Annotated in this window: 54 protein-coding genes (1 of these 54 only partly in view); 30 read left to right on the top strand and 24 right to left on the bottom strand. The window is 72.2% G+C overall.

Annotated elements, in window-relative coordinates:
* The coding region (locus AQI88_RS36845) for an NADP-dependent oxidoreductase (protein ID WP_067008453.1) at positions 1–928 on the bottom strand (928 nt) is incomplete at its 3' end.
* Between the two features lie 160 nt (positions 929–1,088).
* On the opposite strand from AQI88_RS36845, the gene AQI88_RS36850 reads away from it, so the two are divergent.
* The 10 genes from AQI88_RS36850 to AQI88_RS36895 are packed head-to-tail and all read left to right on the top strand — an operon-like array spanning position 1,089 to position 10,704.
* On the top strand, positions 1,089–2,162 hold the full coding sequence (locus tag AQI88_RS36850; protein ID WP_244184492.1) for an ACP S-malonyltransferase: 1,074 nt from the start codon (positions 1,089–1,091) through the stop codon (positions 2,160–2,162).
* Positions 2,159–2,569 (top strand): acyl carrier protein, encoded by a 411-nt coding sequence (locus tag AQI88_RS36855; protein WP_067008459.1) that lies wholly within the window; start codon positions 2,159–2,161, stop codon positions 2,567–2,569. Before AQI88_RS36850 ends, AQI88_RS36855 begins: the two co-directional genes overlap by 4 nt.
* On the top strand, positions 2,559–3,020 hold the full coding sequence (acpS, locus tag AQI88_RS36860) for a holo-ACP synthase (protein ID WP_067008462.1): 462 nt from the start codon (positions 2,559–2,561) through the stop codon (positions 3,018–3,020). The genes AQI88_RS36855 and acpS overlap by 11 nt, the downstream gene beginning before the upstream one ends.
* On the top strand, positions 3,007–3,774 hold the full coding sequence (locus tag AQI88_RS36865; protein ID WP_067008465.1) for an SDR family NAD(P)-dependent oxidoreductase: 768 nt from the start codon (positions 3,007–3,009) through the stop codon (positions 3,772–3,774). Before acpS ends, AQI88_RS36865 begins: the two co-directional genes overlap by 14 nt.
* Before the next feature lie 18 nt (positions 3,775–3,792).
* On the top strand, positions 3,793–4,242 hold the full coding sequence (locus AQI88_RS36870) for a 3-hydroxyacyl-ACP dehydratase FabZ family protein (protein ID WP_067008469.1): 450 nt from the start codon (positions 3,793–3,795) through the stop codon (positions 4,240–4,242).
* Complete coding sequence (locus AQI88_RS36875; RefSeq protein WP_067008472.1) at positions 4,243–5,511, top strand: beta-ketoacyl-[acyl-carrier-protein] synthase family protein; 1,269 nt, start codon at positions 4,243–4,245, stop codon at positions 5,509–5,511.
* Entirely contained in the window at positions 5,508–5,990 is a 483-nt protein-coding gene (locus AQI88_RS47190; protein ID WP_208616002.1) for a 3-hydroxyacyl-ACP dehydratase FabZ family protein, read from the top strand. Before AQI88_RS36875 ends, AQI88_RS47190 begins: the two co-directional genes overlap by 4 nt.
* Positions 5,987–7,279 (top strand): beta-ketoacyl-[acyl-carrier-protein] synthase family protein, encoded by a 1,293-nt coding sequence (locus AQI88_RS36885; RefSeq protein WP_067008476.1) that lies wholly within the window; start codon positions 5,987–5,989, stop codon positions 7,277–7,279. Before AQI88_RS47190 ends, AQI88_RS36885 begins: the two co-directional genes overlap by 4 nt.
* On the top strand, positions 7,276–9,600 hold the full coding sequence (locus AQI88_RS36890; protein ID WP_067008479.1) for a beta-ketoacyl-[acyl-carrier-protein] synthase family protein: 2,325 nt from the start codon (positions 7,276–7,278) through the stop codon (positions 9,598–9,600). Before AQI88_RS36885 ends, AQI88_RS36890 begins: the two co-directional genes overlap by 4 nt.
* Before the next feature lie 3 nt (positions 9,601–9,603).
* A complete protein-coding gene (locus AQI88_RS36895; protein ID WP_244184494.1) occupies positions 9,604–10,704 on the top strand; it encodes a 3-oxoacyl-ACP synthase III family protein in 1,101 nt (366 codons plus the stop codon).
* A 33-nt stretch (positions 10,705–10,737) separates the two neighbouring features.
* On the opposite strand, the gene AQI88_RS36900 is transcribed toward AQI88_RS36895, so the two are convergent.
* On the bottom strand, positions 10,738–12,057 hold the full coding sequence (locus AQI88_RS36900) for a cytochrome P450 (protein ID WP_067008482.1): 1,320 nt from the start codon (positions 12,055–12,057) through the stop codon (positions 10,738–10,740).
* Positions 12,058–12,220: 163 nt separating this feature from the next.
* Here AQI88_RS36900 and AQI88_RS36905 point away from each other — a divergent pair, with 163 nt between their 5' ends.
* Positions 12,221–12,889: a protein-L-isoaspartate O-methyltransferase family protein gene (locus tag AQI88_RS36905; RefSeq protein ID WP_067008485.1), complete on the top strand. Its 669-nt coding sequence runs from the start codon at positions 12,221–12,223 to the stop codon at positions 12,887–12,889.
* Here the strand turns inward: AQI88_RS36905 and AQI88_RS36910 are convergent.
* The 3 genes from AQI88_RS36910 to AQI88_RS36920 all read right to left on the bottom strand — a co-directional run bounded on the left by AQI88_RS36910 (position 12,876) and on the right by AQI88_RS36920 (position 15,620).
* A complete protein-coding gene (locus AQI88_RS36910) occupies positions 12,876–13,625 on the bottom strand; it encodes a PP2C family protein-serine/threonine phosphatase (RefSeq protein WP_067008488.1) in 750 nt (249 codons plus the stop codon). The genes AQI88_RS36905 and AQI88_RS36910 overlap by 14 nt on opposite strands.
* Before the next feature lie 167 nt (positions 13,626–13,792).
* Complete coding sequence (locus AQI88_RS36915; RefSeq protein WP_067008491.1) at positions 13,793–14,209, bottom strand: peptidoglycan-binding domain-containing protein; 417 nt, start codon at positions 14,207–14,209, stop codon at positions 13,793–13,795.
* A 103-nt stretch (positions 14,210–14,312) separates the two neighbouring features.
* A complete protein-coding gene (locus AQI88_RS36920) occupies positions 14,313–15,620 on the bottom strand; it encodes a GH25 family lysozyme (protein WP_067008494.1) in 1,308 nt (435 codons plus the stop codon).
* A gap of 379 nt (positions 15,621–15,999) precedes the next feature.
* Here AQI88_RS36920 and AQI88_RS36925 point away from each other — a divergent pair, with 379 nt between their 5' ends.
* A complete protein-coding gene (locus AQI88_RS36925) occupies positions 16,000–19,782 on the top strand; it encodes an nSTAND1 domain-containing NTPase (protein ID WP_067008497.1) in 3,783 nt (1,260 codons plus the stop codon).
* Here the strand turns inward: AQI88_RS36925 and AQI88_RS36930 are convergent.
* Positions 19,770–20,711 carry an aminoglycoside phosphotransferase family protein gene (locus AQI88_RS36930; protein ID WP_079058042.1) on the bottom strand — a complete coding sequence of 314 codons (942 nt, stop codon included), beginning with the start codon at positions 20,709–20,711 and terminating at the stop codon, positions 19,770–19,772. The genes AQI88_RS36925 and AQI88_RS36930 overlap by 13 nt on opposite strands.
* A 90-nt stretch (positions 20,712–20,801) precedes the next feature.
* Here AQI88_RS36930 and AQI88_RS36935 point away from each other — a divergent pair, with 90 nt between their 5' ends.
* The 3 genes from AQI88_RS36935 (at position 20,802) to AQI88_RS36945 (ending at position 23,358) form a co-directional block, all read left to right on the top strand.
* A complete protein-coding gene (locus tag AQI88_RS36935) occupies positions 20,802–21,161 on the top strand; it encodes a DUF6204 family protein (protein WP_067008500.1) in 360 nt (119 codons plus the stop codon).
* 28 nt (positions 21,162–21,189) lie between these two features.
* Positions 21,190–21,660 (top strand): MarR family winged helix-turn-helix transcriptional regulator, encoded by a 471-nt coding sequence (locus AQI88_RS36940; RefSeq protein ID WP_244184495.1) that lies wholly within the window; start codon positions 21,190–21,192, stop codon positions 21,658–21,660.
* A gap of 276 nt (positions 21,661–21,936) precedes the next feature.
* Positions 21,937–23,358, top strand: a complete 1,422-nt coding sequence (locus AQI88_RS36945) for a hypothetical protein (protein ID WP_244184497.1) — start codon at positions 21,937–21,939, stop codon at positions 23,356–23,358.
* Positions 23,359–23,370: 12 nt separating this feature from the next.
* On the opposite strand, the gene AQI88_RS36950 is transcribed toward AQI88_RS36945, so the two are convergent.
* Positions 23,371–23,778: a pyrophosphohydrolase domain-containing protein gene (locus AQI88_RS36950; RefSeq protein ID WP_067008509.1), complete on the bottom strand. Its 408-nt coding sequence runs from the start codon at positions 23,776–23,778 to the stop codon at positions 23,371–23,373.
* A 107-nt stretch (positions 23,779–23,885) separates the two neighbouring features.
* Here AQI88_RS36950 and AQI88_RS36955 point away from each other — a divergent pair, with 107 nt between their 5' ends.
* Positions 23,886–24,884 carry a TAXI family TRAP transporter solute-binding subunit gene (locus AQI88_RS36955; protein ID WP_067008512.1) on the top strand — a complete coding sequence of 333 codons (999 nt, stop codon included), beginning with the start codon at positions 23,886–23,888 and terminating at the stop codon, positions 24,882–24,884.
* 246 nt (positions 24,885–25,130) lie between these two features.
* On the opposite strand, the gene AQI88_RS36960 is transcribed toward AQI88_RS36955, so the two are convergent.
* Positions 25,131–26,537 (bottom strand): sensor histidine kinase, encoded by a 1,407-nt coding sequence (locus AQI88_RS36960; RefSeq protein ID WP_067008515.1) that lies wholly within the window; start codon positions 26,535–26,537, stop codon positions 25,131–25,133.
* 9 nt (positions 26,538–26,546) lie between these two features.
* Positions 26,547–27,233, bottom strand: a complete 687-nt coding sequence (locus AQI88_RS36965; protein ID WP_067008612.1) for a response regulator transcription factor — start codon at positions 27,231–27,233, stop codon at positions 26,547–26,549.
* A 295-nt stretch (positions 27,234–27,528) separates the two neighbouring features.
* Here AQI88_RS36965 and AQI88_RS36970 point away from each other — a divergent pair, with 295 nt between their 5' ends.
* The 8 genes from AQI88_RS36970 to AQI88_RS37000 all read left to right on the top strand — a co-directional run bounded on the left by AQI88_RS36970 (position 27,529) and on the right by AQI88_RS37000 (position 33,837).
* A complete protein-coding gene (locus tag AQI88_RS36970) occupies positions 27,529–28,305 on the top strand; it encodes an amino acid ABC transporter ATP-binding protein (RefSeq protein WP_067008518.1) in 777 nt (258 codons plus the stop codon).
* 76 nt (positions 28,306–28,381) lie between these two features.
* A complete protein-coding gene (locus AQI88_RS36975; RefSeq protein ID WP_067008520.1) occupies positions 28,382–29,218 on the top strand; it encodes a glutamate ABC transporter substrate-binding protein in 837 nt (278 codons plus the stop codon).
* Between the two features lie 76 nt (positions 29,219–29,294).
* Positions 29,295–29,960, top strand: coding sequence for an amino acid ABC transporter permease (locus AQI88_RS36980; RefSeq protein ID WP_067008525.1), 666 nt, complete (start codon positions 29,295–29,297; stop codon positions 29,958–29,960).
* On the top strand, positions 29,957–30,850 hold the full coding sequence (locus AQI88_RS36985) for an amino acid ABC transporter permease (RefSeq protein WP_067008528.1): 894 nt from the start codon (positions 29,957–29,959) through the stop codon (positions 30,848–30,850). Before AQI88_RS36980 ends, AQI88_RS36985 begins: the two co-directional genes overlap by 4 nt.
* Before the next feature lie 176 nt (positions 30,851–31,026).
* Complete coding sequence (locus AQI88_RS36990; RefSeq protein ID WP_067008532.1) at positions 31,027–32,637, top strand: FAD-dependent monooxygenase; 1,611 nt, start codon at positions 31,027–31,029, stop codon at positions 32,635–32,637.
* Positions 32,638–32,753: 116 nt separating this feature from the next.
* Positions 32,754–32,801 (top strand): hypothetical protein, encoded by a 48-nt coding sequence (locus AQI88_RS49185; protein ID WP_309506048.1) that lies wholly within the window; start codon positions 32,754–32,756, stop codon positions 32,799–32,801.
* A gap of 68 nt (positions 32,802–32,869) precedes the next feature.
* Positions 32,870–33,427, top strand: a complete 558-nt coding sequence (locus AQI88_RS36995; RefSeq protein ID WP_067008614.1) for a cupin domain-containing protein — start codon at positions 32,870–32,872, stop codon at positions 33,425–33,427.
* Positions 33,424–33,837, top strand: a complete 414-nt coding sequence (locus AQI88_RS37000) for a rhodanese-like domain-containing protein (RefSeq protein WP_107118773.1) — start codon at positions 33,424–33,426, stop codon at positions 33,835–33,837. The genes AQI88_RS36995 and AQI88_RS37000 overlap by 4 nt, the downstream gene beginning before the upstream one ends.
* A 103-nt stretch (positions 33,838–33,940) precedes the next feature.
* Here the strand turns inward: AQI88_RS37000 and recX are convergent, their stop codons facing one another.
* Both recX and recA read right to left on the bottom strand, forming a co-directional pair.
* Positions 33,941–34,789 carry a recombination regulator RecX gene (gene recX / locus AQI88_RS37005; protein WP_067008535.1) on the bottom strand — a complete coding sequence of 283 codons (849 nt, stop codon included), beginning with the start codon at positions 34,787–34,789 and terminating at the stop codon, positions 33,941–33,943.
* Positions 34,790–34,792: 3 nt separating this feature from the next.
* Entirely contained in the window at positions 34,793–35,917 is a 1,125-nt protein-coding gene (recA, locus tag AQI88_RS37010; RefSeq protein ID WP_067008538.1) for a recombinase RecA, read from the bottom strand.
* Between the two features lie 305 nt (positions 35,918–36,222).
* Here recA and AQI88_RS37015 point away from each other — a divergent pair, with 305 nt between their 5' ends.
* Together AQI88_RS37015 and AQI88_RS37020 are read left to right on the top strand one after the other, a co-directional pair.
* Complete coding sequence (locus AQI88_RS37015) at positions 36,223–36,696, top strand: carboxymuconolactone decarboxylase family protein (RefSeq protein WP_067008541.1); 474 nt, start codon at positions 36,223–36,225, stop codon at positions 36,694–36,696.
* A 184-nt stretch (positions 36,697–36,880) separates the two neighbouring features.
* Positions 36,881–37,648: a hypothetical protein gene (locus AQI88_RS37020; RefSeq protein WP_067008545.1), complete on the top strand. Its 768-nt coding sequence runs from the start codon at positions 36,881–36,883 to the stop codon at positions 37,646–37,648.
* Positions 37,649–37,691: 43 nt separating this feature from the next.
* Here AQI88_RS37020 and AQI88_RS37025 read toward each other — a convergent pair whose 3' ends face one another.
* Positions 37,692–38,942 carry an AI-2E family transporter gene (locus tag AQI88_RS37025; RefSeq protein ID WP_079058044.1) on the bottom strand — a complete coding sequence of 417 codons (1,251 nt, stop codon included), beginning with the start codon at positions 38,940–38,942 and terminating at the stop codon, positions 37,692–37,694.
* Positions 38,943–39,002: 60 nt separating this feature from the next.
* A complete protein-coding gene (locus AQI88_RS37030) occupies positions 39,003–39,197 on the bottom strand; it encodes a DUF3046 domain-containing protein (protein WP_067008548.1) in 195 nt (64 codons plus the stop codon).
* A gap of 80 nt (positions 39,198–39,277) precedes the next feature.
* On the opposite strand from AQI88_RS37030, the gene AQI88_RS37035 reads away from it, so the two are divergent.
* Positions 39,278–40,222, top strand: coding sequence for a hypothetical protein (locus AQI88_RS37035; protein ID WP_067008551.1), 945 nt, complete (start codon positions 39,278–39,280; stop codon positions 40,220–40,222).
* A gap of 12 nt (positions 40,223–40,234) precedes the next feature.
* Here the strand turns inward: AQI88_RS37035 and AQI88_RS37040 are convergent, their stop codons facing one another.
* The 3 genes from AQI88_RS37040 to AQI88_RS37050 are packed head-to-tail and all read right to left on the bottom strand — an operon-like array spanning position 40,235 to position 42,158.
* On the bottom strand, positions 40,235–40,543 hold the full coding sequence (locus tag AQI88_RS37040) for an AzlD domain-containing protein (RefSeq protein WP_067008554.1): 309 nt from the start codon (positions 40,541–40,543) through the stop codon (positions 40,235–40,237).
* Complete coding sequence (locus AQI88_RS37045) at positions 40,540–41,268, bottom strand: AzlC family ABC transporter permease (RefSeq protein ID WP_107118774.1); 729 nt, start codon at positions 41,266–41,268, stop codon at positions 40,540–40,542. Before AQI88_RS37045 ends, AQI88_RS37040 begins: the two co-directional genes overlap by 4 nt.
* A gap of 50 nt (positions 41,269–41,318) precedes the next feature.
* On the bottom strand, positions 41,319–42,158 hold the full coding sequence (locus AQI88_RS37050) for an AraC family transcriptional regulator (protein ID WP_067008560.1): 840 nt from the start codon (positions 42,156–42,158) through the stop codon (positions 41,319–41,321).
* Between the two features lie 249 nt (positions 42,159–42,407).
* Between AQI88_RS37050 and AQI88_RS37055 the strand changes: the two genes are divergently transcribed.
* From AQI88_RS37055 to AQI88_RS37065, 3 genes are read left to right on the top strand one after another with little or no spacing between them, the layout of a single operon-like run.
* The gene (locus AQI88_RS37055) at positions 42,408–47,468 is read left to right on the top strand and encodes an ATP-dependent helicase (protein WP_067008563.1); all 5,061 of its coding nucleotides are present in this window, start codon (positions 42,408–42,410) and stop codon (positions 47,466–47,468) included.
* Between the two features lie 46 nt (positions 47,469–47,514).
* The gene (locus AQI88_RS37060) at positions 47,515–48,360 is read left to right on the top strand and encodes an Fpg/Nei family DNA glycosylase (protein ID WP_067008566.1); all 846 of its coding nucleotides are present in this window, start codon (positions 47,515–47,517) and stop codon (positions 48,358–48,360) included.
* Between the two features lie 32 nt (positions 48,361–48,392).
* Positions 48,393–49,157: an SDR family NAD(P)-dependent oxidoreductase gene (locus tag AQI88_RS37065; RefSeq protein WP_067008569.1), complete on the top strand. Its 765-nt coding sequence runs from the start codon at positions 48,393–48,395 to the stop codon at positions 49,155–49,157.
* Here the strand turns inward: AQI88_RS37065 and AQI88_RS48105 are convergent.
* From AQI88_RS48105 to AQI88_RS37100, 8 genes are all read right to left on the bottom strand, one after another.
* On the bottom strand, positions 49,105–49,383 hold the full coding sequence (locus tag AQI88_RS48105; protein ID WP_079058045.1) for a hypothetical protein: 279 nt from the start codon (positions 49,381–49,383) through the stop codon (positions 49,105–49,107). The two genes, AQI88_RS37065 and AQI88_RS48105, sit on opposite strands and share 53 nt — an antisense overlap.
* A gap of 217 nt (positions 49,384–49,600) precedes the next feature.
* Positions 49,601–50,071, bottom strand: coding sequence for a Dps family protein (locus AQI88_RS37070; RefSeq protein ID WP_067008572.1), 471 nt, complete (start codon positions 50,069–50,071; stop codon positions 49,601–49,603).
* A gap of 199 nt (positions 50,072–50,270) precedes the next feature.
* Positions 50,271–50,645 (bottom strand): helix-turn-helix domain-containing protein, encoded by a 375-nt coding sequence (locus tag AQI88_RS37075; RefSeq protein WP_014675397.1) that lies wholly within the window; start codon positions 50,643–50,645, stop codon positions 50,271–50,273.
* A gap of 109 nt (positions 50,646–50,754) precedes the next feature.
* Positions 50,755–51,300, bottom strand: coding sequence for a CinA family protein (locus AQI88_RS37080; protein ID WP_067008575.1), 546 nt, complete (start codon positions 51,298–51,300; stop codon positions 50,755–50,757).
* Complete coding sequence (pgsA, locus tag AQI88_RS37085) at positions 51,297–52,046, bottom strand: CDP-diacylglycerol--glycerol-3-phosphate 3-phosphatidyltransferase (protein WP_067008578.1); 750 nt, start codon at positions 52,044–52,046, stop codon at positions 51,297–51,299. The genes AQI88_RS37080 and pgsA overlap by 4 nt, the downstream gene beginning before the upstream one ends.
* On the bottom strand, positions 52,043–53,515 hold the full coding sequence (gene rimO / locus AQI88_RS37090) for a 30S ribosomal protein S12 methylthiotransferase RimO (protein WP_067008582.1): 1,473 nt from the start codon (positions 53,513–53,515) through the stop codon (positions 52,043–52,045). Before rimO ends, pgsA begins: the two co-directional genes overlap by 4 nt.
* Before the next feature lie 93 nt (positions 53,516–53,608).
* Entirely contained in the window at positions 53,609–54,451 is an 843-nt protein-coding gene (locus tag AQI88_RS37095; protein ID WP_067008585.1) for a helix-turn-helix domain-containing protein, read from the bottom strand.
* A 279-nt stretch (positions 54,452–54,730) separates the two neighbouring features.
* Positions 54,731–56,340, bottom strand: the 3' portion of a protein-coding gene (locus AQI88_RS37100; RefSeq protein WP_067008587.1) for a DNA translocase FtsK. The gene runs 1,117 nt beyond the window's last position; 1,610 of the gene's 2,727 nt are visible here — the last part of the coding sequence; the start codon falls outside the window, past its right edge; the stop codon is at positions 54,731–54,733.

The following is a 56,340-nucleotide window of genomic DNA, read 5'->3' on the forward strand; positions in this document are numbered from 1 at the left end:
AGGGACCGACCGACAGCACGATCTTGCCGCGCGTGTGCCCTTCGCGAAGCAGTTGCAGCGCCTCCGCGGCCTGCTCCAGGGGAAACGTCCGGGCGACCTCGACCGCGAGCCGTCGCTCCTCGGTGAGACGGCCGAGTGCCGCCAGATCTGCCGCGTCCGGACGGGCGAAGACGTAGCTTCCGCCCAGCTCCGTCACCTTCGGTTCCACCAGCGAGACCACTCGTCCCCCGGGGCGCAGCAGTTCCCGGCAGGCGCGCAGGGCCCGGTGGCCCACCGAGTCCAGCACGGCGTCCACGCCGTCGGGTGCGAGCCGGCGCACGTGCTCGGCCAGGGCGCCTCGATAGGCCACGGGCTCGGCGCCGAGCCCGCGCAGGAAGTCGTGGTTGTGCTCGCTCGCGGTGCCGATGACGCGGGCGCCGCGCCACCGGGCGAGCTGCACCGCCAAGGTGCCGACCCCACCGGCGGCGGCGTGCACGAGCACCGTCTCCCCCGGCTGCACCCGCAGGCGTTGCACCACGCTCTGGTACGCGGCCAGCCCGGCCAGCGGCAGGGCGGCCGCCTGCGCCCACGTCAGCCCGGCGGGCTTCCTGGCCAGCGTGCGGGCGGGCGCGACGACGAGTTCGGCGAAGGTGCCGGAACGTACGACGTCCTGCCATACGTAGCCGATCACCTCGTCACCGGGGGCGAACTCCGTCACCGACACACCGACGCGCTCGACCACCCCGGCCACGTCGAAGCCGGGGACGACGGGGAAGACCGCATCCGCCAGCGGGGCGAGCAGTCCTTCCCGGGTCTTCCAGTCGAGGGGGTTCACCCCGGCCGCCCTGGTGCGGACGAGCACGCCGTGCGGCCCCAGGGTCGGGTCCCGCACCTCGCCTACCTCCAGGACCTCCGGACCGCCGAACCGGCGGTAGTAAACGGCCTTCACCTGTGCCTCCCTTGCGAGCGCCCGCGTGACGTGCGGTCCCTACGGCGTCGCACTGTGGCCGAGGGCGGTTGGCCACGGTCTTGAAGACTTCTTGAGCGCGCCCGCTCGCCCCGCGTCAAGACCCTTTCAAGCAGTCCGCCCAGAAGCCCCACGCAGCGTGATGACCACGCAGAGAACCGCTGCGGACTGGGAATTCGAGAAGGGCGGACGAATGAACGTGCCGAGTACGGCCCCGACGGCCGCACCCGCCAAGCCGCCGGCGCCGCGGCCTCCCGGGCGAGTGCTCGCCATGTTCCCCGGGCAGGGCTCGCAGCGCCCCGGCATGGCCCGGGACCTTCTGCGGCACCACGGCGCGATCGCGGGGCCGCTGCTGCTCGAGGCCGACCTGGCGCTCGGCCTGCCCCTGACCGAGATCTGCACCCTGGGCACCGCCGAGGATCTGGCGGCCACCGAGATCACCCAACCCGCCGTGGTCGCCATGTCCCTCGCGGTGCTCGAAGTCCTGCGCCGCGAAGGCCACTTCGCACCCGGCGCCGTGACGGGTCACAGCCTGGGCGAGTACACCGCGCTGGTGGCAGCCGGGGTGCTCGCTCCTCTCGACGCGCTGCGGCTCGTACAGATCAGGGGCCGGCTCATGGCCGACGTCGGGAAGCTGACACCCGGCGGCATGGCGGCGGTCATCGGCCTGGACGCGGCAGAGGTCGAAGCCGTGTGCCGCCAGGCCGCCGGCCATGGCCTCGTGGAGGTCGCCAACTACAACGAGGCGCGCCAGACCGTGATCTCCGGCGAGGCCCCGGCCGTTGCAGCGGCCTGCGAACTCGCCTTGGCCCGCGGTGCGGAGCGAGCCAAGGCACTCCCGGTCGGCGCGCCGTTCCACTGCTCGCTCATGGCCGGAATCGAGGCGGAGTTCGCGGCCGAACTGAGCCGCTGCCACTTCGCGGATCCCCGCACACCGGTGCTGAGTTCGGTGACCGGCGGCTGGATCCGCTCCGGCTGGCACGCCCGCGAGCTGCTGCGCCGCCAGCTGGCCGCCCCGGTCCGCTGGGTGGACGTGCTGCACACCGCCCACGCCGGCGGATACGGCCACTTCGTGGAGGTCGGACCGGGCCGCGTGCTGAGCGCGTTCGCCCGGCACACCGTCCAGGAGGCCGTGGTCCGCAGCACCAACGACGCACGACGCATCGCATCTCTGATCAACGACAACACATCACACCAAGAGAAGGACATGTCATGACCGTTGGCACCACCGAGCTGCTTCCCGTCGTCCAGGACGCGATCGCCGACGCCCTGGGCATCGACGCCGGGGAGGTCCAGCCGGAGGCCACCCTCCTGAACGACCTGGGGGCCGAGTCGATCGATCTCCTCGACATCCTGTTCAGGATCGAGCGCGTTTCCAAGATCAAGATAACGGTGACCGACATCGGGGACCTGCTCCAGGGCGGCATCCCGGACGAGGAGTTCGGGGACGAGGACGAGGTCGTCAACGACACCGGCCTCACGCACCTGGAGAAGGTGCTCCCGCAGTTCGACCGCAGCCGGCTGACCGAGCCGCTGACGGCCGACGGCGTCCTTGGCCTCTTCACCGTGCAGAACCTCCTCGACCTGCTCGCCGAGCGGGCGTCCGCCGCAGATGCCGCCTGAGATCCTCGTCGGCACCGACCTCGTGGACGTCGAGCGCGTGCACCGGCTGCTGGCCGAGCAGCCGGAGATCGCCGGCCGGGTGTTCACCGACCGCGAGCTGTCCTACTGCACCGCGCGCCGCAGCCGCCGGTCCGAGCACCTGGCGGGCCGGTTCGCAGCCAAGGAGGCGGTGTTCAAGGCCCTGGGCGGTGCGCCCGCCATGGCCGCCTGGACGGACGTCGAGGTGGTCAACCGCGCCGGCGGCAGGCCCGCGCTGCGCCTGCACGGCCGGGCGGCCTCGGTCGCCCGGCGCAGGCGCCTGCGGCACGCGGAAGTCACCCTGTCGCACGCCGCGGGGCTGGCCATCGCGCACGTGGTGCTCGTCTGCGACCCCGGCACCGGCCCGGAGCAGGCCGACGCCGTCCCCAGCCCGGAGAAGACCGAGAACGGTGGAACACATGTCCCTGGATGATCGTGCGGCCCTGGTCACCGGCGCCTCACGCGGCATCGGCCGCGCCGTCGCGCTGGCCCTGGCGGCGCGGGGCGCGGCGGTGGCCGTCAACTACCGCTCGCGCAAGGAAGAGGCCGAGTCCGTGGTGCGGGAGATCGAGCAGGCCGGGGGGCGGGCGATCGCGCTGCATGCCGACGTCGGCGACCCGCAGGCCGCGCGCGGTCTCGTCGAGGAGGCCACCAGCGCCCTCGGCGGCCTGCACATCCTGGTCAACAACGCCGGCATCACCGACAACGGCCTGATCTGGGATGTGTCGCCCGACGCCTGGCTGGACGTCATGCGCGTGAACTTCGGCGGCGCGTACCACTGCACCGCGGCCGTCGCCAAGGACTTCATGGCCCAGCGGGACGGGTCGATCGTCAACATCTCGTCCGTCATGGGCCTCAGCGGCTGGATCGGCCAGTCCAACTACGCCGCGTCCAAGGGCGCGCTGAACGCTTTCACCCGCAGCACGGCCGTCGAGCTCGCCCGCTTCGGCGTGCGCGTCAACGCGGTGGCCGCCGGCATCGTGCCGACCGAACTCGTCGACGACGTCCTCGCCAAGGACGGCGGCAAGGGCATCCGGCAGCAGGTGCCGATGCGCTCCTTCGCCACACCGGAGCAGGTCGCCGATGTCGTCGCCTTCCTCGCCGGCCCCGAGGCCTCGTACGTCACCGGCGAGGTGGTCCGCATCGACGGCGGACTCGCCGCCCAACTGGGCATGGGCCGGCCGTAGCCGGGAGGAGAAGAGACAATGCGATTCCATCTCATCGACCGCATCGAGTCCTGGGAGCCGGACCGGCACATCACGGCCCGCAAGGTGACCTCGGTGACGGAGGAGACCTGGCAGTCGGGCCCCGACGGCCCCGTGCTGCCCTTCGGCCTCGCCCTCGAGGCGCTGTGCCAGACCGGGAGCTGGCTGTTCCTGCTCAGCACCGGGCACCGGCAGCGCGCCGCGCTGCTGGGCGTCGACCAGGTCACCGAGCACCGCAGTGTGCGCCCCGGCGACACGCTGCGGATGACCGCCGACGTGGTCGGCCGTCACGACGGCGCCGCCGTCCTCGACGGCACCGTGTCGGTCGACGGCGAGCCCGTCCTGAGGGCAGAGGGCATCATGTGCGCCCTGATCGACGCCGAACGGCTGGACGACCCCGCGGACACCGCACGGATGGCCGAGGCCCTCCTGGGCAGGAGGCCGGTGTAGATGAAACGCGTGGTCATCACCGGCGCGGGCGCGGTCACCCCGCTCGGCAACACCGCCGCGTCGACCTGGCGGGCCCTGTGCGAAGGCCGTTCGGGCATCGGCAGGCTCACCGTCTTCGACGCCTCCTCCTTCCCGGTGCGCATCGCCGCACAGGTACGCGACTTCGACGCCCGCGCCGCCATTCCGGCCGCCCTCGGACCCGGCCGCCTCGGCCGGGCCGGCCGGTTCGGGGTGGCCGCCGCGCTGGAGGCGCTGCGGGACGCCGACGCCGGCCCCGGCACCTACCCGGCCGAGGCGTGCGGGGTGGCGATGGGCGCCAGCGTGGGCCGGCCGGATCTGCAGTTCCTGGTCGACACCGGGCTGCTGCGGCAGCGTACGGGCCGTCCGGACGCCTTCCTCCGGCAGGCGCCACGGCAGGTGCTGGCCGACAACCAGAACCTGCCGCTGAGCGCCGTCGCCCAGGCACTCGACGCGCGCGGCCCGGCCATCGGCACCAGCACGGCCTGCTCCGGCTCCGGGCACGCCATCGGCGAGGCGTACCGCTGCATCCAGGAGGGCGACGCCGACCTCATGGTGGCCGGCGGGCACGACTCGCTGACCACCTGGTGCGACCTGCTCGGCTTCAGCCTCCTGGGCGCCATGACCAGCGAGTGGAACGACGAGCCGGAGCGCGGCTCCCGCCCCTTCGACGCCGACCGTTCCGGCTTCGTCGTCGGCGAGGGCGGGGTGGCGTTCGTCCTGGAGGAGCGCGACCACGCCCTGGCCCGCGGCGCCCGCGTGCTGGCCGAGCTCGTCGGCTACGGCAGCACGCTCAACGCCTGGCGCATCACCGACTCCCCGCCCGACGGATCCGGCGCCGTCCAGGCCATGGAGGCGGCGATCGCCGAGTCCCGGCTGGGCCCCGAGGGCATCGACTACGTCGTGGCCCACGGCACCGGCACCCCGGGCAACGACCTCTCCGAGACCGTCGCGATCAAGAAGGTGTTCGGCGAGCACGCCCACCGGCTGGTGATCAGCTCGCCGAAGTCCATGGCGGGCCACCTGACCTCGGCCGGCGCCGGGCTCAACGTACTGGCGGCGATCGGCGCCGTCCGCGACTCATTGGTGCCGCCCACCGTCAACCTCGACACCCCCGACCGGCGGCTCGACCTCGACTATGTGCCGCACCGGGCCCGGCGTACGCGAGTGTCGGCCGCGCTCATCAACGCCTTCGCCTTCGGCGGCACCAACACCGGCCTGGTCGTCGCAGCACACCCGGAGGAGACATGACCGACCTCACGACGTCCCCCACGCTCGGCTTCTCCCCCGCTCTCGGCTTCGCTCGAGCGGGAGGGACCCCCACCGCGGGGGGACCCCCATCGCCCGCGGTGTCCGACCGCGGCTTCGACCGGATGCTGGAGTTCGCGCCCGGCAGCCACGCCGTGGCCGTACGCAACATCCCCGGCACGCACGCGTGGTTCAGCACGCACTTCCCGCGGCGACCGGTGCTTCCGGGCGTGCTGCTGTTGCAGGACATGGCGGAGCTGGCCTCCCTGGTCTGCGGCGACGACCTGCGGCACTGGCGGCTGAGCAGTGTGCGCACGATGCGGTTCCGGCACTTCGTCGGCCCCGGCGACCAGGTGGAGCTCACCGTCCACGTGACCCGTCGTACGGCCGGCTCGTGCGAGGTACGGGCCGAGGCCCGCGTCGAAGGGCGCACCGTCGCCACCGCGCGCCGGCTGGTCCTCACGGCTCGGGAGGCGTCGTGAACCGGCGGGTCGTCATCACCGGCGTCGGCCTGCTCACCGCGCTGGGCGAGGGCGCGGCCGCGACGTGGGACGCGCTGCTTCAGGGGCGCAGTGGGATCGGCCCGCTGCGCGGCTACGACCCGGCACCGCTGCGCACCCGGATCGGAGCCCAGATCGCGGACTTCCGGCCCGAGCGGTTCATCCACCGCCGGTCGCTGCGCATGCTCTGCCGCGGCGACCAACTCGGCGTGGCCGGCGCCTCCCTGGCGCTCGCCGACGCCGGGCTCGGCGACGAGGAGGAGCTCGGCTACCGCGCCGGCCTGTTCCTCGGCAGCGCCAAGGACATGCCCCGGATGGACGCCCTGGCCGACGGCCTCGTCTCCATCGCCCGTCCCGACGGCAGTGCCGACCTGGACAAGCTGGGCCGGACGGCGTCCTCGGTGCTGGCGCCGCTGTTCTACGTCGAAGGGCTCCAGCCTGCCGCCATGTTCCACATCTCCAGCAAGCACCGCATCCGCGGGGCCAACGACTTCTTCGCCGGGACCGCCGACTCCGGTGCGTTCGCCATCGGTCGCGCCATGCGGGCGATCCGGCGGGGCGAGGCGGACGTGGCGGTCGCGGGCGGCTACGACGAGCCCACCTCGTGGTGGACGATGTCGAAGATGGACGGGCTCGGTGTGCTCACCGACCGCAACGAACTGGGCGAGCGTGCCTTCCGCCCCTTCGACCGCGATCACAACGGGTCCGTCTTCGGCGAGGGCGCCGCGCTGCTCGTCCTCGAAGAACGCGAGCGTGCGCTTGCCCGCGGCGCCCGCGTCTACGCGGAGATCGACGGATTCGGCAGCGGCACCGACGGTGTCCGGCCGCCGAGCACGCACCCGCGGGCCAGAGGGCTCACCCGGGCCATCGGCCACGCCCTGAAGGATGCGCAGCGCGAGCCGCTCACGGACTTCGTCGCCGCGCACGGCTGCGCCACCGTCCAGGGCGACACCAGCGAGATCACCGCGCTGAAGGACACCCTCGGCGACCACGCGAAGGCGGCCGCCATCACCAGCGTCAAGCCGCAGACCGGCCACCTGGTGGGTGCCGCCGGGGCGCTGAACGCCGCCGTCGCGGCGCTCGCCCTGCACCACGGAACCATCCCCGCAACCCTCAACCTCGACGAGCCGGCCCCCGGTTGCGACCTCGACTGCGTCCGCGGCACCCCGCGCGACGCCTCCCCCCGTACGGCACTCGCTCTCGCCCGCGGGCTGGAAGGCCAGGCCGTGGCCCTGTCACTGCGCAGGTTCCCGGAAGGACAGACCAAATGAAGGAAACAAAACGGGTGGTGGTCACCGCCATGGGTGCGATGACCTCCCAGGGCGCCGGCGTCGAGGCCCTGTGGCACGGGGTCCGCTCCGGCAAGGTGGCCATCGAGAAGGTCCGCAGCCTGCCCATGGCCGGCTACGCCACCGACATCGGCGGGGAGGTCACCGAGCCGCTCCCCTCTGACGGCTACGACTACCTGGACGACCTCGGCGTCGGCGAACACGAACGCGCGGTCGACCTGGCCCTGGCAGCCGCCCGCGAGGCGATGTCGGCGCACGGCCTGGGAGACCTGCCCGCCGAGCAGTGGGGCGTGGCGATCGGCAGCTGCAACGGCGGCACCCGCAGCGCGGAGCGGGTGCTCCGGCGTGCCGGTGCGGGACCGCTCACCCGCGACGACGCACGGCAGTTGATGCTGGTCTCCCCGCACACCATCGCCGAGATCCTGGCCTGCGCGTTCGGCCTCAAAGGCCCCGTGCTGTCGGTGAACACCGCCTGCGCCTCGGGCGCCCACGCCCTGGCTCACGCGGCGGAGGCGATCCGGGCGGGACGGGCCCAGGCCTTCCTCGTCGGCGGCACCGACGCGTTCACCGAGACCGCCTACGCGGGCTTCTCCAGCCTGCAGTCGCTGTCCCGCAGCCCCGCCGCGCCGTACTCCAGGCACCGCGACGGTCTCTCGCTGGGCGAGGGCAGCGGCATGCTGGTGCTCGCCGAGGAGTCCGTGGCCCGGGCCGCGGGCGCCCCCATCCTGGCCGAACTGCTCGGCTACGGCCTTTCCGCGGACGGCCACCACGCCACCGCGCCGCACCCGCAGGGCGAGGGCGCCGCCCGCGCCATCCGCAGTGCACTGCGCAGCTCGGGGCTCGCGGTGGAGGACGTGCCGTACATCAACGGGCACGGCACCGGCACCCCCAAGAACGACTCCGCCGAGAGCAACGCCGTGCGTGCCGCGCTCGGGGAGGCGGCCGAGAAGGTGGCGCTCAGCAGCGTGAAGTCGATGATCGGCCACCTGCTCGGCGCGGCCGGCGCGGTGGAGGCGATCGTGACCGTCTCCGCCCTCGACGAGCAACTGGCGCCGCCCACCGCCGGGTTCACGGAGGCGGATCCGCGCTGCGGCCTCGACGCCGTACCGGGCAGCGGCCGCCCCATGGCCATGGACGTGGCGCTGTCGAACAACTTCGCCTTCGCCGGCGCCAACGCCACCGTGGCGCTCTCCCGCCCCGGTGCCCGCGCCGAGCTCCCCGCCACACCGTGGGAGGAGCAGGTGGTGGTCACCGGCATCGGCGTGGTCGCCCCCGCGGGTGGTTCGCCGGAAGAGCTGTGGCGTGCCTTCCGCTCCGGTGCCGTGGCGGGCGTCCGGGAAGACGGGATCCGGCTGGCCCGCCTGGATGTCGATCCGGGCACCGCCATGGCGCCCGGCGAGCGGCGCCGGGTGGACCGGCTCGGCCGGCTGGCCATCGTCTCCTGCCGCCGGGCGGTCCAGGACGCGGGCCTCACACCGGACGAGCGCATCGGCGTGGTGCTCGGCAGCGGCCTCGGTCCCATGCGCAGCACCGAGGACTTCATCCGGCCGGTGCTGGAAGAGGGGGCGGCCGCCGGCAACCCCGCCATCTTCCCGAACACGGTCTACAACGCCGCCGCCGGCCAGATCGCCATGGCACTGGGCGCCAAGGGCCCGACGTCCACCGCGGCCGCGGCGCACGCGGCCGGCGCCTCCGCCCTGTCCATCGCCCACGACATGCTGCGCACCGGCACCGCGGACGCCGTGCTCTGCCCGGCCGTCGACGATCTGACGGACACCGCGGCCGAGGCGTACCGCAGGCTGCCGCTGACCGGAGGACCCGCCGGGCGGAACTACACCCTCGCCGAAGGCGGCTTCGCGCTCGTCCTGGAGCGGGAGTCCGCGGCCCGGGCCAGGGGTGCGCGGATCCTCGCGACGCTGCTGGGCCACGGCACGGCGTACGACGCCGCGGGTGCGGGCCGCTGGGACCCCCGGGGCGACGGGCTGTACCGGGCCATGCGCATGGCGCTGGCGGATGCCGGTACGGAGCCGGAGGAGCTCACCGCCGTCTGGGCCAACGCCGTCGGCATCCCGGCCGTCGACCGCCCGGAGGAGCGGGCTCTCGGCCGACTGGGGGTGCGGGCCGACGTGATGGCGCCCAAGCGCGTCCTCGGCGAGCCCGTCGGAGCGGGCGCCCATCTCAGCGTCACCCTGGCCATCGAGGACTGGCGGCACGGCGGCGCCGCGGGCCCCGCCCTGATCAACAGCTCGTCGCTCGGCGGCACGCACATCGCCCTCGTCCTGCGCCCCGGATCGGAGTCCTGAACCATGCACAAGCACGTGTCCGTCGTCAGCACCGGAGCGGAGCTTCCGGGCGACCCCATCGACAACGCCACGCTGGAGCGGCTCTGCGGCCCGCTGCCCGACGACGTCCTGGCGGGCATCGAGGTGCAGCGCCGGCACTGGATCGTGGACCCGGAGACCGGCGCACACCGTACCGGCACCGCCGAGATGGCCACCGCCGCCGCGCGGCAGGCGCTGCAGCGGGCGGGGATGGCGGCATCGGAGGTGGAACTGCTGGTGACCTCGACCGCCAGCCCCGACTACCCGCTGCCGGTGGTCGGTACGTATGTGCAGCAGCACCTCGGGCTCGAGCGCTGCGCGGTGGTCGAGGTACGGGCGGGCTGCGTGGGCGCGGTCCAGGCCATGGACTACGCGCGCCGGCTGCTGGCCGACGGGACCTACCGCACCGCGCTGGTGATCGGCGCGGAGTCCATCTCCCCGCTGCTGGCCGACGTGTACCTCGGCGGCGACCCGATGGCCGTACGCATGCGGGACCGGCTGACCGTCTACACCTTCGGTGACGGTGCGGGGGCCGCGGTGCTCCGGGCCGGGGAGGAGGCGCCGGACTCCTCCCCACCGGCCTCCGTGTTCGCCACTCAGTGCCTGGGCGGGACCCGCAAGCCCGGCATGCTGGTCGTGGGGGGCGGCACGGACGCGCCGCTGGCGGCCCAGCAGCAGCGCAGGCGTCTGATGGACATCCGCCTGGACATCACCGGCACCGCCGCCTTCGGCCCGAAGGTCTTCGTCTCCGGGCTGAAGGACATGCTGGACCGGTCCGGTCTGGCTCTGGAGGACATCGACGCCTGCGTGCTGCCGGAGGGCAACGCCGAGTACTTCAGCCGGGAGTTCGAGGAGGCGGGACTGTCCGCGCAGGATCACGCGACGCTGCAGAAGTCCATCGTGGAGAACCTCGCCGACGTCGGGGCCACCGGCTCCGCAGCCGTACCCCTGGCCCTGGATGCAGGGTGGACCAGCGGCCGCATCACCCCCGGGGACACCGTGCTGCTGCTCGCCATCGAGGCGAGCCGGTACCTCTACGCGGGTCTCACCCTCACGTGGGAGGCGCCCACTCCTGCCCGGGCCTGATTCCCGGGCCCACCCCCGCGGTGTCAGGAGGCGTCACTTCAAGGTTGCGCGGGTACTGCCGTCGGGGCGGACGGTGATGCCGTACGCCGCCTTCGTGGGGATGGAGTCGAAGGCCGGGGTGTGGGCCGGCAGCAGGTGTTCGAGCAGGACGGTCGTTTCACGGAGCGCGAATTGCAGACCGAGGCAGGCACGGGGGCCCATGCCGAAGGGGAAGTAGGCGCCCGGGTGGGTCGGTCGGCCGTCCGGGGTGATGAAGCGCCGGGGGTCGAAGTGCTCCGGGTCCGGCCACAGTTCGGGGTCGCGGTGGGTGAGGTACGGGCAGACCAGGATGTCGGTGCCCGCCGCGACGGTGTAGCCGGCCAGGGTGTCGTCCTCGGTGGCGTGGCGGGGCAGGATCCAGGCGGACGGGTAGAGCCGGAGCGTCTCGTGGACCAGGGCCTGGATGGCCTGGCGGCGGTGCGCCGAGCCTTCGCCGCCCGCGGCGAGCGCTTGTTCGCGGGCGGCGGGGTGCTGGTCGAGGAGCAGGTAGAGCCAGGTCAGGGTGGTGGCGGTGGTCTCGTGTCCGGCCATGAGCAGCGTGACCAGCTCGTCGCGGATCAGCCGGTCGGTGTATTCGGGGCGCTCGGTGGCAGCGTCGGTCAGGACCTTCAGCAGGCCCGGGCCGTCGGGGCCGGCCGCCCCGCTGCGGGCGGCGTCGACGGCGTGCCGGGCGACCGCGTCGATCCGGGCGAGATCGGCGGCGACGGCGTCCTGGGCGGCGGTGGCTTCAGCAGGCAGCGTCGGAAGGGCGGCCGCCACGGCTGCCACGGCTGCCAGTTCGCGCTCGGTCCCGTCATCGAGGGGGTGCCCGGTGAGCGAGCGCCAGATGGCGTCCAGCGCGAAGCGGCGCATCTCCTGCCCGACATCGAGGGTCTGCCCGGTACGGGCGTACCCGCCCCAGCGCCCGGCGGTGGTCCGGGCAGCCTCGGTGATCCGCTGTTCGTAGCGGCGCATCCCGGTACCGGTGAACTGGGACTGCAACAAGCGGCGTTGCCGCTTCCAGGCCGCACCGGTGGCGGCCAGGACGCCGTCGCCGATCAGCACCCGGGCGCGATGGGAGCGCTTGACGTACCGCTCCGGGTGCCGGGCGAGTACGTGCTGGACCGCCTGCGGGTCGGTGACGAGAACGGTGGGGGCCGGCCCGAGGCGGAACGCGGCGATGCCGCCGAACCGCTCGCGCACCTGGGACAGCAGCTCGACCAGTTCGCCTCCCCCCGAACGCCACCGCTCCACGAGTCCGGGCTCGGCCTCGGGGATCGGCCGTCCCGCTCCGGGAACGGACGGAAGGGAGCCGAGACCGGCTTCGATGTCCATGCTTCTTCTCCTGGTCAACCGCTGGGCCTGGCCGTGACGGAGCGCCGACCACACGGACTGTACGGGAGCAGGCGCATCTGGTGACAGACCGCACTTGGTCAGCGCCCCGCACCACACTCCCGGCGTGTGCGGCCGCCTAGCCTGGTGGTGAGGTGACTCCCCCGTGAACTCCGCAGCCAGGGCGCCCGAGGATCTCGTACGGGCCCTCGCAGCCGCCGGGATCAGGGACGAGCGGCTGTTCGAGGCCGTGCGCGCGACGCCTCGGGCGGAATTCGTCCCGGCCGGTCAGGTGGCTGCCGCCTACCGGGACGTACCCCTTGCGATCGGCGAGGGACAGGTCACCACGCAGCCCTCGCTGTCCGCCATGATGATCGAGAGCCTTGGTCTGGGCGGGTCCGAGCACGTCCTGGAGGTCGGGACGGGTCTCGGCTTCCAGACCGCACTGCTCGCCCGGCTGGCCGCCGAGGTGGTCAGCATCGAGATGCGGCCGGACATAGCCTGCCGGGCGCGCGCGAACCTGGCACGTCAGGGCGTACGGAACGTGGAGCTGCGGATCGGCGACGGCAGCGGCGGCGTGCCGGACCGTGCTCCGTACGACGCGGTCCTCGTGTCGGCCGCGTTCCCGGAGGTGCCCGCGCCGCTGGTCGTACAGGTGCGGCCGGGCGGCCGCCTGGTGCAGCCGATCGGGCCGGGCGGGCATGAGCAGGTGGTGTGCTTCGAGCGCACCGCATCGGGGCTGGTGCAGCTGCGGATGGTGACTCCGGCCTGCTTCGTCCGGCTGGAGGGGCGATACGGCTTCCCGCCGGACGAGGCGGACCCTATTCGTCCGTGACGCGTACGACCGCCAGCGTGATGTTGTCGGGGCCGCCGGCCTCGATGGCGGCCTTCCACAGCTCGAAGACCGCCCGGCCGCCGTCGTGCTCCAGCATCACCGCGTCGAGCACGTCCGTCGGCACAGGATCGGTCAGACCGTCGCTGCAGATGAGGTAGCGGTCGCCGGGAGACAGGGACTCGGCGCTCACGTGGGGACGGATGGCCCGGTAGGTGCGGGTACCGCCCAGGCACTGGGTGACGAGGGACGTGGTGCGCCGCCCGGGTGCGAGTGGGGGGCTGTCGTCGACGCTCACCTGGCGCAGCCCGTCACGGGAGGCCGCGAAGACCCGGCTGTCGCCCACGTTGAACGCCAGCACGGAGCCGGGCTGTACGACGGCGCCTGCGATCGTCGTCCCCATGGCCGCGAGCTCACCTCCCGCGTCGCCGCCGGCGGCCACGTACACGGCGCGGTTGCAGGCGTTCAAAGCGTCACGGACGGCGTCCTCGCTGCTCAGGGCGGGGCCGATCGACGCGATCCGGCGCACGACCAGGGCGCTGGCCACCTCGCCGCCGGGATGCCCGCCGAGCCCGTCGGCGACGGCGACGACCAGGGGCGTCCCGAGCGGGAAGACCAGGGTCTGCGGACTCTCGGTCACCGTGGCACACAGCGTCCACGGCCCGATCACGAGGCTGTCCTCGTTGCGTTCGCGGATCAGCCCGGGATGACTCAGCGCACTTACCGCCACGTACCGCATGGGACGCCACCGCCTTCGGTCCCCCCTACCTCAAGGGTAGGTACTCCCCAGAGACCCGTGCCGCGGCACTCCGCGCGTCGGTCCGGCGCCACACTGCGCGCGCAGGTCGAAGGACGAGACCGCAGCCCCGGAGGGTGCGGCCTCGCCGGCCGTGCGGAGGGTGTCCCCTACTTCTTGTACCCGGCGCGCAACACCGGCCAGGTCTGCGGTCCCACGGAGCCGTCCTTGGTGAGGCCGTTGTCGGACTGGAAGCTCTTCACCGCGGCCGTGGTCTTGTCGCCGTAGATGCCGTCGACCGTGCCGGGGTTGTACCCCCAGAACTTCAGCAGGCACTGGACCTCGGCCGTGCGGTCGCCGACGTGTCCGGGAGAGACGACGTCGTTCCAGGCCCAGCTGTAGCCGGCCGTGTAGCCCGCGTAGTTCGTGGTCTCGTGCCAGTAAACGCTGCAGCTGTAGGTCGTGGCGGCGCCGACCGGTGCCGCGGCGGCGGAGCTCGTTGCCGCGGATGCGGCGGGCGCTGCGGCGAGACCGCCGCTGAGTGCCACTGCCGTCATCGCGAGCACAGCCTTCGTACGCATGGACATCGTGTGTTTCCTCTCTCTGAGTCTTTCTCCGGACCCGCACGGACAGACAGCGCGATGCGGGTGGTATGAGACGGCCGGCACCGACCCCCGTCGATCGGTGAGGTCAATTCACCAGTGCCAGCCAGGTGTTGGGGCCGACGATGCCGTCGGGGGTCAGCTGATTGCGGGTCTGGAAGGCGATCACCGCGTCGCGGGTGCCCGCTCCGAAGGAGCCGTCGACCGGCAACGCCGCACCGTGGGCGTTCAGTTCGGCCTGTACCGCGTTGACGGCCGCGCCGCGGTCGCTTTCCTTGACGGTGGTGATGAGTGCCTGCCAGGTCTTGGGGCCGACGATGCCGTCGGGGGTCAGCTGATTGCGGGTCTGGAAGGCGATCACCGCGTCGCGGGTGCCCGTTCCGAAGGAGCCGTCGGCCGACAGCGCCGCACCGTGGGCGTTGAGCAGGTATTGAAGGGTGGTCACCTGGCGGCCGCTGTAGCCCTGCTGGACGACCGGCCAGGCCCCGGCCGGTGGTGGCGGAGGGGGTGTATAGATGCCTTTGGCGGCGAAGGTCCTCAGGTCCCGCTCCGTGCCGTTGAACAGGTCCTGGTCACCGGGAAAGGGCCCGGAGTCGGAGGTCTGCCAGACGGCGTAGCTGGACCAGCCGTCGGGCAGTGGGTGCGGGGTGCCGGTGTAGTTGCCGATCCAGAGCAGGTTGCCGGCGGCGAAGGCGGAGGAGTTGCCGGTGCACTGCGACCACCAGGACGCGTTGGTGTTGATCAGCGGGTGGCGGCCGGTGCGGCGCAGGTATTCGCCGTCGAACGAGGCGATCCAGCGGACCGTCGCACCGGGACCGACTCCGTAGCAGGCGGGCACGCCCGGAGTGGGCTCGACGTCCAGGACGCCGGGCAGGGTCCTGCCGTCGGGCCGCCAGGCGCCTCCGTGGTCGATGAAGTAGTCGGCCTGGGCGCTGCCGGAGGACTTGTCCGGCCTCGCGAAGTGGTAGGCGCCGCGGATCAGGCCGGCCTGCGCTGCTCCGTCGTACTGCCCGAGGAAGCGGGAACTGATGTAGGAAGTGCCCTCGGTCGCCTTGATGTAGGCGAAGGAGGCTCCGCCGGCGGCGACCGCGGACCAGTCCACGCTCTCCTGGTAGGCGCTGACGTCGAGCCCTCGCACGGCGGCATCGGCGGCCTGCCCCGGCTGCGTTCCGTGGCCTCGGCCGGTGCTGCCCGCGCGGTGGGCGGGGTCTTCGACGCCGGTCTGTGCGCGGCCCGTACCGAAGGTCGCCGTCGCCGATGCCGATGCCGGGGTGGCCAGCAGTGCGGCGGTCGCGGCCAGTGCGGTCAGTGCGCCGAGCGCCGCCGTCCGCAGGCCGCGTCCGGCACGGGGAGAAGGCCCCTGAGCTGGTCGGGGATTTCCCGGATCATGCGCCATCCGTGCAAGTCCTTTCGGTCGTCCGCCCCTTGCGGCGGTGGTCATGACGCCGCGCGGCCGCCACGGACGGGCGGCCGGGAAACGGCATCCCCGCGGCTGCTTCCGCAACGTGGTCCGGCGGCACCCCCGTCGCCGTCGGACCACCGATTTCGTCGCTGCGGCAACGCCGCGGTCCGGACCCGGTGTTCGGATCCGCCTCAAGGTTCTGGGGCCGCTCGTTGTTGCGCACCCTCGAAACAGCCCGCGAAACAAACGGCCTCGCCACCGGACCTGGACGTCGGTCGGCTGGAACGTGCTGTTCAGGGATGCGATCGGCCCGACGCGGTGCAAGGGTTGTCCTTTGCAGCTCGTAACTGCTCGTGCCGGCATGGGGGATGGGATGGGGCGTCGTGAGGGCTCGCTGGATCCGGCCGCCGGGCCGGTCCAGCGCTTCGCGTTCGAGTTACGCAAGCTGCGCCAGGACGCGGGAGGCCTGACCTACCGGGCCATGGCGCAGCGCACGGACTACTCGGTCGCCACGTTGTCGAGGGCTGCCGCGGGTGAGCAACTGCCGTCCCTGGAGGTGGTGCTGGCCTATGTGCGGGCCTGCGGCGCAGACGCCGGGGAGTGGGAGCAGCGCTGGCGCGCGGCGGCCCGGGAAGCGGCCGCCGAGCCGGCGGATGCCGACGACGCGGACGCCCCTTACCGGGGGCTGGCCCGCTTCGAACCCGGTGACCAGGATCTGTTCTTCGGGCGCGACCACCTCGTGGCTCAACTGGCCGAGCGCGTGTGCGCCCGCCGGGTGGTCGCGCTGGTGGGCGCGTCCGGCAGCGGCAAGTCCTCCCTGCTGCGCGCGGGGCTGATCCCCACCCTGCGGACCCATGGTGCGCCGGAGTGCCCACTGGCGGCCATCCGGATCCTCACGCCGGGGCCGCGCCCGTTGTCCACCCACGCCGATGCCATGACGGCGAGCCGGGAACCCGGTGACACGGTCGTCGTGGTCGACCAGTTCGAGGAGCTCTTCACCCTGTGCACGGATCCGGCCGAGCGTACGGCTTTCCTCGGCCTGCTGGCGGCCGCGGTGCACCCGGAGAGCAGGCTGCGGGTGGTGATCGCGGTGCGGGCGGACTTCTTCGGCCGCTGTGCCGAGCATCCTCCGCTCGCCGCGGCGATCAGGGACGCCACTCTCCTGCTCGGCCCCATGGGACCGACCGAACTGCGTGCGGCGATCGTCAAGCCCGCCGCGGCCGCCGGGTTGATCGTGGAGCGCACGTTGACCGCGCAGATCGTCGAGGACGTCGCCGAGGAACCCGGCGGACTGCCGTTGATGTCCCACGCCCTGCTGGAGACCTGGCGCCGCCGCAAGGGCCGCACCCTCACCCTGGCCGCCTACCGGGCGGCGGGCGGTGTGCACGGCGCCCTCACCCGCACCGCCGAGGAGCTGTACGACCAACTCTCCCCTGAGCAGGCCGAGATCGCCCGGCGCATCCTGCTGCGCCTGATCACTCCCGGTGAAGGGGCCCAGGACACCAGCCGCCCCGCCGACCACACCGAACTACAGGCGCGGAGCGCCACCGCCTCTCCCACCGACACGGCACCGGTACTGGAACGACTGGCCCGCGCACGGCTGATCACGCTCGACGGCGACACGGTGCACCTGGCCCACGAGGCACTGATCACCGCCTGGCCGCGCCTGCGGTCCTGGATCGACGGCGCCCGCGACCGCCTGCGTGTCCATCGCCAGATCACCGAAGCCGCCCGCGGCTGGAACGCACTCGCCCAGGACCCCGGGGCCCTGTACCGCGGCACCCGCCTCGCCGCGGCCGAGGAGTGCTTCGCCGGGCATCGCGCGGATCTCAGTCCGGTCGAGTGCGCGTTCCTCGACGCCAGCAGCGCCGCCCGCGAGCAGGAGCGGCGGGCGGCGGCCCGTACCGCCCGGCGTTTCCGGGTCCTGCTGTCGGCGGTGTCCGCCCTGCTGCTGCTCGCCTCGACGGCCGCCGTCATCGCCTTCCAGCAGCGCACGCTGGCCCGCGCCGGCCGCGACCGGGCGGTCGCGGAGCAGGTGGTGGCCGAGGCGGGCCAGCTCGCCGCGACCGATCCGTCGCTGGCCGCGCGGATGTACGTGGCGGCGCACCGGCTGCGGCCGGACCGCGAAGCCGCCGCGGGCCTCCTGGACTCGCAGCACCTCGCCCTCTCCTCCGTACTGGCCGGACACACGCAGGCGGTGTACGCGGTGGCGTTCTCCCCGGACGGCCGCACGCTCGCGACCGGGGCCGGTGACAACACCATCCGGCTGTGGAACCTGGCCGATCCCGCGCACCCCGTCCCGCTGGGCAGGCCGCTGACCGGGCACACCGGCTGGGTGTACTGGCTCCAGTTCTCACCGGACGGCCACACCCTGGCCAGCGCGAGCCGGGACCGTACAGCGCGCTTGTGGGACGTACGGGACCCGCTGCACCCGACGGCCCTCGGCAGGCCGCTGCCCGGGCACCGCGACTTCGTCTTCTCCGTCTCGTTCAGCCGTGACGGGCGCACGCTGGCCACCGCGTCCCACGACCGCACCGTACGGCTGTGGGACGTCTCCGACCCGGCGCATGCCAGGGCACTGGGCCACCCGCTCACGGGGGCGGCCGACTCCGTCGCCTCAGCCGCTTTCAGCCCGGACGGGCGGACGGTGGCGGCCCCCGGCCACGACCACATGATCCGTCTGTGGAACGTCACCCACCGCACGAGCCCCAGGTTGTGGCGTACGCCGCTGAGCGGCCCGGACGTCGTCTACGCGGTCGCCTTCCGCCGGGACAGCCGGCTGATGGCCAGCGTGGGCAACGACCAGAAGGTACGGCTGTGGGACGTCTCCGACCCGGCCCGCGCGAAGGCGCTGGGCGAGCCGCTGACCGGGCACAGCGACACGCTGCTCGCCGTGGCGTTCTCGCCCGACGGCCGGACACTGGCCACCGGCGGCGCCGACCACACCATCCGGCTGTGGGACGTCTCCGACCCACTGCATCCGGCCGCCCTCGGGCAGCCGCTGATCGGCCACGCCGGATTCGTCAACTGGCTGGCGTTCAGCCCCGACGGGCGGTCGCTGGCCAGTGCGAGCGACGACCACACCGTACGGCTGTGGCATCTGCCGCGCACGGTCCTGGGCGGCCGCATCGGTGCCCTCACCAGCATCGCGTTCGGCCCGGACGACCACGGCATGGCCAGCGCGGACGACGGGAGGGTACGGCTGTGGGACGTCCGCGACCCGGCGCGCGGCAGACAGCTGAGCGAGCTGCCGGACGAGCACTCCGCGACCCGGGTGCTGTTCCGCCCGCAGGGCAGCCTGCTGGCCTGCGCCGACCGTGACGGCACCGTGCGGCTGTGGGACGTCTCCGACCCGGGCCGTCCCCGGCCGGCCGGCACGGTCCGCACCGGCGTCACCGACCAGTCCGACGTGCTGGCCTTCACCCCCGACGGCCGCGTCCTGGTCACCGGCGGCCCGGCGCACAGCCTGCGGCTGTGGAACGTCACCGACCCCGCACACCCCGCCGCCCTCGGCCACCCGCTGACCGGCCACATCAGCTTCGTCCACTGGGCGGGTGCCAGCCCGGACGGCCACACCCTGGCCAGCACCAGCGAGGACGACAAGGTCCGGCTGTGGGACATCCGGGACCCGGCACGTCCCCGGGCCCTGCCGGACATCCGCACGGGCGACACCGGCGGCACCCGGTGGGGCGCGTTCAGCCCCGACGGGCGGCTGCTGGCCACCGCCGGCGCGGGCCACGACGTGCGCCTGTGGAACGTCTCCGCTCCCGCGCACGCCACCGGCCTCGGCACCGCGCTGACCGGCCACACCGGCGCGGTCACCTGGGTGGGTTTCAGCCCGGACGGCCGCACACTGGCCGCCGCCGGCGACGACCGGAGCGTCCTGATGTGGAACCTGGACGACCCGGCCCGTCCGGCCCCTTGGGGCAGGGGGCTCACCGCCGGACACACCGACGCGATCGAGACGGCCGCGTACCGCCCGGACGGGCGGCTGCTGGCCACGGCGGGACCGGACGGCACGATCGAGCTCACCCCGCTCGCACTCGACCAGGCGATCCGGCGGATCTGCACCGACACCACCGGCCTGCTCACCCCGGCGCAATGGCCGCACTACGTAACGGAACTCCCCTACGCTCCGCCGTGTCATGACGGGTGAGGCTCCGTGAGCAACTCCGCGAGGAAATCGGCGCATTGAAGGATCCGATCCAGCTGTGGTCCTCGGCGGGCCCGGCGGAACCCATGGCGGCGGCCCCAGAAGGCGGCCTGGACCAGGTGCAGTTGTGCCCAGCGGCGCACGCGCTCGCGGTCGAGTTCCGCGCTCTCGGCAAAGACGTCCAGGGCTTGGTCGACGGCCTTGGGCAGATCGTCCGCTGCGCGGAGCGACACCGCGTACGCCTTGAGCAGGGTGCCGCCGTCGTAGGCGGGGTCGCCCGCGTACCCCTTGGGATCCACGGCCAGCCACGACTCACGGCGGGCGCGGAGGATGTTGCGGGCGTGCAGGTCGCCGTGGACGAGGATGTCGGGCTGGGCACGGGCCAGCTCCCGGACGGTCGCCAGGGCCTCGTCCACCACGTACGGCGGCAGCCGGTGGGACAGCCCCGCGGCGTCCTTGCGCAGCTGCTCCTCCCAGGCATCGGCCTGCTCGCGCAGCCGGGGCAGACCGGGCGGCGCGGGGACGGCGAGCCGACGGTTGATCCACCCCGCGACCGCGACCAGCTCGTCTCCGTCCGCCAGTTCCGCCAGGGTCGACGTGCCGGCCCTCTCCAGCAGCATCGCGAACCGGTCGTCGTCACGCTCGCGCAGCAGCACGGCTCCGCGCCCGCCCCACACGGCGAACGCGTCCGGCTCGTGGACGTTGCCGGGGTGCGGGAACGACACCTTCAGTACGGCGGTGTCCCCGTCCGCCGCCCGGCGCACCGGGACGACGACACCGACGCCGCCGTGCAGGACCGCACCGTCGGGCACACATCCCCAGCGGGTCGGCAGTTCGCCCACGATCCCGGGCAGTTCGGCGAGCCACGCGGCTCCGGACTCTCCTTCGCGCTCGACGGTCGTCCGCACGAACGCCTCCGGCAGGTCGATCACTTGCACCTGTCCCCCCTTCGCCGGCCCGCGCGGCAGAGGCGGCCGTAAACCCGGTGGAGCCCCGCCGCCCGATGTGCCTAGGGTCGCAGAATGAGTACCCGGACCTTCCGTATCACCGTCCGCGGCGTCTTCGACGGGCTCAGCGCCGCCCAGCGGGCCGACCTGCTGGCCGACGCCGCCGAACACGACGTGCTGCACGCCGCCTACACGCCCGAGGGGCACCTCAGTTACGACATCGCCGCCCGGACCGCGTTCGTCTTCCGCTTCTCGGACAGCGGGGAGGAAGAGGAGCACATCCTGGAGGCGACCGAGCGGGCCGAGGAGGCGGCGAAGGCGTGGCTGACCGAGCGCGGCTACGGCTTCAGGAACCTCAGGTCCAGCGCGGAGGACCTCTCCCAGGCGCCCTTGGGGAAGCGGCAGCGACGGGCTGCGCGTTCGAACGGCGCATAAACTTGAGTACTCAAGGAGATGGCAATGAGTGGGGACGGAAGTGAGTGACGCCCTCGACGCCTCGCTGCGGCTGGTGCGGGCGCAGGCGGCTCTCGTGCGGCGCTTCGACGCCCGGCTCGGCGGCCTGCACGGTGTGAGCCTGGCCGACTTCACGATGCTGCTGCGCCTGGGGCAGGCGCCGGGCGGCCGGATGCGGCGGGTCGACCTGGCCGAGGCCCTGGGGCTGACCGCGTCCGGGGTGACCCGCGGGCTGGCGCCCCTGGAGCGGATCGGGCTGGTGACCCGCGAGTCGGACGCCCGTGACGCGCGCGTGGCCTACGCGTCACTGACCGGGACCGGCAAGCTGCGGCTGAAGGAGATGCTGGCCACCGCCGAGGAGACCGCCGCGGAGATCTTCGCCGGTCCTGCGTGGAGCGCGGAGGACCTCGGCCTGCTGTCCGTCCTGCTGACCCGGCTCGGCGGCACCGGCCTCCCCGGCCATGGCAGCGCACCCCGCTGACCCGTCCCGGCGACCGAGCCATGGCTGCCGGGAATCCAGCCACCGCACGGCCTGAACTCACCGTGGTTCACGTCACGTTGCGATGTGGCCGAATTGTGAGGGGCCGGTGCATGCGGCCATGGCATGCTCATGGCTCACCACCGAATTACCGGCCGGTTCTACCCATCGGTAGAACCGGCCGCTGCCGGTGCACCTTCGTCACCACCCCCACCTCCCACAGGACCGACCTTGCGCAGACGCACGAGGCACAGGCGTGCCCTCCTGCCCGCTTTCGCCGTGACCGCCCTCCTTCTCGCCGCCGGGTGCTCCTCGCCCGCGCCGCACGCCGAACGGCCTGCGGCGGGCCACGGCCAGGACGTCCGGGCCACCGACGGCCCCACGGACCACCGGCTCACCGTCGCGGCCGCCCCCGCGCCCGCCGCCACCGCGACGGCCACGGCCGGCCCGGCCGGCTCGGGCAGGCGGGCGCACAAGACCAAGCTCACCATCAGCTCGTACGACGGCCGGACCCGGCGTGCCGTCATCTCCAAGGGGCAGGCGACAACCGGGACTTCGAAGCCCCCTTCGGCCTCCCCCGCCTCCCCCGCCTCCCCCGCCTCTCCCACCTCGGCCACCCCCTCCCCCGCCTCCTCGGCGGCACCGCACGAGGCCGTCGTGGGCGACGTGATCGCCAGCGCCCCGGCGCCCGGGGCCCCGCACGGGCTGCTCGCCAAGGTCACCAAGGTGATCGGCGAGACCGACCAGGGCACGCAGGTGCAGACCGAACCGGCGGCACTGAACGCGGTGCTGGGCGACGACACGGCCAAGGGCACCGTGCCGGTCGACCCGTCCTCCTTCGCCGTCGACAAGCTGCTGCCCGACGTCAAGGTCTCCTGGTCCAAGGCCGGTGACGTGCACGTCGGCCCCAAGGGTGCGACGGTGCCGCTCGGCAGCCTCCGGCTGGACGTCGGCGCCGAAGTGCCGACGTCCAAGGACGCCCCGGTGTCGGCCACCGCCTCGGTGTCCGGATTCGTCCAGGTGGCCCCCCAGGTCGACTTCTCCTACGGCGGTTCCGGGACCGACGCGGCGCCCGGCTCGGCGTATCTCGGCGTCTCCGGCGACTGGAGCTCCGGATGGGCCGTGAAGGGCCGGGCCGCCGCGGCCACCGGCACCCCGCTGCGGATCCCGTTCGCCAAGCTGCACGCCGATCCCGTCCTCCAGGTCGGCCCCGTCCCCGTGGTCGTCAACCTCGACCTGACCTGCTACGTCCAGATCAGCGCCGACGGACACGTCACCGTCGACGTCCAGCAGAGCCTCAAGGGCGACTTCAAGGCGGGCGGCACCTTCGGAGTGGCCAAGGGGTGGACGCCGGTCAGCTCGGCGGACATGAAGAGCACGCCCGTACGGGCCTCCCTGACCACCGCCGGAAGCGTGAAGACGGCCCTCGGCGCCGAGGCGTCCGTCGGCCTCTACGGCACCGTCGGCGTCACCGCCGACCTGGCGCCGTACCTGCGCGGCGAGGCCTCCGGCACGGTCACCGCCACCTCGGACACCGGCACACGGGCCGAGGGCACCTGGGGGGTGTACGGCGGTGTCGACCTGTCGGGCACCCTGCGGCTCCAGTTGTCCATCTTCGGTACGCCGGTGTTCCAGCGGAGCGTTCCCCTGGGCTCGCTGCACCGCGAATGGAAACTGGCGGGCGGCTCCCTGGGGTCGTAGCCACCGCAGACGTCAGGCTGCGCCGCCCGGTATCCAGCCCTGGCGGCGCAGGATGGCCGACACGTCCGGCGCCCGGTAGTGCTCGCCCTTGAGGACCTTGCCGTCGGCCCGGCGGGCCACTTCCCCGTCGGGACCCAGCTTGCTCATGTTGGCGCGGTGGACCTCGGCGATCACCGCGTCGAGGTCGACGCCGTGCACCAGGGCCGTGCCGTACGCCACGTACACCACGTCCGCCAGCTCGTGCGCGAGCCGGTCCAGCGGGCCCTCGACCGAAACCTCGGCGACCTCCGCGGCCTCCTCGGCGAGCAGTTCCCCGCGGTGCGCGGCCAGGTCGGGGCTCACCTCGGTCGGCGTGCTGCGGGCGTCGAGGCCGAAGGCGAGGTGGAACTCATGGACGAGACGGGCGGGCGAATGACTCATACGGCGACCCTAACGGCCGCCACTGACAGCGCCTCCGCCCTTCCCCGGCGTCCCGGAGTGACCCCGGCCCTGGTCAGCCCCGTGCGCGGCCTGGCAGGATCGCCCGCATGTCCAAGGTGTTCCCCCGTATCAACAGGCGCCGGGCGCTCCAGGGTGCGGCCGTCGGCGTCGTGACCCTCGGGCTGCTCCTGTGGTGGCTGCTGCCCTTGGGCGAGAAGCCGCCGAGCGGGACGATCGTCTTCAGCACGGGCACGCCGCGCGGGGTCTACCAGGAGTACGGCGAGCGGCTGCGCACCGAGCTGGGCAGGGACATGCCGGGTCTCACGGTGAAGCTGCTGAACAGCGCCGGTTCGCAGGAGAACGTCCAGCGGGTGGCGACCGGCAGGGCCGACTTCACCATCGCGGCGGCCGACGCGGTGGAGACGTACGAGGCGCAGGACCGCACCGGCGCCGGCCGGCTGCGCGGCGTGGCCCGGCTCTACGACGACTACCTCCAGCTGGTCGTGCCGCGCGACTCGAAGGTCCGCAGCGTCGCCGACCTGCGGCACAAGCGGGTGGCCATCGGCCTGCCCGACTCCGGGGTGCGGCTGATCGCGACCCGGGTGCTCAGGGCCGCGGGCATCGACCCGCGCAAGGACATCACTCCGGTCGCGGACGGCATAGACACCGGACCGGACCGCCTCGAGAAGGGCAGGATCGACGCCTTCTTCTGGTCGGGCGGGCTGCCCACCAAGGGGCTGGTCGAGCTGGCCGACAGGTCCGGCTTCAGGTTCGTGCCGATCGACGGCGACCTCGTCGCCAAGCTCCACGCCGCAGGCGACGTGGCCCGCTACTACCGGGCCACCAACATGCCCGAGTCGGCGTACCCGTCCGTGCAGCACGGCTCTGCGGTGCCGACGATCGCGGTGTCCAACGTGCTGATGACCCGCACGGACATGGATCCCCGGCTCACCGAGTGGCTCACCCGCACGGTGATCAAGAGCCGCGACGGCATCGGCGCCCACGTCCACTCCGCACAACTGGTCGACCTGCGCACCGCGATCTACACCGACCCCCTGCCCCTGCAGGAGGGCGCCCGGCGCTACTACCGGTCGGTCAAGCCCTGAGGCCTGACCGGCGTATCACGCCGGCTCCAGGCAACGGTGCCTCATCAGCACAGGTGTGCGGGGCCATGGGGGTGCCCCCGCGCGAGCGAAGCCGAGCGTGAGGGAGTCGGCAACCGACGACAACGCCGCTGGGGGGGCGCCCCCACGCCCTTGAGGCAGTGGGAGAGTGCATGCCAGGCCCCGCGACTGCGGCATGATCCGCCGGACAGGCCCCAGTCCAGAAGGTCCCTTCCGGATCAGGCGTCGCTAGCGGGTCTCCGCGTGCCTCGGCACCGTCACCGTCACCCGCAGCCCCCGTGGCTCGTGGTGCGCGTAGGTGATCGAGCCGCCGCCCGCGGCGAGCAGGGCGCGGCTGATGGACAGGCCGAGGCCCGAGCCCTTCACGTTCTGGTGGCGGCCGCTGCGCCAGAAACGGTCGCCCACGCGCGCGAGTTCCTCGTCGGTGAGGCCGGGACCGGTGTCGGTGACCACGACCGTCGAGGTGCCGCCGTTGGAGGAGACGGCGACCTCGACCGTGCCACCCTCAGGGGTGAACTTCACGGCGTTGTCGATCACCGCGTCCAGCGCGCTGGACAGGGTGATCGGGTCGGCCCAGGCGGTGGTGGGCGGGCAGTCGCCGGTGAGCCGGACGCCCTTGGCGGCGGCGGCCGGCGACCAGGCGGCCACCCGTTCCTCGGCCAGCGCGCCGATGTCGGTCAGCGCGAGGTCGGCATCTGCGTGCTCGGCCAGCGCCAGGTCGAGCAGGTCGTCCAGGACCTGCGCGAGACGCTTGCCCTCGGTGCGGACCGAGGCGATCTCCTCGTTGCCCTCCGGGAGTTCCAGGGCGAGCAGTTCGATGCGCAGCAACAGCGCCGAGAGCGGGTTGCGCAGCTGGTGCGAGGCGTCCGCGACAAAGGCGCGCTGCTGCTCCAGCACGTCCTCGACGTTGTCCGCCATCTCGTTGAACGACCGGGCCAGCCGCTGGAGTTCCGGCGGTCCGCCGGCGGCCGCGACCCGGGACTTGAGGCGCCCGGTGGCGATGTCATGGGTGGTGGCGTCCAGGATCCGTACCGGCCTCAGCACCCAGCCGGTCAGCCGCAGCGCGGCGCCGACGGCGAGCAGCATGGCGGCGATCTCACCGGCCCCGATGAAAAGCCAGCCGCGCAGGATCCGCGAACGCATCTGCCCGGTGGGCGAGTCGGTGACGACCACCGCCACGACGTCCCCGTCCCGGATCACCGGCGAGGCGACGATCAGCCGGCTGCGCTGCCAGGGCCACACCTGCCGGGGATCGTGGCTGCGACGGCTCAGCAGTGCTTCGTCGAACGCCTCCCGGACCTCCCCCCTCTGGGGGACGAACCAGTCGCCGGGGGCGTTGGCCATGGCTGAGCCGTTGCGGTAGAAGACGCCCGCGCGGATGTCGTAGACGCCGTAGTAGCTGTCCAGTTCGCGGCGGAGCGTCTCCTGGCGCTCGTCCGGAGCGGCACGGCGGGATCCGCTGGGCGCGTCGGTGACGAACTGGGCGAGCGCGGCGAAGCGGGCGGTGTCGTCGATCCGGTCGACGACCACCCTCTGCTGCTCGGCGGCAGCCAGGCTGACGGCGAGCGGGAGGCCCAGGGCGAGGAGTACGGCCGCCATCAGGACGATGAGCAGCGGCAGGAGCCGTGTGCGCACCCGACCCCGCTACCCGGCCGGGGCGACGAGCCGGTAGCCGACGCCGCGTACGGTCTCGATCAGCGCGGGCATGCGCAGCTTGGCGCGCAGGGAGGCGACGTGCACCTCCAGGGTGCGGCCCGTGCCCTCCCAGCTGGTGCGCCACACCTCGCTGATGATCTGTTCCCGCCGGAAGACCACTCCCGGGCGCTGGGCGAGCAGCGCGAGCAGATCGAACTCCTTGCGAGTCAGTTGGATTACCGAACCGTCAACACTGACCTGCCGGGTGGGCAGCTCGATGCGGACCGGACCGAGGTGCAGGGCACTCTCACCGCCGGGCGCGGGGTCCTCGTGTGCGGTGCGCCGACTGACGGCGTGGATCCGGGCGAGCAGCTCCCCGGTGTCGTAGGGCTTCACCACGTAGTCGTCGGCGCCCAGGTTGAGGCCGTGGATGCGGGAGCGGACGTCGGAACGCGCGGTGACCATGATCACCGGGATGCTGGTGCGCTTGCGGATCTTGCCGCAGACCTCGTAGCCGTCCTGGTCGGGCAGGCCCAGGTCGAGCAGGACCACGCCGAACCCGGCGCTCTCGGGGACGAGTGCCTGGAGGGCCTCCTCGCCGCTGCGCGCGTGGGTGACGTCGAAGCCGTGCCGCGCGAGGACCGCGGACAGAGCGGCGGCGACGTGGTTGTCGTCCTCGACAAGCAGCAGCCTCATCCCGGCCCCCTCCGGTTCAGCGGTCGTACGGTCATGGTTCTCGTTCGGCTTGTAGTGCATGTGCACGCGCGCGTGCACCATGGAAGTCACGCCGATGGACAAGGACGGCGTCAAGAGCGTTCCGGTTGCCTGTCGCTTCCGTTATCCGGCCGATACGCACACAGGCCGCAAGTGCTACGACACGTGTCCGATTGCTATCGGATCGTGATGCTCAGATTCCCCTCAGATGTGATGACGCTGGTCACCGGCCATCACTACTGTCCACCGAAACCGAGGAGGACGGAGCCTGAGAGCGATGACCGAAGTATCGGTGGCCAAGCAGGACGTGGCCGCGACCGACGAACTGGTCGTCCTGAAGAGCGTCAACAAGCACTTCGGCGCGTTGCACGTACTCCAGGACATCGACCTGACGATCGCCCGCGGCGAGGTCGTCGTGGTCATCGGGCCCTCAGGGTCCGGAAAGTCGACCCTGTGCCGCACCATCAACCGCCTGGAGACGATCGACTCGGGCACCATCTCGATCGACGGCAAGCCCCTGCCCCACGAGGGCAGGGCACTGGCCCGGCTGCGGGCGGACGTCGGGATGGTCTTCCAGTCCTTCAACCTCTTCGCGCACAAGACCGTGCTCGAGAACGTGATGCTGGGCCAGATCAAGGTCCGTAAGGCGGACAAGAAGCAGGCCGAGGAGAAGGCCCGCGCCCTGCTCGACCGGGTCGGTGTGGGCACCCAGGCCGACAAATACCCGGCGCAGCTGTCCGGCGGCCAGCAGCAGCGCGTCGCCATCGCCCGGGCGCTGGCGATGGGCCCGAAGGTGATGCTCTTCGACGAGCCGACCTCGGCCCTCGACCCCGAGATGATCAACGAGGTCCTCGAGGTCATGCAGCAGCTCGCCCGCGAGGGTATGACGATGATCGTCGTCACCCACGAGATGGGTTTCGCACGATCGGCTGCAAACCGGGTGGTCTTCATGGCGGACGGCCGCATCGTCGAAGAGGCTGCGCCCGACCAGTTTTTCAGCAATCCGCGCAGCGACCGGGCGAAGGACTTCCTGTCGAAGATCCTGCACCACTGAGGCGCACAGCCCGCCCGCACCGTCTGGGTCACCCGTCTCTCACGGACCTCGTATCACCACTCAAAGGATGTTCACCATGAAGCTCCGCAAGGTCACCGCCGCCTCGGCCGCCGTACTCGCCCTCGCCGTGGGCGCCACCGCTTGTGGTGGCGGCAAGAAGGACGACAACGGCTCCTCCGGTGGTGGCAAGAAGATCGCCATCGGCATCAAGTACGACCAGCCCGGCATCGGCCAGAAGACCCCGCAGGGCTACGCGGGCTTCGACGTCGACGTGGCCACGTACGTCGCCAAGAAGCTCGGCTACAGCGCGGACCAGATCGAGTGGAAGGAGTCGAAGAGCGCCGACCGCGAGACCATGCTGCAGCGCGGTGACGTCGACTTCATCGCCGCTTCCTACTCGATCACCCCGGAGCGTCAGCAGAAGGTCGACTTCGCCGGCCCGTACCTGCTGGCCCACCAGGACGTGCTGATCCGCGCGGACGACAACACCATCAAGTCGCCGTCGGACCTGAACAAGAAGAAGCTGTGTTCGGTGACCGGCTCGACGTCGGCGCAGAACGTGCACGACACGCTGGCCCCCAAGGCGCAGCTCCAGCAGTACCCGACGTACTCGGCCTGCCTGACCGGTCTGCAGAGCAAGGCCATCGACGCCCTGACGACGGACGACTCGATCCTCGCCGGTTACGCCGCCCAGTCCCAGTTCAAGGGCAAGTTCAAGCTCGGCGGCTTCAAGATGACCAACGAGAACTACGGCATCGGCGTCAAGAAGGGCAGCGACCTCAAGGCCAAGATCAACAAGGCGCTGGAGGCGATGGTCTCCGACGGTTCCTGGCAGAAGGCCGTGGACAAGAACTTCGGCCCGGCCGGCTACAAGAACGAGCCCGCTCCGAAGATCGGCGACATCAAGAGCTGAGGCAGTGCCCGGCAGGTGCGCCGTCCGTGCGGGCGGCGCACCCGGGCATCCCTAACACGCGGAAGCGCGGGAGATCGTGTTCGACTTTCTTGACAAGTACGACGTGCTGGGCGCCTTCTGGACGACGGTGCAGCTCACGCTGCTGTCCGCCGTGGGCTCCCTGATCTGGGGCACTCTGCTGGCCGCCATGCGGGTGGGCCCGGTGCCGCTGATGCGCGGTTTCGGTACCGCCTACGTGAACATCGTGCGGAACATCCCGCTCACGGTGATCATCCTGTTCGCCTCTCTCGGCCTGCACGACACGCTGAGCATCACCATGGGCTCGGACCAGGTCGAGACGGCCAACTTCCGGCTGGCCGTGCTCGGTCTGATCGTCTACACGTCGGCCTTCGTCTGCGAGGCGATCCGCGCCGGCATCAACACGGTGCCGGTCGGCCAGGCGGAGGCGGCCCGGGCCCTCGGCCTGAACTTCACCCAGGTGCTCTTCCTGGTCGTGCTGCCGCAGGCCTTCCGCGCGGCTGTCCTCCCGCTGGCCAACGTGCTGATCGCGTTGACGAAGAACACGACGGTAGCGGCCGCGATCGGCGTGGCGGAAGCGGCGCTCCTGATGAAGAAGATGGTGGAGAACGAGGCACAGTTGCTGCCGATCTCCGCGGTCATCGCCTTCGGGTTCTGCTGCCTGACGCTGCCGACCGGTCTGATCCTCGGCTGGGTGAGCAAGAAGGTGGCGGTGAAGCGATGAGTTCGGTCCTGTACGACGCCCAGGGCCCCCGCGCCAAGCGGCGCAACGTCCTGTACACGGCGGTCTTCCTGGTCGCCCTCGCGGCCGTCCTGTGGTGGGTGTACAAGTCGCTGGACGACAAGGGCCAGCTGGACTGGGTGCTGTGGAAGCCGTTCTTCAGCGGCACCGAGGCCTACTCGACGTACATCTGGCCCGGTCTGCAGAACACCCTGAAGGCCGCGGCGCTCTCAATGGTCATCGCGCTGCCGCTGGGTGCCGTGCTCGGCATCGCCCGCCTCTCGGACCACGTGTGGGTCCGCGTCCCGGTCGGGATAGTCGTGGAGTTCTTCCGCGCGATCCCGGTGCTGGTCCTGATGATCTTCGGGCTCGCCCTGTACGCCCAGTACACCAACGTCAGTTCGGACGACCGTCCGCTCTACGCGGTCGTCACCGGCCTGGTGCTGTACAACGCGTCGGTGCTCGCGGAGATCGTCCGCGCGGGCATCCTCGCCCTGCCGAAGGGCCAGTCCGAGGCGGCCATGGCGATCGGTCTGCGCAAGGGGCAGGTCATGCGGCTCATCCTGCTGCCGCAGTCGGTCACCGCGATGCTCCCGGCGATCGTCAGCCAGCTCGTCGTGGTCGTGAAGGACACCGCGCTCGGCGGCGCGGTCCTCACCTTCCCCGAACTGCTCGCCTCGGCCAACACGATGAGCGGCTACTACGGCGCCAACATCATCGCCTCCCTCACCGTCGTGGCCGTGATCTACGTGATCCTCAACTTCTCGGTGACCTCGTTCGCGAGCTGGCTGGAAGGGCGGCTGCGGCGGCGCAAGAAGTCGACCGGTGCGGTGCTCGGGGTCCAGGACGCGGCGGCGATCGCGGGAACGGCGGCGACCGGCGCCGAAAGGTGACGATCACTCAAGTAGCTTGACCCATCCGGAGGCAGTGGCATGATCGCCACTGCCTCCGGTCACTTGACGCAAACTCTGCCAATGGGTTGCATACGTTCTGTGATCGTGCACCCCGCTCCACCTACCTGTTCACCTATGTCCGTCAGGGCACCGCTGCGGGCAGGGGGCGCCGCGTCGTGGATCCGGTGATCGTCGTCGGAGCGGGGCCCGTCGGGCTCACGCTCGCCCTGGCGCTGGCCCGCCAGGACGTACCGACCGTCGTCCTCGACGAGGGCCCCGGCAAGGACGAGGTACGCCCGGCGCGCACCGTCGTCCTGCGCGAGGACACGGCCGCCCTGCTGGAGCGGCTGACCGGCGTGGCGCTCGGTGACCACGGCGCGAGATGGGCCGGATGGCGGTCGGTGCGGCGCAAGCAGGTGATCAGCGAGATCACCTTCGACGAGGGCGATGCCGCCCCGCTGCACATCGCCCAGCATGTCCTCACCGCCGCCCTGCACGCGGCCATCGCCGGCGAGCCGCTCGTCAAGGTCGCCGTGGACAGCCGGCTCGACTCGATCGAGCAGGAGCGTTCCGGCGTTGCCGCGCACACCCGCGGCCCGCAGGGCATCTGGTGGCGCGGCAGTTATCTGGTCGGCTGCGACGGCCCCCGCTCGACCGTGCGCAAGCTCCAGGACATCCGCTTCCCGGGCCGTACGGCGGTGGAGCGGCACGCGGTCGCCGCGCTGCGCACGGAACTTCCGTGGGAGGGCCAGGCGTTGCTCCATCGGATGCCGCCGTGGCGGTCGTCCGGGCCCTCGGCCGGGGAGGTGACCGCCCGCCCCCTCCCGGACGGCGTGTGGCGCCTGGACTGGCTGCTGCCGCCGGGCAAGGACCTGGTCACGCCCGAGATCCTGGTGGCCCGGATCCGCGAGACCCTCGCGGGCTGGACGGATGGCTCCACACCGACGTACGACCTGCTGGACACCGGTGTCCACACCGTGCACCACCGGGTGGCCCGGCGCTGGCGCACGGGCCGGGTCTTCCTCGCCGGGGACGCGGCCCATCTGCTCGGCGCGCTCGGCACCCAGGGGCTCGACGAGGGCCTCAGGGACGCCGACAACCTGGCCTGGAAGCTGGCCCCGGCCTGGCATCACGGGCACCACGAGGCACTGCTCGACAGCTACCAGACCGAGCGGCGCGCGGTGGTCGCCGCCCGGTTGCGCGCCGCCGACCAGGTGCTGCCGGTGCTGCGCGGCTCGGGCGGCCTGCGCCACTACGTTTCCGGCGCGGGCCGTGGCCGTGATGCGCTGCTCGCGGACGGTCACCTGGGGCGCGGCCCGGTCGGTGCGCCGGGGTCGTACGCCGACTCACCGCTCGTGCCCCCGCAGCTGGAGGGGGAGATCCCGGTCGACACCCCGGTCGGCGCCCCGGTCACCGATGTGCGGGTCACGGCGGAGGACGGTTCCTTCGTACCGCTGCGCGACCGGCTGGGCCGCGGCGCCCTGCTCGTCGTACTGATCGCGCCGGGCACGGGGGTGTGGGACCGCAAGCACTGGATGTCCGCCGGGGTCATGCCCCGCCTCGCGGCCGCGGTGACGGCGCTCCCGCACCCGGCCGAGCTGCTGGTGGCCGAGAGCTACCCGGGTGCGCCGGCGCACAGCGTGCTGCTCGTGCGGCCCGACGGCCACCTGGTCACCGCGCTGAGCGGGGTCCGCCCGGCCGACCTGTACGCGGCGGCGGAGGCGACGCTGGGCGGCGCCGTGAAGGAGGAGGAGGCAGCGGCGGAGGCCGGCTCCGGCGTCCGTTGACCGTGCGTCCGGTCACCCTCTGTCCACATGGTGACGGTGAGTTGACCGGAGTACAGCAGCGTGCTGTACTCCGGATCGTGACCGACACCTGTGTACGCCTGTGGCGGAGGGTCCATATGGACCTCGTCCGCTATGCGGGCTGCGTGTGTCGCCCGTCCTGCTGAATTCGCTCCCTTTCTTTCTCCGGACGCCTCGTGCGTCCGTTCGGCGAACCTTCTTCAGGACGGTGTACGTGTCTGCCTCCCCCTCCGCTTCCCCCTCTTTGTCCCCTGCCAGCGCCGCCCGCCCGGCCGGCTCGGCGCCGACCCAGGCCGACCTCCTCGACTTCGTGCAGCGCACGGCCGCCGACACCGAGCTGATCGCCTCGCTCCCGGTCGACCCGGAGGGCCGCACCTGGGTGCGGCTGAAGGGCCCCGGCGGCAGCGAGGCCTGGCTGATCGGCTGGCCGCCCGGCACCGGCACCGGCTGGCACGACCACGCCGACTCGGTCGGCGCCTTCTTCACCGCTTCGGGCGACCTCAAGGAGTACTCGCTGGCCGCCCGGCTGCCCACCGACGGTTGGAAGACCCTGGAACTCACCGAGGGCGTGGACCGCGAGCGCCGGCTGCCCGCCGGGCAGGGCAGGTCCTTCGGCCGTCACCATGTGCACGAGGTGCTCAACGAGTCCCCCGACCGACACGCGATCTCCGTCCACGCCTACTACCCGCCGCTGCCGCGGATCCGTCGCTACAGTCGCACCGGCCAGGTGCTGCGCCTGGAGCAGGTCGAGCGCCCGGAGGACTGGCAGTGAGCGGCGGCACGCACACACGGCCCGTCGGCATCGACGACCTGCTGGAGCGGGTCCGCGCAGGCTTCCGGCGCATCGGGGCACAGGAGGCGCACGAGGCGGCGGGAACCGGCGACGCCCTGCTGGTCGACATCCGGTACGCGGCCCTGCGCGAGCGGGACGGGGTGATCCCCGGCGCCCTCGTCATCGAGCGCAACGAACTGGAGTGGCGCCTCGACCCCCAGGGCAGCCACCGCGTCCCCGAGGCCACCGGACACGACCTGCGCGTCGTCGTCATCTGCAACGAGGGTTACGCCTCCAGCCTCGCGGCCGCCTCCCTCCATCAGCTGGGCCTGCACCGCGCGACGGACCTGGTGGGCGGCTTCCAGGCATGGCGCACGGAGGGCCTGCCGGTGATTCCGGCACAGGACTGAAGACCGCTGGGGTTCACCCCACCGAAGCGGCGCTTGCCGCGTCCGGGTCAGCAAACGCTCCGTCGGCCCGGCGGGCAGTCGCTCTCGGCCGGGCGCCCGGCCGTCAGAGCCCCTCGTCCTCCAGGAACTCCGTGTCCTCGCCTTCGTCCTCCAGGGCCTGGCGGACGACACGGAGGGCCATGGACTCGGGGTAGCCCTTGCGGGCGAGCATGCCGGCGAGGCGCCGGAGCCGCTTGTCACGGTCGAGGCCCTGAGTGGCCCGCAGCTTACGGGCGACCAGGTCGCGGGCGGTCGCCTCCTCCTGCTCGGAGTCGAGCTGGGCGACGGCCTCGTCGATCAGCGCCGAGTCGACGCCCTTGGTGCGCAGTTCCCGGGCGAGCGCGCGGCGGGCGAGTCCCCGGCCGTGGTGCCGGGACTCCACCCAGGCGTCCGCGAACGCGCCGTCGTCGATGAGCCCGACCTCCTCGAACCGCGACAGCACCTCCTCGGCCACCTCCTCGGGGATGTCCCGTTTGCGCAGGGCGTCCGCGAGCTGCTTGCGGGTGCGCGGGGTCCCGGTGAGCAGGCGCAGACAGATCGCCCGCGCCTGCTCAGCCGGGTCCCCTGAAGACTCCCCCCGCTCGGCCCTCGACGAGGAAGGGGTGCCTTCGTCCTCACCGGGCGGCTCCCCGAAGCCGCCCCGCCGACGGCCACGGCGCCCGCGCCCGTCTCGCGAACCCCCGGTGCTCCGGGAGCCACGGCCGGACGAGCCGCCCCCGTAGGGCTCGCGGTCCGGGTGCGGGGCGCCGTCCTCGTACCCGCCGCTTCCGGCATAGCCGTCACCCCCGTGCTCGCCGCTCCCGTACGCGTCGTCACCGGCCATGACGGAGCTCGTGTCGCCTCCGGTCCCCCTCCCCCGCGGGGCACCAGGGGTGGCGTACTCGTACTCGGCCCAGTCGGTTCGTCGTGTCACGGGTCAGCTCTTGGCTGTGGCGGCCTTGGGCTTGGTGGCCTTGGCAGCCGCCGGGGCGGACGCCGTCTTGGCGTCGTCGGCCGTGGTGGTGACCGCCGCGTCGGCGCCCGGCTCGGCGGCGGGCTCCTCCGGCCGGACACCCACGCCCAGCTTCTCCTTGATCTTCTTCTCGATCTCGTTGGCCAGGTCGGGGTTGTCCTTGAGGAAGTTGCGCGCGTTCTCCTTGCCCTGGCCGAGCTGGTCGCCCTCGTACGTGTACCAGGCGCCGGCCTTGCGGACGAAGCCGTGCTCCACGCCCATGTCGATCAGGCCGCCCTCGCGGCTGATGCCCTGGCCGTAGAGGATGTCGAACTCGGCCTGCTTGAAGGGCGGCGCGACCTTGTTCTTGACGACCTTGCAGCGGGTGCGGTTGCCGACCGCCTCCGTGCCGTCCTTCAGGGTCTCGATGCGGCGGATGTCGATGCGCACCGAGGCGTAGAACTTCAGCGCCCGGCCACCGGTCGTGGTCTCCGGGGAGCCGAACATCACGCCGATCTTCTCGCGGAGCTGGTTGATGAAGATCGCGGTGGTCTTGGACTGGTTGAGCGCGCTGGTGATCTTCCGCAGGGCCTGGCTCATCAGCCGGGCCTGCAGACCCACGTGGCTGTCGCCCATCTCGCCCTCGATCTCCGCGCGCGGGACGAGCGCGGCGACGGAGTCGATGACGATGAGGTCGAGCGCACCGGAGCGGACCAGCATGTCCACGATCTCCAGCGCCTGCTCGCCGTTGTCCGGCTGGGAGAGGATCAGGTTGTCGATGTCGACGCCGAGCTTGCGCGCGTACTCGGGGTCGAGGGCGTGCTCGGCGTCCACGAAGGCGACCTGGCCGCCGGCCTTCTGCGCGTTCGCCACCGCGTGCAGGGTCAGGGTCGTCTTACCGGACGATTCCGGGCCGTAGATCTCCACGACACGGCCGCGCGGCAGGCCACCGACACCGAGGGCCACGTCGAGCGCGGTCGACCCGGTCGGGATGACCTCGATGGGCTCCCTCGACCGCTCGCCCATGCGCATGACCGCGCCCTTGCCGAATTGCCGTTCAATCTGTGCGAGTGCGGCGTCGAGCGCCTTCTCGCGGTCGGTTCCTGCCATGGGTTCCACCCGGTTTGCTTGAGTCGATCGCTTCACGTCAAAGACGCTAACGCCTGCCACTGACAATGCGCCCCGACGTAGGCCCGGCCTGTGGATAACGGGGGGACATATCCACCCGAATCATGTCGAAATACCCGCCTGAGGCCTCGCCTGAGACTTCATAAGAATGGATGTTCGATTTTCGTGTCAAGCGCACCAGCTGCGGCGCGGGAGGGGAGACGCAGGTCACATCTGTGTATGTCACAACTCGTGGGGGCCGTCCGGTCCAAGAGGTGTACCCGCCAACAACGACACAGGAGTGCATCGTGGAAGCTCGGTTGAACTTCATGGCCAGCCCGGCCGCGGCCAAGGCCTTCAAGCACATCATCGCTGCGGGCAAGGCGCTCGCGGAATCCACGCTGCCGGCCTCGACGCGCGAACTGGTGAACCTCCGCGCCAGCCAGATCAACGGCTGCGCCGGGTGCATCGACATGCACACCAAGGAAGCCGCCGCGGCCGGGGAGACCGCGGTGCGCCTCCACCTGGTCGCGGCCTGGCGCGAGGCCAAGGTCTTCACCGACGCCGAGCGCGCCGCCCTGGAGCTGACGGAGCAGGGCACCCGCATCGCGGACGCGGCCGGCGGCGTCCCGGACGAGGTATGGGCCAACGCCGCCAAGCACTACGACGAGGACCAGCTCGCCGCCTTGGTGACCCAGATCGCCCTCATCAACGCCTTCAACCGCGGAAACGTCATGACCCAGCAGCCCGCTGGCGACTACCAGGTCGGCCAGATCCACTGACGGGACGGCCGTGGCCGCCGTGTCGTCCGGCACCGGCAGCGGCACACACCCCGGGCACCGCACCAGCACCGCTCGCGGAGCCCGGGGTGCTGTTCTGCGGCGCACGCCGCTACTCCCGGCGGCGTACGGCGGGTGTCTTCGGCCGGACGACGACCGCGCGGGGAGCTCTCGGGAACCTTGGCCCATGAAGAATCCGCGGCCCGCCGAGCGCCTGTGCCACGCGACCGGTCTGCTCCTCATCCTGTCCGGTCTCGCCCACCTGGTGGTCTTCGCCGTCGACGGCGGCCCCTGGGACGGTCCTGTCTCCTGGCGCAAGCCCGTCACGTTCGGGCTCTCCTTCGGGGTGACCCTGATCGCGGTCACCTGGGTCACGTCGTACCTGCGCATCGGGGCGCGGCTGCGCACCGTCCTGCTCGTCGTCTTCGCCGCGGACTGTGTGGTGGAGGTCGGCGGCATCACCCTTCAGGCGTGGCGCGGGGTGCCCTCGCACCTGAACATGGAGACCCCCTTCGACACGGCGGTGTCCATGACGCTCGCGGTCGGCGGGGGTGTCCTGGTGGTGCTGCTCACCGTCTTCTCCGTCGCGTCCTTCCGGCACCGGCCGACGGGCCCGGCCGGCATGGCGCTGGCGGGCCCGGCCGGCATGGCGCTGGCGGTGCGCTCCGGGTTCGCGCTCCTGCTCGTGGCGCTGGCCTCGGGCGCGGCGATGATCGCGCGCGGAGTCGTCCTCACCCGGACCGGCCACCAGCAGGCCGCCTACCACTCGACGGCGCCGCTGAAGCCGCTGCACGGCGTGAGCCTGCACGCCGTGCTGGACCTGCCCCTGCTGGCCTGGCTGCTGTCCCGCACCTCGTGGAGCGAGCGGACGCGGTGGCGGATCGTGGCCGCGGCAGCCGGCTGTTACGCGGCAGCCGTCGCCGGGGCCGGGGTGTGGGCGGTCCTGACATATTGAAGGCCGCCCCCGGGCACCGTGCTCGCGGCCTGCTCCAGGTGTCCTAGGACGAGGACTCCTCCGTACCGGGCCGTCGTTCCGCCAGCCGTCGTATGCGCGTGAGCACCCCAGGGGAGCCCGGCCCCCGGGAGCGGTGTCCGTGCACCCGGGGATCGTCGGTGACGGCGTACCGCTTCACGTACGCCCCCAAGAAGGCCTGCAGCGTGGCGACCGCCGGGATGGCGATCAACGCGCCGACCGCGCCCAGCAGCGCGGTGCCCGCGATCACCGAGCCGAAGGCGACGGCCGGGTGGATGTCGACGGACTTGGCGGTCAGCTTGGGCTGCAGCATGTAGTTCTCGAACTGCTGGTAGACCACGACGAAGATCAGCACCCACACCGCGTACCAGGGGTTCACGGTGAACGCGATCAGCATCGGCAGCGCGCCCGCCAGGTAGGTCCCGATGGTCGGGATGAACTGCGAGACGAGGCCCACCCAGACACCGAGCACGGGCGCGTACGGCACGCCCAGGGCCTGGAGCAGGATGTAGTGCGCTATCCCGGAGATGAGCGCCATGAGGCCGCGCGAGTAGAGGTAGCCGCCCGTCTTGTCGACGGCGATCTCCCAGGCGCGCAGTACCTCGGCCTGGCGCGCGGGCGGCAGGACGGAGCACAGGGCGCGGCGCAGCCGGGGGCCGTCGGCGGCGAAGTAGAACGAGAACAGCGAGACCGTCAGCAACTGGAAGAGACCGCCCAGCACCTGGGCGGACACGTCGAGCACTCCGGCCGCGCTGTTCTGCGCGTACTTGCGCAGCCAGTCGGAGTGCAGCAGGCCCTCCTGGACGTCCACGCGTCTGAGGTCCATGTGGAACGTCTGGTTGATCCAGTTGATGACCGAGTCCAGGTAGGCCGGGAAGCCCTCGACCATCTTGATGATCTGGCCGGCCAGCATCGAGCCGAGCAGCGTGATGAAGCCCGCGATGGCGATCATCAGGCCGAGGAAGACCAGGAAGGTGGCGAGTCCCCGGCGCATGCCGCGGGCGGCCATCCAGCTCACCGCGGGCTCGATGGCGAGCGCCAGGAAGAACGCGATCAATATGTTGATCAGCAGTGCGGTCAGTTGGTGGAAGGCCCAGCTGCCCAGCTGGAACGCGGCGATGAGCGCGAGTGCGAGCACCATGGCGCGCGGCAGCCAGCGCGGCATGCGCGCGCCCGGCGCGGCGGCGCCGTCGGCCGAGGGCCGGGCGGGCGGCGTCGTAACGGTCGGGGTTGCTGCGTGCCGGGCGGCCGGCTCGGTGTCGTCAGTGGGTGCCACGGGCCAAGTGTCGCCCACGCCACCGACAGCCCGTTGTCCGCCCGGGATCTTCGCCGCCGGTCAGCGCTTCTCCCCGGGCACGTCCATGACGGAGCAGACCACGTGCCACACGTCCTTGGCCGCCCAGCCGGCGTCCAGTGCCTCGTTCACCGTGCGCCCGCCGAGCGACGCCATCACATGATCGCGCGCGAAGGTGTCGGCGTACCCCGCACCGAAGTGTTCCGCCATCCGCTGCCAGAAGACCGTCAACCGCATGACTCCAGTATCCCGCCCCTGGGGGTGGGGCCCGCCCGGGGCCGCTTGCCGAGACCGCTTTCCGTCCTACGGTCTGTCGCATGTCCGAAACAGGAGCTCCCCCGCTCCCCTCCACGCCCCCGGCGCGCTCCCCGCTCTTCCGCGCCGAACAGTTCGTCTGGCTCACCGCACGCGTACTGGAGCAGCGGCTCTTCGCGTACCACTTCCTGAACGGCGCCGCCGATCCGGTGGAGGCGGCGCTGGACGCCTACCGCAACGAGGACGGCGGGTACGGCCACGCGCTGGAGCCCGATCTGCGCGGCCCCGTGAGCCAGCCCCTGCACACCGGTCACGCGCTGCGCGTCCTGGACGCCGTCGGTCGCTGCGGCGGGCAGCGCGTGGAGCGGGTGTGCCGCTATCTGACCTCCGTCTCCACCGCGGACGGCGCCCTGCCGGCGATCCATCCCAGCCAGCGCGGGTACCCGGTGGCGCCGTTCGTCCCGGTCGTGGACGACCCGCCCAGCGAACTGCTCGCCACCGGGCCGGTCGTGGGCCTGCTGCATCGCAACGAGGTGTGGCACGCCTGGCTGTTCCGGGCCACCGACTTCTGCTGGCAGGCGGTGGAGTCCCTGGAGAAGTCGCACCCCTACGAGGTGGAGGCCGCCGTGGCCTTCCTGGACTCCGCACCCGACCGCCGGCGCGCCGAGGCCGCCGCCGACCGTCTCGGCCGTCTGGTGCGCGAGCAGCGGCTGGCCGCGCTGGAGCCGGACCGCCTCGACGCGTACCCGGTCGCGCCCGGCTACGCCCCGGCCGAGCACCACTTCCCGCACGACTTCGCGAAGAGCCCGCAGTCGCTCGCGCGCGCGTGGTTCACGGACGAGGAGATGGCGCGCTCCCTGGACTTCCTCGCCGCCGAGCAGCAGGACGACGGCGGCTGGCCCATCCGCTGGCGCCGGTGGGCCCCGGCTCCCGCGCTGGAGGCGCGCCCCATCGTGACCATCGAGGCGCTGCGCACCCTCAGGGCGTACGGCCGCTTCATGGGCTGATCCGGCTCCGCCTCACCCGCCGATCGCCCGCACCCCCGCCGTCACCACCACGGCCGCCGCGACAACCAGCAGGAAGGGTGCACGCAGCACCAGTGCCACGGCGGCCGCGCCGAGCCCTGCGGCCCGGGCGTCCAGCACGAGCGCGTGCCCGTCGGCGAACGTCTGCTGGGCCGTGAGGGCGGCGAGGAGGGCGACGGGCAGCAGGGCGGCGAGCCGCCGGACGAGCGGCCGCTCCACGGCGCTCGCGGGCACGAGCAGTCCGGCGAGCTTGACGGCGTAGCAGCCGAGAGCGGTCACACCGATCGCGATCCAGGTGTTCATCGGTCCTCCTCCGGCCGGTCCGGGGCGTCCTGTCGGGTACGGCCGTTGCGCCGGCCCTCGGCGAACAGGGCGGCCGGCGCCGCCAGCGCCGCCACCAGGACCGGTAGGCCGGCCGGTAGGACGGGCAGCAGGCCGAGGCCCAGCAGGACCGCGAGGCCCGCTACCGCGCGCTCGGTGGGCGTCTTCAGCATCGGGGCGAGCAGGGCCAGGAAGACGGCGGGCCCGGCCGTGTCCAGGCCCCACGCCTTCGTGTCCCCGATGGCCTTCGCGCCCAGCGCGCCGAGCAGTGTCGTGAGGTTCCACAACAGGTACAGGCTGAGACCGGTGACGGTGAAGCCGATCCGCGCGGCACGCCGGCCCGGCTGGGCCAGGGTCACCGCCGTGGTCTCGTCGATCACCCACTGGGCGGCGAGCGGCCGCACCGCGCGCGGGAGGGCCAGCAGCTGTGACAGGCGCAGCCCGTAGAACGCGTTGCGCACGCCCAGGAAGAAGGCGCCGGCGGCGGCCGTGAACGGGTTGCCCCCGGCGGCGAGCGCGCCGACGAGGGCGAACTGGGAGGCGCCGGTGAACACCAGGAGGCTGAGCGCGCAGGTCTGCAGGAGCCCGAGTCCGCTGCCGGCCGAGGTCACCCCGAAGGCGAACCCGGACAGCCCTACGGCGACGCCGACGCCCAGGGCGTCCCGTACGACGGCGGTATCGGGCTTCTCCTCGCCTTGGCCGGCCATGTCCGTGATTGCTGTCTGCTGTGCCACGCCCCGGACGCTACGGGCGGCCGTCAGCCCCGGTCTTGTACGTTCTTGCGCTCGCGCTGGTAGGCGCCCGGGGGTACGCCGACGATCCGGGTGAAGTGCCGGTTGAGGTGGGGCTGGTCGGTGAAGCCGACGGCGACGGCCGCCTCGGCGGGTGCCGTCCCGGCATCCAGCAGCAGCCGCGCGCGGCGCACCCGGGCATCGGTCAGCCAGGTGTGCGGCGGCATGCCGTAGGTGTCGCGGAACGCCCGCAGCAGGGCGAACGGGCTGGTCCCGAGGTCGGTGGCCAGACGCTCCAGGGTGGGCGGCGCGGCCATCCGTTCTTCGAGCACGGCACGCGCGCGTGCGGCGATCCGGGCTCCGGCCGCGGATGTCCGGCGCTGGGGCAGCGGGCCGCCGTTCAGCCGCAGCAGCCTGGTCACGGCCACGCGCAGCAGGGTGTCGGCGGCCAGTGCGTTGCCCTCGTCGGCGGCGCGCAGGACCTGGTGGACCAGGCGCACGGTGTACGGGTCGTCGAGGACGGGGCTGACGAAGCCGGGCGTGCCGCGGAGTGTGGTGGTCTCGGCCGCGATCCCGGCGACCACTGCGGGCGAGGGATAGACCGCGCCGTAGCGCCAGCCCTCGGGAACGCCGGCCCGGCCCGTGTGCGGGGTGTCCGGATTGACCAGCGCGAGAGCGCCCGCGCCGGCGGACACGTCGGAGCCACGGTGGTGGAAGACCTCGACGCCGTCGGCGATGGCCGCGATCACGAAGTTCTCGTGGGTGTGCCGGACGAAGGTCTTGCGGATGTACCGGGCGCGCAGCAGATCGACGCCGGGCAGCTCCTCGTACCGCCAGTGCCGTGCCCGCTCCGCCGAACCCGCCATGCGCCCATTCTCCGCCGGCCCGCCCCGCTCACGTCCGCGACCGGGACCGTCGAGGCAGGGCTGCCGCCCGACCGCCACCGCCCACCCGCACACACGGCCCGCCCCCAACCGCCCGGTCACCCCCGCCCGGCCCACCGTCCAGGGGCTCGCCCGGCAACCCCCGCCCGGCCCGGGGGGCCGGCACCACCGGCCCACCCCCTGTTTCCGCAGGTCAGCGCGATTGTCAGTGGCCGGGTGCAGGATGGACGCATGGTCAGCTCCGCACACCGAGCCCTCGACGGCTTCTCGCCCGCGACCCGCGGCTGGTTCGCGGGGGCGTTCTCCGCGCCCACCGCGGCCCAGGCGGGCGCGTGGCAGGCCATCCGGGAGGGTTCGGACGTGCTGGTGGTCGCCCCCACCGGCTCGGGCAAGACGCTGGCCGCGTTCCTCGCCGCCCTGGACCAGCTGGCCTCGTCCCCTCCCCCGGCCGACCCGAAGAAGCGCTGCCGGGTGCTGTACGTGTCTCCGCTGAAGGCCCTCGCGGTCGACGTCGAGCGGAATCTGCGCAGCCCGCTGACCGGCATCCGCCAGGAGTCTGTGCGCCTGGGCCTGCCCGAGCCCGAGGTCAGGGTGGGCATCCGCTCGGGCGACACCCCGGCCGCCGAGCGGCGCGCCCTGTCCACGCGCCCGCCGGACATCCTGATCACCACCCCCGAGTCGCTGTTCCTGATGCTGACGTCGGCCACGCGCGAGGCGCTGACGGGCGTGGAGACGGTGATCCTGGACGAGGTGCACGCGGTCGCGGGCACCAAGCGCGGTGCGCATCTCGCGCTGTCCCTGGAGCGGCTGGACGAGCTGCTGCCGAGGCCGGCCCGCCGGATCGGCCTGTCGGCGACCGTGCGCCCGGTGGACGAGGTGGCCCGGTATCTCTCGCCGCGCCGCAAGGTGGAGATCGTCCAGCCGGAGTCCGGCAAGGAGTTCGACCTCTCCGTCGTCGTCCCGGTCGAGGACATGGGCGAGCTGGGCGCCTCCCCGGCGGCCGACGGTAACGAGGGGGCGGAGAAGCCGTCGATCTGGCCGCACGTGGAGGAGCGGATCGCCGACCTGGTCCAGGCCCACCGCTCCACGATCGTGTTCGCCAACTCGCGGCGTCTTGCGGAGCGGCTGTGCAACCGGCTCAACGAGATCGCCTACGAGCGGGCGACCGGCGAGCCCCTGGAGGAGCATCACGCCCCGGCCGAGCTGATGGGCGGCTCGGGCGCGGCCCAGGGCGCGCCCCCGGTGATCGCCCGCGCGCACCACGGCTCGGTCTCCAAGGAGCAGCGGGCTCTCGTCGAGGAGGACCTCAAGGCGGGCCGGCTGCCCGCCGTGGTCGCCACGTCCAGCCTGGAGCTGGGTATCGACATGGGCGCCGTCGACCTCGTCGTCCAGGTCGAGTCCCCGCCCTCGGTGGCCTCCGGACTCCAGCGCGTCGGCCGCGCGGGGCACCAGGTCGGCGCCGTCTCCACCGGCGTGGTCTTCCCCAAGTACCGGGGCGACCTGGTGCAGGCGGCCGTGGTCACCGAGCGGATGCGCTCCGGCGCCATCGAGTCCCTGAAGGTCCCCGCGAACCCACTGGACGTGCTCGCCCAGCAGCTCGTCGCCATGACCGCGCTGGACACCTGGCAGTTCGACGACCTGCTCGCCGCGGTGCGCCGCGCGGCACCCTTCGCCTCGCTACCCGAATCGGCGTTCACAGCGACCCTGGACATGCTCGCGGGCCGCTACCCCTCCGACGCGTTCGCGGAGCTGCGCCCGCGCGTGGTGTGGGACCGCGTGGCCGGCACGGTCACCGGCCGCCCGGGCGCCCAGCGCCTCGCCGTCACCTCCGGCGGCACGATCCCCGACCGGGGCCTGTTCGGGGTCTTCCTCGCCGGTTCCGACCCCAAGAAGGGCGGCGGCCGGGTCGGTGAGCTGGACGAGGAGATGGTGTACGAGTCCCGGGTGGGGGACGTCTTCACCCTGGGCACGAGTTCCTGGCGTATCGAGGACATCACCCGCGACCGCGTCCTGGTCTCCCCCGCGCCGGGCGTGCCGGGCCGGCTGCCCTTCTGGAAGGGCGACCAACTGGGCCGCCCGCTGGAACTGGGGCGCGCGGTGGGCGCGTTCCTGCGCGAGGTCGGCTCGCTGGCCAAGGACGACGCCCGGCTGCGCCTGCTCGCGGCGGGCCTGGACGCCTGGGCGGTGGACAACGTGCTGTCCTACCTGGACGAGCAGCGCGAGGCCTGCGGCCATGTCCCGGACGACCGCACGATCGTGGTCGAACGCTTCCGCGACGAGCTGGGCGACTGGCGGGTCGTCGTCCACTCCCCGTTCGGCGCCCAGGTCCACGCCCCCTGGGCCCTCGCGCTGGGCGCCCGCCTCTCCGAGCGGTACGGCATGGACGCACAGGTCATGCACGCCGACGACGGTATCGTGCTCCGCCTGCCCGACTCCGACCTGGTGGGCCTGGACCTGCTCGACCAGGAGCCGATGAAGGCCGGCACCCCCCTCGAAACGGCGTTCGACAGCGAGCAGGCGCCGGTGGGTGCGGCGGACGTCGCCTTCGACAAGGGCGAGGTCGACCAGGTCGTCACCGACCAGGTCGGCAGCTCCGCCCTGTTCGCCTCCCGGTTCCGCGAATGCGCCGCCCGCGCGCTGCTGCTGCCGCGCCGCAACCCCGGCAAGCGCACGCCCTTGTGGCAGCAGCGCCAGCGCGCGTCCCAACTGCTCCAGGTGGCGAGCGAGTTCGGCTCGTTCCCGATCGTCCTGGAGGCGGTCCGCGAGTGCCTCCAGGACGTCTTCGACGTCCCGGGCCTCGTCGAGCTGATGGGCGACATCGAGTCCCGCAAGGTCCGCCTGGTCGAGGTCACCACCCCGGAGCCGTCCCCCTTCGCCCGCTCCCTGCTCTTCGGGTACGTCGCCCAGTTCCTGTACGAGGGCGACTCCCCGCTCGCCGAGCGCCGCGCCGCCGCCCTGTCCCTGGACTCCCGGCTGCTGGCCGAGCTGCTGGGCCAGGCGGAGCTGCGCGAGCTGCTCGACGCGGAGGTGCTCGCCGAGCTGGAGCGCGAACTCCAGTGGCTGACGGAGGACCGCCGGGTCAAGGACGTGGAGGGCGTGGCCGACGTCCTGCGCCTGCTCGGCCCGCTGACCGACGCCGAGTTGGCCGAGCGGGGTGCCGAGCCGCAGTGGGCGCGGGAGCTGGCCGCCGCCCGCCGGGCCATCCGGGTCCGCATCGCCGGTGCCGACCACTGGGCTGCGGTCGAGGACGCGGGCCGTCTGCGCGACGCGCTCGGCACGGCGCTGCCGGTCGGCGTCCCCGAGGCCTTCACCGAACCGGTGAAGGACCCGCTCGGCGACCTTCTCGCGCGCTACGCCCGCACCCACGGCCCCTTCACGTCGGTCACCGCCGCGGCACGCTTCGGCCTGGGCGTGGCGGTCACCGAGGGCGCCCTGCAACGGCTCGCCGCGGGCGGCCGGATCGTACAGGGCGAGTTCCACCCGGCGGGCATCGGCCAGGAGTGGTGCGACGCCGCCGTACTGCGCCGGCTGCGCCGCCGCTCGCTGGCGGCCCTGCGGCACGAACTGGAACCGGTTGCACCGGCCGCTCTCGCCCTGTTCCTGCCCCAGTGGCAGCACATCGGCAAGGGCCACGGACTGCGTGGCATCGACGGACTGGTGCGCGCGGTCGAGCAGTTGCAGGGCGCCTCCGTACCCGCCTCCGCACTGGAGAAGCTGGTCCTGCCCTCCCGCGTGGCGAACTACACGCCGGCCATGCTCGACGAACTGACCGCGGCGGGCGAGGTGGTGTGGGCCGGAGCAGGCGCCCTGCCCGGCAAGGACGGCTGGGTCTCCCTCTACCTGGCGGACACGGCCCCGCTGCTCCTGCCGGCGCCGCACCCCTTGGAGCTGACCGCGCTCCACCAGTCCGCCCTGGACGCTCTCTTGGGCGGCTACGGCCTGTTCTTCCGGCAGATCGCCGACCAGGTCCGCGCCACCACCCACCCCGACGTCACCGATCCCCAACTGGCCGACGCCCTGTGGGACCTGGCGTGGTCGGGACGGCTCACCAACGACACCCTCGCCCCGATGCGCTCCCTGCTGGGCTCGGGCCGCACGGCGGGCTCGACGGCCCACCGGGCCAAGCGCGCCGTCCCGCGCGGGCGCTACGGCTCCTTGACGGCCGCGGCCCGCACCGTCTCCCGCACCGGCCCGCCGACGGTGGCCGGCCGCTGGTCCCTGCTGCCCGCGCCCGAACCGGACGCCACCGTGCGCGCGCACGCGCGGGCGCGCGCTCTCCTCGACCGGCACGGCGTGGTCACCCGGGGAGCGGTCGCCGCGGAGGGCGTGGAGGGCGGGTTCTCGGCGGTGTACCGCGTCCTGTCCGCCTTCGAGGACAGCGGTCAGGCCAGGCGCGGTTACGTGGTCGAGGGCCTGGGCGCCGCCCAGTTCGCGATGGACGGAGCGGTCGACCGCCTTCGCGCGGTGTCCAACGCCCGCGAGCGCGGCGAGGGACTGCCTGCCCCGGGCCTCCCGGACGGCTTCGGCAGCGGCGGCGGAAACCCGTCGCTCTTCCTCGACGGCGGCCACACCACCCCGAGCGCCTTCGACCCAGCCGACGGCGCGTTCGCCCACCCGGGCCTCGACGGCGACTTCACCTGGCCGCCGGAGGACCACCCCGCCACTCCCAGCGGCTTTACTTGGCCACCGGCGGATCCAGCCGCCCCCGGCGACTTCGGCCGGCCTCCGAAGGGGCATCCCGCCGCCGCGGGCGACTACGTCTCGCCCCGCGACCTGGCGGCAAACGACCCCTTCGCCTCCCCCGGCTACGGCGGCCCCCGAGGCGGTGGCTCCGCCTCCCTCTACGGCCCGCCGGCGCACGGCGGCTTCGGTGACCGCCGTACGCGCCCGTCGGCCCCCGACCCCCGCGCCGTGGTCCTCGCCGCGGCCGACCCCGCCAACGCCTACGGAGCGGCCCTGCCCTGGCCCGAGCCGCCGACGGGGGCCGGGCACAAGCCGGGGCGCAAGGCGGGCTCGCTCGTCGTGCTGGTGGAGGGCGAGCTGACGCTGTACATGGAGCGCGGCGGCAAGACGCTGCTGGCCTGGCCTTTCGACCCGGACGCCGCCGCCACCGACGACCCACGCCTGCAGACGGCGGCCCAGGCCCTGGCCACGGCCGCCCGCGCCGGTTCCCTCGGCACGGTCACGGTGGAGCGGGTCAACGGCGCCCAGGCCCTGACCTCCCCCATAGGCACCCTTCTGGAAGGAGCGGGCTTCATCGCGACCCCGCGCGGCCTGCGCCTGAGAGGCTGAACGCACGGTCCCGCCGGACCTCACCCCACCGTGGCACCCTGGACGCATGCCCGAAGGTGACACGGTCTGGCAGGCCGCGAGGCGGCTGCACGAGGCCCTCGCGGGCAAGGTGCTGACCCGCAGCGACTTCCGGGTACCGAAATACGCGACGGTCGACGTCACCGGCCGTACGGTCCTGAGCACGACCCCGCGCGGCAAACACCTGCTCACCCGCTTCGAGGGCGGCCTGACCCTCCACACGCACCTGCGCATGGAGGGCGCCTGGAAGGTGTACGGCACGGACGAGCGCTGGCGGGGCGGACCGGCGCACCAGATCCGAGCGATCCTCGGCACCGCGGACCGCACGGCCGTCGGCTACCGCCTCCAGGTGCTGGAGTTCCTGCGCACAGGCGAGGAGGAGCGCGTCGTCGGACACCTCGGCCCCGACCTGCTCGGCCCTGACTGGGCCCCCGAGCGTGCTCTCGCCAACGTCCTCGCGGACCCCGCCCGCCCGCTCGGCGAGGCACTGCTCGACCAGCGCAATCTGGCCGGTATCGGCAACGTCTACAAGAGCGAGCTGTGCTTCCTGCTCGGCGTGACCCCCTGGCTGCCGGTCGGGGCCCTGCCCGCGGACCGTGCCGCCCAGCTGCCCGCACTCGCCAAGAAGCTGCTGGAGACGAACCGCGACCGCCCGGTCCGCCAGACCACGGGCGTGCACCGGCATGACCTCTTCGTGTACGGCCGCGCACCCCGCCCCTGCCTGCGCTGCCGCACCTCGGTCCGGGTGGCCGACCAGGGCGACGGATCCCAGGAGCGCCCCACCTACTGGTGCCCGGCCTGCCAGACGGGCCCCGCACCGGCGCCGGGAGCGGCGCAGCAGTGGCGCAACCGCTATCCCCGTCCCACTAATTGACGGACCGTCAGAAATGCTCGTACCGTCCCTGTATGCCCCTCAAGGCGTACGACCTCACCGGACGCACCGCATTCGTCACCGGAGCCGCCGGCGGCATCGGCCGGGCCTCGGCCGTCCTGCTCGCCGAGGCGGGCGCGACAGTGCACTGCGCCGACCGGGACGCGGACGGACTGCACGGCACCGCCAAGCTGATCGAGGACCGCGGCGGCAGCGCCCGTACCCACGTCCTCGATGTCACCGACCGGACCGGACTCGGTGCGGCCGTGCGCTCCTGCGGGCGCCTGGACGTGATGGCGGCGATCGCCGGGATCATGCACAGCAGCCCGGTCCTCGAGACCCGTGACGAGGATCTCGACCGGGTCCTGAACGTCAACTTCAAGGGCGTGCTGTACGCCTGCCAGGAGGCGGCCCGGCTGATGCTCGCCCACGACACCCGGGGCAGCATCGTCACCATGGCATCCGGCGCGGTCGACACCGGCGGCCCCGGGCTGCTCTGCTACGGCGCTGCGAAGGCGGCCGTGGTCCAGCTGACGAAGACGCTGGCCACCGAGATCGGCCGACACGGAATCCGGGTCAACGCGGTCGCACCGGGCTGGGTCCGCACCCCCATGACCGACCGCCACGACCGGGCAGCGCAGGCGCACACCGAGTCCCGGATGGCCCGGATGTCGCCGCTGGGCCGGGTCGGCGAGCCGGACGACGTCGCGCACACGGTGCTGTACCTGGCGTCGGACGCGTCGGCGTTCACAACGGGTCAGATCCTGCGCCCGAACGGGGGCGTGGCGATGCCCTGGTAGCGTCGCCGGCCAGCCAGGCGGCCGACCATCGCCCGGATTCCACGGCCCCCTCCGCCCGCCCCTTGGGTACACAGTGCACGGGCAGCAGGCTCAGCCCCCACCCGCCGGCCGCGACGGCTCCTTCGAGCACGCCCGCGTCGTCCGCCAGGGCGATCCGCAGCACGGCCCACCACCACACCGCCCCCAGCCCGAGAGCAGCACCCCACCGCACCACCCGCCTCACCATGGCCGCCACCTCCAGCCGGACGCTAGAACGCCACGTGCCCCGCACGGGAGGCGCACCGAGGGCTCATTGGTGCAACGCACGGCGACAGAATCAGCCCGTCCGGCGTTTGAGGACGAGGCCGAAGGCCGACAGCGGGGGCCCGGGGGCGGCGCCCCGGACGGCAAGTCCAGCACCGGGCATCCGAACCAACACCGGCCACACCCCCCGGCCGACCCCCCTACGCGTTCTCCGCCTGGAACATCCAGTGATGTTTCTCGAGATCCGCCGTGATCCCGATGAAGATGTCCTGCGAGACGGGGTCCGCCTCCCCCGTCGCGTTCACCCGCTGCCGCATCCGGATGATCACCGCGCCGAGCGCGTCGACCATCGTCCGGACCGCGTCCGTGTCCTTGATCCAGCCCGCCGGGGTGGGCCCGATGCCGCTGCCGGACGCCACCGTGGCCGCGCGCCCGTCGGGCGGGACGCCCAGTGCCGATGCGCGCTCGGCGACGGTGTCGGAGTGGATGCGCGCGGAGCCGACGACCTCGTCGAGCTGGAGGTGGATGGACCGGAAGCGGGGTCCGACGACGTTCCAGTGGATCTGCTTGGCGACCAGCGAGAGATCCACCAGGTCCACGAGGGCGCCCTGCAGCGCCTCGGACACGGTCTTCAGATCGGCGTCGGGCAACGGGCTCTTCACGACGTACATCCGCTTCCTCCGGTGGTTCGGCGCCTTCACGTCCCTCCCACCATGACCGCCCCACCACATACCGGCAAATGGACGTAAAAGAGACACAGATCATAAGGTGCGGGTAACACGAAAGCCCCGGCCCGGCTCCCCAGGTCTCCCTGGAGAAGCCCGGCCGGGGCTTCACACGTATCGGGTCGCTAAGCCGCGCACGCGCACGTCACGCGGCGACCACGTCCACCGCCTCGGCGGGCGCCTTGATGGTCACCCGTTCCGGTGGCACGCCGGTCACCGACACGGAACCCAGCATCGGACGGACCGGCGTGGGCACGGGCTCGGTGGCCCTGGCGGACTGGGCCAGTTCGGCGAGCGCCAGCTCGTCGCTCACTTCTCGCATGAGTTCCGACATCCGTACGTCCAGCGCGTCGCAGATGGCGGCGAGCAGTTCGGAGGAAGCCTCCTTCTGCCCCCGCTCCACCTCGGAGAGATAGCCGAGTGAGACTCGGGCGGACGAGGAGACTTCGCGCAGAGTACGGCCCTGGCGTTGGCGCTGCCGACGCAGCACGTCACCCAGCAGGCGACGGAGCAGAATCATCGGTGGCTCCCTCCTCGGACCGCGTAGCCGCATCCTTCTCGCCCCACCGTACCGCCTTGCGCCGCGGCCGTGCGGGGAGCGATGTCGTGTTCACTCAGGGCTGCAAACATCAAAACCCCCCGTTCCGTTCCGTATCCTGTGCCCGCTCATTCCCGGTCTGTTCGCCCGCAAGCTCTCTCAGGAGCAGTGCGAGTACGCTCCGTACACTCTCCATACGAATTTCCGCACGGTCGCCGTTCAACCTCAGGGCCTCTACTTTTCCGCCACCGGCAGAACCGGAGCCGGCCGTGAGGGGTCCGTCCACGGCGACGAAGACCGTCCCGACGGGCCGCCCGTCCTGCGGCTCGGGCCCGGCGACTCCGGTTGTCGCGATGCCCCAGTCGGCCCTCAAAGCCTTGCGCACCCCGACCGCCATCTGGGCCGCGACCTGCGGATCCACGGCTCCACACTGAGCCAGCAGGGTGGCGTCGACGCCCAGCAGTTCATGCTTCAACTCGGTGGCGTACGCGGTGACCGAACCCCGCAGGACCCTGGACGCCCCGGGGACGGCCGTGATCTCGGCCGCGACCAGACCACCGGTGAGCGACTCCGCGACAGCGAGGCTCTCGCCCCTCACGGTCAGTAGTCGCACCAGTTCGGTGGCCGGGGAACTCACGCTTCCTTCTCCTCCAACGCTGCCGCGCGCTCGGCGATTCCCCGCCGTCGCAGCACAATGGCTTGTCTCACGTAGTCGAGGCCGGTGACGACGGTGAGGACGACCGCCACGGCCATCACCCAGAACCTCAGGGTGGCCAGCCACCCCGTCAGCGCCAGGACATACATCCCGACGGCCACGCCCTGGGTGAGCGTCTTGAGCTTGCCGCCCCGGCTCGCCGGGATCACGCCGTAACGAATGACCAGAAAACGCAGCAGTGTGATCCCGAGTTCCCGGCCGAGGATCACGGCCGTCACCCACCACGGCAGATCACCCAGGGCGGACAGACAGATGAGCGCCGCCCCCATGATCGCCTTGTCGGCGATGGGGTCGGCGATCTTCCCGAAGTCGGTGACCAGGTTGTAGGTGCGCGCCAGATGCCCGTCGAACAGGTCGGTGATCATGGCGACGGCGAACGCCGCCCAGGCCAGCGAGCGCCAGGCCGGGTCGTAACCGCCGCCCGCCAGCATCAGGGCCACGAAGCCGGGCACGAGCAGCAGCCGGAGCATCGTCAGCAGATTGGCGACGTTCCACACGCTGGCCTGATTGACGGCCGCGGCCGTGATCTTCCCGCCGCGCGCGGGCTTGTCGCCGTCGGCAGCGGAGCCAGAAGCAGAACCGGAGACCTCGGAAGCAACGCCGTCGGAACCACGGGCGCCCTGCGCGCCGGAGGAACCGCCCGCGGCGGATGCCGGGACTCCGGTCATCTGCCCCCCTCCTCACTACATGCGAACGAGCCCGTCAGCGGCTCGGCCACCAGGTCGACACCTTCCGTACCGACCACCTTCGCCTCGACCATACGTCCGGCGCTCAGACCCTCGCCGCTCGTGAGCAGCACCTGGCCGTCCGTCTCCGGGGCCTGGTGGGCGGCACGGCCGTACACGCCCTCCTCCTCGTCCACGGACTCCACGAGGACGTGCACGGTCTGGCCGACGCGCTCCTCCGCGCGCTGCGAGACGAGTTCCTCGGCGAGCCGGGAGATGTGGGCGAGGCGCTCGGCGACGACGTCCTCGTCGAGCTTGTTGCCGTACGTCGCCGCTTCCGTGCCCTCCTCGTCGGAGTAGCCGAAGACGCCGATGGCGTCCAGGCGGGCGCCGGTCAGGAAGCGCTCCAGTTCGGCCAGGTCCGACTCGCTCTCGCCGGGGAAGCCGACGATGAAGTTGGAGCGCACGCCGGCCTCGGGAGCCTTGCCGCGGATGGTGTCCAGCAGCTCCAGGAAGCGGTCGGTGTCGCCGAAGCGGCGCATGGCACGCAGCACGTCGGGCGCGGAGTGCTGGAAGGACAGGTCGAAGTACGGGGCGACCTTCGGGGTGGAGGTCAGCACGTCGATCAGGCCAGGGCGCATCTCGGCCGGCTGCAGGTAGCTCACGCGCACGCGCTCGAGGCCGTCGACCTCGGCCAGCTCCGGCAGCAGCGACTCCAGCAGGCGGATGTCGCCCAGGTCCTTGCCGTAGGAGGTGTTGTTCTCGGAGACCAGCATGATCTCCTTCACACCCTGCTCGGCCAGCCACCGCGTCTCGTTCAGCACGTCGCTCGGGCGACGTGAGATGAAGGAGCCGCGGAAGGACGGGATGGCGCAGAAGGAGCAGCGCCGGTCGCAGCCGGAGGCGAGCTTGACCGAGGCGACCGGGGCACCGTCCAGGCGGCGGCGCAGGGGCGCGCGCGGGCCGGAGGCGGGCGCGAGGCCCTCCGGGAGATCGGCCGGGGCGTGGCCGGGCAGCGCGACGGAGGCGGCCGATTCCTGCCGCTCGGCAGGGCTGATCGGCAGCAGCTTGCGGCGGTCGCGCGGGGTGTGGGCGGCGTGGATGCCGCCGGACAGGATGGTCTGCAGGCGGTCGGAGATGTCGGCGTAGTCGTCGAAGCCGAGCACGCCGTCGGCCTCGGGCAGCGCCTCGGCCAGCTCCTTGCCGTACCGCTCGGCCATGCAGCCCACCGCCACGACGGCCTGGGTTCTGCCATGATCCTTGAGGTCGTTGGCCTCCAGCAGGGCGTCGACGGAGTCCTTCTTGGCGGCTTCCACGAAGCCACAGGTGTTGACCACGGCGACATCGGCGTCCGCGGCGTCCTCGACGAGCTGCCAGCCGTCCGCCTCCAAACGGCCTGCGAGCTCCTCCGAGTCCACCTCGTTACGGGCGCAGCCGAGAGTGACGAGTGCGACGGTACGGCGTTCAGGCATGGGCTCAAGACTACTTCGTCTGTCTGACACCCCACGTCGAAGGGGTTGGCCGATCTTGGCCAACCCCTTCACACCAGCTCCCCCAAGGGCCCCTCATCCGGCCTCGGGGTCGCCCTTCGTGTACGTGAGGCGCTCCACAGCGCCCTTCTGGAAGTTGTCCTCGATCTTCTTGCCGTTGACGTAGAGCTGAATCGCACCGGCGTCACCGAGGATCAGGTTGATCTTGGAACCGTCCTGGAAGGTCTTGGACTCGCCCTTCTTCAGCAGCCCGTCGAAGAGCATCCGGCCGTTGTGGTCCTTGGCGGAGATCCAGCTGCGCCCGCCCGCCGCACTGACCTGGACGGTCACCTTGTCCTGCGGGGCGGCCGCGATGGCACTGTCGGACGCCTCGGACGTGGGCGCGGCGGGCTTGTCCTTCTTCGGCGTGGGCGAGGCGGACTTGCTGGGGGTGGCGGTGGCGCCCTCGGCGACCTGCGACTTGGCGTCGTTCCCGCTGTCGCCGCCCTTGAACGCGGTGAACCCGACGAAGCCGATGACGGCGACGATCGCGGCGACCATGGCCGCGGTCCAGTTGGGCCCGCGGCGCTCGGGGCGGATACGTTCCGCCTCGAACAGGGGCGCGGCCGGGGTGGGCGCGGGCCGCCCGCCGTGCTCGGCGTCGTACTGCGCGATCAGCGGTGCTGGGTCGAGATGCACGGCCCTGGCCAGCGTACGGATGTGCCCGCGCGCGTACACGTCGCCGCCACAGGGGGCGAAGTCATCCCCCTCGATGGCGTGCACGATGGCGATACGGACACGCGTGGCACTGCTGACGTCGTCGACGGTGAGCCCGGCCGCGATGCGCGCCTGCTTCAGGGCGCGGCCCACGGAGGGACGGGCTTCCTCGGACACGTCTTGGAACGGACGCTCGTCTTCAGGGGAGTTGCCGATGGACACGGGGGCGCCTTTCGAGCGTTTGAGCCACCTGTGCTGGAGGTTCAGTCTAGGGGGGTGCGAAAGCGTGGAGCGACCGGGCGGTAGGACTTTGTACGCCATCGGAATGACCGGAAAATCCGATGGTGGGACAGACACGTACCCCAGGATGAGATCCGTACCTGTCCTTTCGCTCAACTTGACGTACGGCAAAGGGAAACGGTTGCCCGCAGCTCTCTAACGGGTGGATCACGGCCGTGCCGCCACCCGGCGTAAGCACGACACGCCGGGCGGTCCGCTGCCCTACCCTTCAGACTCCCCGCGGATCACCGCGAGCACTCCGTCCAGCTCGTCAGGTTTCACAAGAACGTCACGCGCCTTCGACCCCTCGCTGGGCCCGACGATGTTCCGGGACTCCATGAGGTCCATGAGCCGCCCGGCCTTGGCGAAGCCGACGCGCAATTTGCGCTGGAGCATGGACGTCGACCCGAACTGGGTGGAGACCACCAGCTCGGCCGCCTGGCACAGCAGGTCGAGGTCGTCGCCGATGTCCTCGTCGATCTCCTTCTTCTGCTTGGTGCCCACCGTGACGTCGTCCCGGAAGACGGGCGCCATCTGGTCCTTGCAGTGCTGGACGATCGCCGCGACCTCTTCCTCGGTCACGAACGCGCCCTGCATACGGGTCGGCTTGTTGGCCCCCATCGGCAGGAACAGCCCGTCGCCCTTGCCGATCAGCTTCTCGGCGCCGGGCTGGTCGAGGATGACCCGGGAGTCGGCGAGCGAGGAGGTGGCGAAGGCCAGCCGGGAGGGCACGTTGGCCTTGATCAGACCGGTGACCACGTCGACCGACGGGCGCTGGGTGGCCAGCACCAGGTGGATGCCGGCCGCGCGCGCGAGCTGCGTGATGCGCACGATCGCGTCCTCGACGTCGCGCGGGGCGACCATCATCAGGTCGGCCAGCTCGTCCACGATCACCAGCAGGTAGGGATAGGGCTGGAGTTCCCGCTCGCTGCCCTCCGGCAGCTTCACCTTCCCCTGGCGGATGGCCTCGTTGAAGTCGTCGATGTGCCGGTAGCCGAAGGCCGCCAGGTCGTCGTAGCGCAGGTCCATCTCGCGTACGACCCACTGGAGCGCCTCGGCGGCCCGCTTGGGGTTGGTGATGATCGGCGTGATCAGGTGCGGGATGCCCTCGTAGGCGGTCAGCTCGACGCGCTTGGGGTCGACCAGGACCATGCGGACCTCCTCGGGGGTCGCGCGCACCATCACGGACGTGATCAGGCAGTTGATGCACGACGACTTACCGGACCCGGTGGCTCCGGCGACGAGGATGTGCGGCATCTTCGCGAGGTTGGCCGTCACGTACCCGCCCTCGACGTCCTTGCCGAGCGCCACCAGCATGGGATGGTCGTCCTCGGACGCGTCCGCGAGGCGCAGTACGTCGCCGAGGTTGACCATCTCCCGGTCGGTGTTCGGGATCTCGATGCCGACCGCGGACTTGCCGGGGATCGGGCTGATGATCCGCACGTCGGGGCTGGCGACGGCGTACGCGATGTTCTTGGTCAGCGCGGTGATCCGCTCGACCTTCACGGCGGGGCCGAGCTGGACCTCGTAGCGGGTGACGGTCGGTCCGCGGGTGAAGCCCGTGACGTCGGCGTCCACCTTGAACTCGCTGAAGACGTTGCGCAGGGAATCGACGATCGCGTCGTTGGCCGCGCTGCGCGCCTTGCCGGGGCCGCCGCGGGTGAGGAGGTCCAGCGACGGCAGCGCATAGGTGATGTCCCCGGACAGCTGGAGCTGCTCCGCGCGCGCGGGCAGGTCGCGGGCCGCCTCCGGAGCCGCCTTCGTGAGGTCGGGGACGCTCGCGACCTTCAGCTTCTCCTGCTGGGGACGGGCGGCCGGTGCCGGAACCGGCG

The organism is Streptomyces cellostaticus (genome assembly GCF_001513965.1).
Taxonomy (GTDB): domain Bacteria; phylum Actinomycetota; class Actinomycetes; order Streptomycetales; family Streptomycetaceae; genus Streptomyces; species Streptomyces cellostaticus.

What these genes read in the sequence shown, in the direction of transcription:
- AQI88_RS37045 (WP_107118774.1), bottom strand. Translation starts at nt 41,268, where the DNA reads ATGGCCGGCCAAGGCGAGGAGAAGCCCGATACCGCCGTCGTACGGGAC.
- AQI88_RS37060 (WP_067008566.1), top strand. Translation starts at nt 47,515, where the DNA reads ATGCCCGAAGGTGACACGGTCTGGCAGGCCGCGAGGCGGCTGCACGAG.
- AQI88_RS37055 (WP_067008563.1), top strand. Translation starts at nt 42,408, where the DNA reads ATGGTCAGCTCCGCACACCGAGCCCTCGACGGCTTCTCGCCCGCGACC.
- AQI88_RS36965 (WP_067008612.1), bottom strand. Translation starts at nt 27,233, where the DNA reads ATGAGGCTGCTGCTTGTCGAGGACGACAACCACGTCGCCGCCGCTCTG.
- AQI88_RS36935 (WP_067008500.1), top strand. Translation starts at nt 20,802, where the DNA reads ATGAGTACCCGGACCTTCCGTATCACCGTCCGCGGCGTCTTCGACGGG.
- AQI88_RS36900 (WP_067008482.1), bottom strand. Translation starts at nt 12,057, where the DNA reads ATGGACATCGAAGCCGGTCTCGGCTCCCTTCCGTCCGTTCCCGGAGCG.
- AQI88_RS37040 (WP_067008554.1), bottom strand. Translation starts at nt 40,543, where the DNA reads ATGAACACCTGGATCGCGATCGGTGTGACCGCTCTCGGCTGCTACGCC.
- AQI88_RS36910 (WP_067008488.1), bottom strand. Translation starts at nt 13,625, where the DNA reads ATGCGGTACGTGGCGGTAAGTGCGCTGAGTCATCCCGGGCTGATCCGC.
- pgsA (WP_067008578.1), bottom strand. Translation starts at nt 52,046, where the DNA reads ATGACCGGAGTCCCGGCATCCGCCGCGGGCGGTTCCTCCGGCGCGCAG.
- AQI88_RS36955 (WP_067008512.1), top strand. Translation starts at nt 23,886, where the DNA reads ATGTCCAAGGTGTTCCCCCGTATCAACAGGCGCCGGGCGCTCCAGGGT.
- AQI88_RS36920 (WP_067008494.1), bottom strand. Translation starts at nt 15,620, where the DNA reads ATGGCGCATGATCCGGGAAATCCCCGACCAGCTCAGGGGCCTTCTCCC.
- AQI88_RS36850 (WP_244184492.1), top strand. Translation starts at nt 1,089, where the DNA reads ATGACCACGCAGAGAACCGCTGCGGACTGGGAATTCGAGAAGGGCGGA.
- AQI88_RS36890 (WP_067008479.1), top strand. Translation starts at nt 7,276, where the DNA reads ATGAAGGAAACAAAACGGGTGGTGGTCACCGCCATGGGTGCGATGACC.
- acpS (WP_067008462.1), top strand. Translation starts at nt 2,559, where the DNA reads ATGCCGCCTGAGATCCTCGTCGGCACCGACCTCGTGGACGTCGAGCGC.
- AQI88_RS37050 (WP_067008560.1), bottom strand. Translation starts at nt 42,158, where the DNA reads ATGGCGGGTTCGGCGGAGCGGGCACGGCACTGGCGGTACGAGGAGCTG.
- AQI88_RS36895 (WP_244184494.1), top strand. Translation starts at nt 9,604, where the DNA reads ATGCACAAGCACGTGTCCGTCGTCAGCACCGGAGCGGAGCTTCCGGGC.
- AQI88_RS48105 (WP_079058045.1), bottom strand. Translation starts at nt 49,383, where the DNA reads ATGGTGAGGCGGGTGGTGCGGTGGGGTGCTGCTCTCGGGCTGGGGGCG.
- AQI88_RS36950 (WP_067008509.1), bottom strand. Translation starts at nt 23,778, where the DNA reads ATGAGTCATTCGCCCGCCCGTCTCGTCCATGAGTTCCACCTCGCCTTC.
- AQI88_RS36870 (WP_067008469.1), top strand. Translation starts at nt 3,793, where the DNA reads ATGCGATTCCATCTCATCGACCGCATCGAGTCCTGGGAGCCGGACCGG.
- AQI88_RS36975 (WP_067008520.1), top strand. Translation starts at nt 28,382, where the DNA reads ATGAAGCTCCGCAAGGTCACCGCCGCCTCGGCCGCCGTACTCGCCCTC.
- AQI88_RS47190 (WP_208616002.1), top strand. Translation starts at nt 5,508, where the DNA reads ATGACCGACCTCACGACGTCCCCCACGCTCGGCTTCTCCCCCGCTCTC.
- AQI88_RS37035 (WP_067008551.1), top strand. Translation starts at nt 39,278, where the DNA reads ATGTCCGAAACAGGAGCTCCCCCGCTCCCCTCCACGCCCCCGGCGCGC.
- AQI88_RS37030 (WP_067008548.1), bottom strand. Translation starts at nt 39,197, where the DNA reads ATGCGGTTGACGGTCTTCTGGCAGCGGATGGCGGAACACTTCGGTGCG.
- AQI88_RS36985 (WP_067008528.1), top strand. Translation starts at nt 29,957, where the DNA reads ATGAGTTCGGTCCTGTACGACGCCCAGGGCCCCCGCGCCAAGCGGCGC.
- AQI88_RS36875 (WP_067008472.1), top strand. Translation starts at nt 4,243, where the DNA reads ATGAAACGCGTGGTCATCACCGGCGCGGGCGCGGTCACCCCGCTCGGC.
- AQI88_RS37070 (WP_067008572.1), bottom strand. Translation starts at nt 50,071, where the DNA reads ATGTACGTCGTGAAGAGCCCGTTGCCCGACGCCGATCTGAAGACCGTG.
- AQI88_RS36865 (WP_067008465.1), top strand. Translation starts at nt 3,007, where the DNA reads ATGTCCCTGGATGATCGTGCGGCCCTGGTCACCGGCGCCTCACGCGGC.
- recA (WP_067008538.1), bottom strand. Translation starts at nt 35,917, where the DNA reads ATGGCAGGAACCGACCGCGAGAAGGCGCTCGACGCCGCACTCGCACAG.
- rimO (WP_067008582.1), bottom strand. Translation starts at nt 53,515, where the DNA reads ATGCCTGAACGCCGTACCGTCGCACTCGTCACTCTCGGCTGCGCCCGT.
- AQI88_RS36925 (WP_067008497.1), top strand. Translation starts at nt 16,000, where the DNA reads ATGGGGCGTCGTGAGGGCTCGCTGGATCCGGCCGCCGGGCCGGTCCAG.
- AQI88_RS36915 (WP_067008491.1), bottom strand. Translation starts at nt 14,209, where the DNA reads ATGTCCATGCGTACGAAGGCTGTGCTCGCGATGACGGCAGTGGCACTC.
- AQI88_RS36970 (WP_067008518.1), top strand. Translation starts at nt 27,529, where the DNA reads ATGACCGAAGTATCGGTGGCCAAGCAGGACGTGGCCGCGACCGACGAA.
- AQI88_RS36855 (WP_067008459.1), top strand. Translation starts at nt 2,159, where the DNA reads ATGACCGTTGGCACCACCGAGCTGCTTCCCGTCGTCCAGGACGCGATC.
- AQI88_RS37020 (WP_067008545.1), top strand. Translation starts at nt 36,881, where the DNA reads ATGAAGAATCCGCGGCCCGCCGAGCGCCTGTGCCACGCGACCGGTCTG.
- AQI88_RS37075 (WP_014675397.1), bottom strand. Translation starts at nt 50,645, where the DNA reads ATGATTCTGCTCCGTCGCCTGCTGGGTGACGTGCTGCGTCGGCAGCGC.
- AQI88_RS37065 (WP_067008569.1), top strand. Translation starts at nt 48,393, where the DNA reads ATGCCCCTCAAGGCGTACGACCTCACCGGACGCACCGCATTCGTCACC.